The following is a 57671-nucleotide window of genomic DNA, read 5'->3' as shown; positions in this document are numbered from 1 at the left end:
GCTGCGCAGACGAATCCGGCATGGGGTCGACATGCCACCCGCCTCGCGGCAAGCGGCCGATAGGAACGATCAGCGGCGGCGCGGTTTCACAGTGACATCCAGCAGTAAAGCCGCTCACCGGTCTCGTGAGCCCGTCTGGAAAGACGGAAGAGTTCCTCAGCCAGTGCCTGCGTTTCCTCGAGGCTCGCTCCTTGGAGTTCCTCCGCCTGTACCCATCTGGTGACGGCCGCGGGAACTTCGGATTCCCGTACTCCGGCCAGTGTGTCCCTTACTAAGGGATGGAGTTCCGACACCCACGGTCCCGTCGCCCACGGGTTGTCCTCGGACTCGGGGCCGTCCGGACCCGGTTCCGGGGAGGTCGGCCACACAGTCGTCTGCTCCACCAGGTCCACCCGCCACTCCGTCCGGCGAATGGCGGCGACCAGCTGCCCCAGGACGACGATCGGATCCACGCGCTTGGCGTCGACTCCGTCGAACACCGGGGGTTCCGCGTGGAGCGGGGATCCGCCGTCCGTCTCCTCCAGCGACTGCACCACCGTCGCGGCGTTCGGTGCGCGGAAGTAGTCGGTCAGAACACCCATCGCTCTTCTCCCGGTCTCCGTGTCTCGGGAGGCAGTAGATCAGACGGAGCGGCAGTGTCAGTGGCCGGTCCTAGGATCGCGTCGCACGCAGTGATCAGGAGTGCTGCCGGCCAACCAACCGACCGAGCGGAGAGCGCCGTTGTCCTCAATACATGACTTCGCGACCTGGGAGCCGCTGCTGCGGCTGGTGCGGGATTCCCACGCGGAGCAGCTTGCCGCGCCGGGTGGTTGCTTCACGGGCCAGATCAGTCTCGGCAGTTGGACCCTGCCCGCGCCACAGCCGCGCCCAGTGCCAGGGCGATCCCTGCAAGTGGCAGACATCCAGGACCAGTTCACCGCCGTGGAACGGGTCCAGGCCGCCCTCAGGGCCGACGGCGCGAGCGGCGTTTCGTACATGGTCGAGACGGCGCCGGACGGGAAGACCGTGCTCCATGTCATCGATGCGGGGCCCGCCGTGGAGCACGGGGTCAGGAGCCCTTTCGTGGGAGCCCTGCTCCTGGTCGAGGGCGCCGTTCCCGAGCCCTGGCGGCGCCTGCCCGAGGAGTTCCCGGGGGCGGCGCCGGCGCCGTCGGCGGACCCGGCACTGCTGGAGCGGACCCTTCACGAGCGGCTCCCCGACACCATCGGTGCCACCGAGGAGGAGATAGCCGCAGCGGAGGCGCGCCTCGGTGTCACGCTGCCCGACGAGCTCAAGGCCCTCTACCGCGTCACCCGTGCGCGGTGGCAGGACTGGAGCGGCGACTACGCGGCGCAGGAACGCGTCAGCAAAGCGGTCGGCTGTGAGCTCTTCCCCCTGGACGGGCTCTACATCGCGGATGCCCGGTCCCGTCCCTGCCCTTGGCAGTTCGCCGCCAAGGACGCGGTCGTCACCGCACCGGACGCCGCCGTGCAGGGCCTCGTCGGCTCGCCCGGCTGGATCGCCTTCGGCGACAACGGCGGCGGCGACCGGCTGGCCCTCGACCTGACACCGGGCCCGGGCGGACATGCCGGGCAGGTCATCATGATCGACCACGAGCGGAGCATCGGGGCCGCACTGCGCGCCGACTCCCTTACCGACATGGTGGTCAACCACCGCGACGACTGGCGCTCGGACGATGACTGGAACCGTCCGCCGGTGGTGGCCCAGGTGAGCACCCACAGCCCGGGCGGCATGGTGGCCGCCGTCCGGCCCGAGCTGGAGGTGCTCCGGATCGGTGGTCGGAAGGGCGAGCCGGTCGGCCTCGCCCCGGTCGCCGGCCTCCCCCGCCTGCGGACGCTCACCGCCTCCCCGGGCACGCTGGCCGATCCCCTGGAGATCGCCGGGCTGACGGGTCTGGAGTACCTGAGCCTCGGCCCCGAGGAGTGGCGCGTCCTGCTCAACGCGGGCGCCGTCCCCCGGAGCCTGTCGGCCGCCGCCATCGATGTGCAGGGCGAACAGCACCCGTTGCCGGTCCTCGACCTCGCCAACGAGCTCCTCGCCCTGTTTGACCGCCCCCTGATCACCCGGACCGTCCTCGAAAGCGACCTGGACACCGACCGGACGGCCGGGGGCACCCGGTGAGCGACGGCGGAGTGGAGGAGATGTGGGCGCCGCTGCCCGCGTACAGGGTCGAGACCGGTACCGAACCGCTGGACCGGCCGGCCCGGAACTCGTTGGGCGGGTGGCCCTACTTCGACGACGACCAGGAGTGGCCGCGTTGCTTCTGCGGCGAGCGGATGGCCCTGTTCTTCCAACTGGACCTGCCGGACGACATCGAGTTCTTCGGCGGAGAACACCTGTCGGTCTTCCACTGCGCCCACCACAACGACGCGTCCGACCCGGTGACGGCCGACGGCCGCCTCGTGCCCCGGTTCTGGGAGGCTCCGCAGCCGCCGTTCCCGGGCTCGTTCTGGCGGGTGCTGCTCCAGCGTGACCCGGGGGTGCCGGAAGCGGAGCCCGAACCGGCCGTGCGCGCCCTGGCCCTGACCCTGCGGCCCTTCGTGGACGCGCACGGGCCGTTCGACGTGCATTTCAAGGTGGGTGGTACGGCGGCCTGGGCGCAGTGGCCCGAGCGGTATTGGTGCGCGTGCGGCACGGAGATGGCGTTCCTCTGCCAGGTACCCGAGTATCAGGAGTTCGGCGTCCATCCCGGGGCCCCGGTGCAGCCCTACAGCATCCGGGACGACGCCTACCTCCTGTTCCTAGGCAACGAGGTCTACCTGCTGGCCTGCCCGGCGCGTTGCGATCCGGCGGCCGTCTTTCCGGTGAACCAGCACTGACGCCGGGTCGCCGGGGCGCGTGCCGAAAGCAGATCCTGACCATGGGACGATCTTGGTTCGCGGCACATGGAGATCTGACGGACGAACCATGGGCTGTGCTGGAAGCGTCGTTGCCGAGGGGTGAGAAGTCCGGCCGGCCGCGCCCACTCAGACGGTGATGAACCGCAGCTCCGGGCGCTCCCACGCAACCTTCGGCGGCGACGCGGCGACCCTGCTCAGGACCTCAAGATCACCCCGTGGCGGGTTTCTGGCCTATCTGGGAAGCGACCGCAATTTCATCTGATGCAGCACTGCGGTCGGGCTGCACATCGGAGGATCTGTCACTCATCGACGCAGGCCAGGGACTCAGTCTATGCGGTCCCCCCAGCTGGGCAGGTCGCTTCCGGAGCCCTCAAGGCGACCACAGGCAGGCTTCCTACCTGCATGTTTGCGATCGACTTACATCTGATGAAAGATCCCTTCGTCTGATGTAAGTGACGGAGAGTGCTTTTGATGAGCAGGAACAGCCTCGCACCCGGGGCAGCGGGGCTGCATCTGGTCAGCGATCTGCCGCTGCTGCGGCCCGACGAGCAGGTCTTCACCGCGATGCTGGACGGCTGGCGCAACCAGCAGCTGGCGCGCAACTTGGCGTTCTCCACGATCGAGGGCCGGGAGAAAACGGTGCGGGCCTTCGCCCGGCACGCCGATACCTTCCCGTGGACCTGGTCGCCGCAGATGCTCGACGAGTGGATGGGCGATCTGCGAGCGGTCCGCGGGCTGAAGCGCTCCACGCTGCGCAACTATCAAGGTGCCGTGCGCTCGTTCTGCGACTTCGCTGTCGACCCCGCCTACGGCTGGGCGGCGACCTGCGAAGAACGCTTCGGCACACACCCCATACAGGTCGTGCACGAGTGGAACGCTGCGGTGCACGTGGAGGACGCCGAAGCCGACGCGGCGAAGAGGCCCTTCACCCAGGACGAGTTGCAGGCGTTCTTCGACTACGCCGACGACCAGGTCATCAAGGTTCGTGGCAGGGGCCGTAAGGGCTGGCTGCCCGCGTTCCGTGACGCGGTGCTCTTCAAGACCGCGTACGCCTTCGGCCTGCGCCGCAACGAGACCCGGATGCTGGACACGGTCGACTTCGGCCGCAACCCCGAGGGCCCGGAGTTCGGCGACTACGGCGTCTGCTACATCCGCCACGGCAAGGCGAAGAAGGGCTCGCCCCCGAAGCGCCGCAGCGTGCTGACGGTCTGGGACTGGTCGGCGGAGATCCTCCAGCAGTGGAACGAGGAGGTCCGGCCGCTGTTCGCCACGTCGGGCACCGAGGCTCTGTGGCCCTCGGAACGCTCGGCCCGCATCGGCTTCTCCCAGATGAACACCCGCTTCGCTGCCTACCGGGACGCGCTCGGCCTGGACGAGGGGCTGGACTTCCACTCGTTTCGAAGGTCGTACGTGACCCACCTGATCGAGGGCGGCTGGGACGCCCGGTTCGTCCAGGAGCAAGTCGGTCACGACTACGCGTCCACGACCGCGATCTATACCTGCGTATCGTCCGACTTCCGCACCCGCACCCTGCGCAGAGCGCTGGACGCGACGATGGAGGCCGCCCTGCGGCCGGCAAGGAGAGCCTGATGAAGCGCCAGGTCAGCTACCAGTGGCGGCTGCGCGAGGTGATGGCCACCCGCGGCATCTTCGTCGCCTCCGACCTGTCGCCGCTACTGGCCGACCGCGGCATCGAGCTGTCCTCGGTCCAGGTCTGGCGACTGGTCACCCAGACCCCCGAGCGGCTGTCCCTGCCCGTCCTCGCCGCCCTCTGCGACATCCTCGACGTCACTCCCGCCGACTTGATCGCCACCAAAGCGGAGAACGCGGCCCCGCGCCGCACCGCCGCCTCCGGCGGCGCCGACGTGGTCGACCTCGCGGCCACGGTCCGTCCCAAGCGGGCACGGGTCCGCCCGGAGAAATGAGCCGCGCCCGGGTCCGGCCCGAGGACCTGTTCTGCGCGCGCTGTCACCGGGCCGTCCGCCTCGGAGCTGCCCACTGGCCAGAGGGCTACCTCTGCGCCGCCTGCTACGACCACGCGCTGGAGACCTACGGGCAGTGCGCCGGCTGCGGCGTCGACCGGCTCACCCCGGGCATCGCGCCGGACGGCGGCCGGTGGTGCACCAACTGTGCGGGCGGCCTCGGCGAGTTCCACTGCGAACGCTGCGGCCGTGAGGCCCGCCGCTACCTGCTCGGAGTATGCGGGAACTGCGTCCTGGCCGAGCGCCTGGAAGAGCTCCTGGACGACGGCGCCGGCCGAGTCCGGCCCGAACTCGTGCCGTTCTTCGACGAGGTCAGATCCGTGCCCCGTCCCAAGGCAACACTGACCTGGGTCGGTAAACCGCACGTCCAGAAGATCCTGCGCGCCCTCGCCTGCAGCAAAGTGCCCCTCACCCACGAGGGATTGAGCACACTGTCACCCTGGCGGTCGGTCGCCCACATCCGCGACCTGCTCATGCACACCAGCGTCCTGCCGCACCGCGACCGGCACCTCTTGCTGTTCGAACGCCGCCTGCCCGAATGGCTCGACGCCATCGAGGACGTCGAACACCGTCAGCTCCTGAACCGCTTCGCTACCTGGCACCTCCTGCGCAAGCTCCGGGCCACCGCCGCCAAGCGGCCCCTCGGCCCCGGAGCCGTCAAAACCGCCCGCACCCAGCTCATCCAGGCAGCCGCCTTCCTCACCTGGCTCGCCGAACGGGACCGCACCGTCGGCAAGTGCACCCAGGCCGACCTCGACGCCTGGTTCGCCCAGGACGCCACCACCCGCCGCGTCGTCCAAGCATTCTGCGCTGGAGCATGAACCACCAGGTCATGCCCCGGTTGAAGGTCCCCATGATCCGCACGGAGAACCCGACCCCGATCAGCCAGCACCACCGCATCGCCCTGATCCGCAAGATCATGACCAGCGACGATCTCCCGCTGATGGAACGGATCGCGGCCGCCCTGATCCTCCTCTATGCCCAGCCCGTCCGTCGGCTCGTCCGGCTCACCGTCCACTACGTCCAGCACGACGGTGACCAGGTCACACTCATCCTCGGTGACCCGCCCACACCGGTTCCCGAGCCCTTCGCCGAGCTCCTACTCGGCTACATACGTGACGGACGCCCGAACCGGCCAGGCGGCACTCTTCCCGCCAGCGACTGGCTCTTTCCTGGACACCGGGCAGGACAGCCCATGGACCCCGCCACCCTCGGCAGACGACTCACCGCTGCAGGCATCCCCACTCTCCACGGCCGGACCGCCACCCTGCGGCAACTCGTCCTTCAGGCACCGCCGTCGGTCGTCGCGGGGATGCTCGGCTACCACACCGTTCACACCGAGGCAGTCGCCGCCCAAGCCGGAGGCACCTGGAAGAAGTACGCCCCCGGTGACCACACTCGGTGACCTCACAGGCCGTCAGCTACTGGAACACCGACCAATCGATCACAGACTCCTACCGATATCATGCCCTCCGTCACTGTGAACGAGGCCAAGAGCGCCGCTGGGTGCGGCTGCCAGGGCTGAAAATGCCTCCACCGGGATGGCGCTGTCGCTCGATTCAGTGAAGGCGCCACACCTGTTGTGTCCGGTAGCGTCAGTCACACCGGCGCTGAGCTGCGCATCCAGGTGAGATCAGCCTGGCGGTACTTCGACGCCTCCGCACTCGCTGACAGCCTCGCCCAGAGCGTGCGGGAGTTCGAAGACAGCAGCCCCGATGAAGGGGTCGGGCAAGCACCCCTGCCCCCGCGGGACAACCCCGAGCTGGCCCTGATCCTCGCCGACGTGCCGGACGCCCTGGCCCAAACCGGCGGAGACCTGTACGCCGTCATCCTCAACGTCGCCGTCAACGCATGGATGGCAGGCCACATCCATGGAGAAGACGGTTGCGACGGCTGCGAAAGAAGCCGCGGCCCCGCCGGCCACGACTGGGAGGCACGCATGCGTAGCATCACCGAGATGCAGCCCAGCATCACCAAATGGTTCGACCAGCACGTGTGGACCACGGCATTCAACGACGCCGGCTACACCGTCACCCGCCACTGACCGCGAACGACTGGGCAAGCGCCCCTCAGGTCCCGCGGGCAAGCCTCGGGCGGCTGACGCCGCCAATGGGTCATGAGATGAAGGCGCCGCTACAGAAAGCGCGGTCACGTGCCAAGGCCCGATAGGTCACCCCTTCCCATCCGTTGAGCTGGTGAGCGAGACGCGAATCGGCTTCGGCTGACAGATAGGCCCGGACCATGTCCTCCCCACCCGTGTCCAACATCTCGGTGAGCTGCTGGCGGATGTTGCTCACGATGCGGTTGGCCTGGACTGCGAAGAGCGGGGCCAGCCCGAAGAGTGCGAAATGGTGGCGAGCCCGGTCGACGAGGACTTGCTCCCAGGCGGGTGGAGGGCTGACGAAGAAGTCGAGCCAGATTGGGCTGCTATCCACGACCCTCGCCTCCAGCCAGGAGTCGTGGTCGACACGGTCCAGGTACGGATGCAGCGGGGTGGACTCGGCGGCCGAGGGCAGCCCTTCTCCCTTGGCATGGTTACAGTCACGGCAGGCTGGCACCAGGTTTAGCGGATCTACGCACAGCGCGGGGAACATCCTCTTGGGCAGGAAGTGGTCCAGGGTACTGACCACGCCATGGCCGCACAGGGGACATCTCTCGTCCAAGGGAGCAGCCTTGATCCGGTCATAGATGGCGCGTCCGTCCTGGTTCGTGACCATGCCGTATTCATAGACCCATCGCACGACGTTGCCTGCTGAGATGCCTGGCACGGTGAACTCCGTGCTGCTCAGTTGGTGTAGACGGCCCTGTCGCGCAGCCTGCCGGAATCGCTCGCCCGCGGCCTCCACGCTGTCACCTGCGGCTTCCAGCAGGCTGCGCCGCTGCCGATCCCTGGTACCGCGTACGCACGTGTCGTAGCTCTCCCGAGCCAAAAGGGCCGGAGGGTCGAGGGGCCACATCAGCGGCGCCTGTCCACGGCTCGGTATGCCAGAAGGATCCGGACCAGTCCCTTCGCCTCCCCGCCGAGCTGTCCCCGGAAGCGGTCCAGGACCTGATCGTAGGACCCCAGATCGTCAACAGCCTTGGCGATCTCGGCGTGGAAGCCAGACTCTCTGACCTCCAGACCGAAGATTTCGTGAGTGAGCACCCCAACGTTTTCCCCATAGGTCTCAAGAGAAGGGCGCACTGGCGGGTGGCGGTCCCAGCGGCTGACCTTCCATACACAGGAACGAGGAACTTCCTGCAGGACCACGGGGGAGTGGGTACCGATCAACGCGACGCCGTTGCGGTCAGTCAGCAGATCCGACAGGGCCCTGATGAAGGACGCGAGCAGTGGTGGATGCAGGTGGGCTTCGGGCTCGTCCAGGAGCACGAGGGACTGCTCGGCCACGGTTTCCACCAGCCGTGTGATGGTCAACAGTACGATCGCGTGCCCCGAGCTGAGGCCTGCGAAGATCGAGTGGGCATCTCGCTCGTCCTGCTTAAGGAAGTACTTGCGCCGCTGCACCGCGCGGGCGAACTCATGGATTGGGGAGTCGTAGAAGTACGGATCGCTGCTCAGCATGTCCAGGGCATCTATCCACCGACTGATCCGCCCGGCGGCCTTGACCTCCTTGACACTCTTGACGAACTCAGTGCTCAGGTCGTCGTACGACTTGCGGTCTCTGGTGGGGCGCCCAAAGACGTCGACCTTGGCCAGTCCCACATATGTGTACGACACGGCTGCCTCGACTGGATCAGCGGGCAGCTGCTCGCCAGGAACATCTTTGTCCTCATCCCACCCCTTCTTCGTCTTCGGGTGGTCCTCGTCGTCCCCTGTTTCTGTCTCGACGTCCTCATGGGCGGGGTCGAAGGCACTGAACGTGACGGATACGACGTTCGTGAACGATCCACCCCCATCACCGGCCCAGACGATCTCACCCGCGTCGCCGGACTCCGCGCCCGGGTTCACCACTGCCGCGCCGATATTGCTCAGCAGCGTTGTCTTGCCCACGCCATTGCGGCCGATCAGAACGTGGATGTTAGTTGGAGGCCGAGAGTGCGGTGTGACCGAGAAAGACAGTCGCTCCACGTGCGTCTCGATGTCCTCCGGGGTCACGTAGTCGAAGTGGTAAGCCGTCAGCCGGTGCCCACCCTGCGTGATGCGCCGGAACTGGCCCTCGGCCGTCTGCGGCTCGACGCTGCGCAGCAAGGACGTGTTCGTCACGTCCCAGAACTTGGCGTCTTCGAAAGCGGTGGAGCTGAACGCGATGTCACACAGAGCTTCAAGAATCTCCACGCGCGCAGAGGGATCGAGCCTGTTGATGTTCTCGTAGTAGGCGACGTCCTGCCCTAGCGAGAACCAATAGAGCCGATGGTCCAGCCCTGTCAGGTGATGGAATTCGCCCTTCTCGAGCGGCCTTTCACCCCGGATAAGGTCGGCGTAACCGATCTTCACGAGTCCCAATTCCTTGACAGGCCCAGTGGCGCCACTGAACGAGAGCTTGTACAGGGTCAGGTAGCCGTCGTCACCCCCGCCTTCGCCCCGCGGCTCCAAGAAGCAAGCCTGCTGCCGCTCCCGCGGCCGTTGCCTTGAATCCAGCACGATGAAGCGCACGCACCCTCCTCAGAACGGACCACTGAAGCACTCATCCGCCATCGAGAACAAGCTCGCACATCACGGGTGCTTTGAGTCAGGCAGCGGAGGGCTTGCCCACCGAGCCGGAGGGGGGCCTTCCCCCGTGATGGTGGACACGCTTCGTTGATCACGCGGCGAGCGTGAGCTTGGCCGCATGGTGCCAGCGTTCGTATTCGTTGGGGCTGAGGTGGCCGTTGGCGGAGTGCCGGCGGCGGGTGTTGTAGCGGGCCAGCCAGGCAAATACTGTCCTTCTGCAGGTGCTGGCGTCGCCGTAGTCGCGGGAGCCCTGGAGGGTCTCGCGTTTGAGGGAGGCGTGGAAACTCTCGCACGCCGCGTTGTCCGCGCTGGTGCCGACTGCACCCATCGACCGGGTCACCCCGAGCTGGTCGCAGAGGCCGGCGAAGGCGCGGGAGCCGTATTGGGCTCCGTGGTCGGAGTGGAACACGGCGCCGTCCAGGCCGCCGCGGGTCGGGACCGCCATCTGCAGTGCGTCGGCGACCAGGCCGGTGCGCATGTGGTCAGCGATGGACCAGCCGACGACCTTGCGGCTGAAGCAGTCCAGCACGGTCGCGAGATAGAGGAACTTCCCGCCTGCGAGCGGGAGATACGTGATGTCACCCATGTATTTCCGCCCCGGCTCGGTGGCGGTGAAGTCCCGCTGGAACAGGTCCGGAACCTGTGAGCCGGCCGGTTCTGGGACGGTGGTGCGCACGCGTCTGCGCAGGCGGATGCCGGTGATGGAGAACGTCCGCATGACGCGGGCGACCCGCTTTTCGTTGATCCGCAGGCCCTTCGCGCGGAGCTCGGCGGTCACCCGTGGGGAGCCGTAGGCGCCGCCGGACTCGCCGTGGACGTCGCGGATCCGCTCGGCCAGGAACCGGTCCTCGCTCTGACGGGACGCCCTCGTCTCCCTGCCGGAGAGCCACTTGTAGTAGCTGGACCGGTTCAGGCCCAAAACCTCGCACAGCCGTTTCACGCCGTAGGCGTCCCGGTGGTCGGCGATGAACTGGATACGGCTCACCAGTTGGTCTCCCCGGCGAAATACTTGGCCGCCTTGCGGAGTATGTCCCGCTCGGTCGCCAGCTTCCGCTCATTCGCCTCGAGCTCGGCCACCCGGGCCTCCAACTGTCGGATCCGCTCGTCCGGATCGGCGGGCGATGCCGTCTGCCCGGCCCGGGCCGCCGGCGTCCCGCCCGCAGACGGGGCAGCAGTGGCGACACCGCGGCGTTCGCGGTCCCGCAGCACCCACTCACGCAGGGTGGCCCGGTTGATGCCCAGGTCGGCGGCGATGCTCTTGTACGTCGCCCTGGGCGTGGACTCGTACAAGGCCACGGCATCGGCCTTGAACTCGTCCGAGTGGTCCTTCATCGCCATCGGCGGTCTTCTCGCTTCCTCCGGATCAAGCAGATCCAGTATCAGCGTGTCCACCACTCAGGGGGAGGCCCCGGGCTTGCCCAGCTCTTCACGCTGCCAAGAGGTTGGTGAGAGGGGACGGCATTGGCGCAACTCCCGGTGACGTGCATGTCCTGCTTCGCGAGCGCCGGTGCCTCGCACACTGCTGCGCTCGACGTAGATTCGGATGCGTGAACGACTCCGTCAGACGTATCGATCCCTCGGCCGACCCCGCATCGGCGGCGATCATGCTCGGCTGCAACCCGAATCAGATCGGCCCATGCGCACGCTGCCAGGGACTCACCGTTCGATACGGCAGCAACGCCCAGCGGCTTCTCTGGGTGTACAGGTGTGGCGCGAGGCGAAGTGCGTTGTCTTGATGCAGCTCAGCGCCGGTGTCGTCGACGGTAGCGGATGCGACATGTGTGGTGCCATCGCCGGTTCGGGCGAACCGGGTGCCGGTGGATGACGTCACGGAGATAGACGGGAGCGGCTCCGCGTCCGCGAGGTTTGTGGCGCAACGCGGGCGCGGAGGACGGGCGGGTGTGGCGATCCGGGGCGGACCGTAGGGGGGGGCGAGGGAGCCTGTCAGTGTGTGATCACTGGCATGTGCGTCTCGGCGTCTGCAGTCGAGTTGGTTGCCGATCGGCCCACGTTGACGAGGGTCAGGGCGAGTGCGGCGGCGGCGATCAGGATGCCGACGGCGAACCAGATGGCGTTGGCGTAGCCGTGCACCATGGCCTCCAGCTGGACGAGCTGTTGCTGGGGCTTGGTGGTGGCGGCCTGGATGTGGTCCTTGACGTAGGCGGTGGTCGCAGAGGCGGCGATGGTGTTGAGCAAGGCGGTGCCGATCGCGCCGCCGACCTGCTGGGAGGTGTTGACCATGGCGGAGGCGACGCCGGCGTCGCGGGCCTGGACGCCGTAGGTGGCCAGGGACATGGCCGGCATGAACGCCGTGCCGATGCCCAGGCCGAGGAGCAACTGCGCGGGCAGGAGCAGCGCGGTGTAGGAGGAGTCGATCTCCAGTTGGGTGAGCAGGAGCATGCCGGCCGCCGCGGTGAGGAAGCCGGGGCCCATCAGCAGGCGCGGCGCGACCCGGGTCATGAGGCGGGCGCCGATCTGAGTGGACCCCGCGATCATGCCTGCGATCAGCGGCAGGAACGCGAAGCCGGTCTTGACCGGGGTGTATCCCTTGACGACCTGCAGGTAGTAGGTCAGGAAGAGGAACATGCCGAACATGGCGATGATCGCCATGCCGAGGGAGAGGTAGACGCCACCACGGTTGCGCTCGGTGATCACGCGCAGGGGCAGCAGCGGAGCCTCGACGCGGGACTCGGTGACGACGAAGGCGAGCAGCAGGACCGCGGAGGCGATGAACAGGCCGATGGTCACGGAGTCGCTCCAGCCGTCCGATTCGGCACGGGTGAAGCCGTAGACGAGGGCGACGAGGCCGAGGGCGGACAGGAGCACGCCGGGGATGTCGAGGGGGGAGCGGTTGCGGCCGCCTTCGGGCTCGCGGATGACGAGCCAGGTGCCGACTGCGGCGATGAGGGCGAACGGGATGTTGACGAAGAACGTCCAGCGCCAGTCGAGGTATTCGGTGAGGAAGCCGCCGAGGATCAGGCCGACGGCGCCGCCGCCTCCGGAGATCGCACCGTAGATGCCGAACGCCCGGGCGCGTTCCCTCGCATCGGTGAACATCACGGCGAGCAGGGACAGCGCGGCAGGAGCGAGGACCGCACCGAACAGGCCCTGCAGCGCGCGGGCGCCGAACATCGTCGCGCCGGTGGTGGCCACGCCACCCAGTGCGGAGGCGGCGCCGAAGCCGATGAGGCCGATGAGGAAGGCGCGCCTGCGGCCCCACAGGTCGGCGATGCGGCCGCCGAACAGGAGCAGACCGCCGAAGGCCAGGGCGTAGGCGGTGACGACCCACTGCCGGTTGCCGTCGGAGATGCCCAGGTCGGCCTGGGCGGAGGGCAGGGCGATGTTCACGATGGTGGCGTCGAGCACGACCATGAGCTGGGCGAGTGCGATGAAGACGAGCGCCCTCCAGCGGTTGGCGTCACTGCTCGGGGCGGCGGAGGCTTTTCGGGCTGATTCGGACATGGGGGTACCCACTTCGGGACTTCGTGACGGAGAGAGAAGAAAGAGAGGAGGGTCCCGGGCCCGGCGGCGGACTGGGAGATCGTCCGGGCTGCCGGGCCCGGGAGGCGCGCCGATCCCGTCCCCACGGATCCGGCGCGGCGGGGCGCCCCCGCTCATGGGCGACCCCGGTCTGAGGCGGCGTGTGGAGCAGGAGGGGGCGGGCTGTCAGGAGTAGGAGGCGCCCGCGGGGCCGCGGACGGCTGCCTCGGCCAGTTCCTTCACGTGCTGCGCGGAGACGGGGACGCCGGGTGACTGGGCGGCCCAGTGCTGCAGTTCTTCGGCGTCGAGTCCGGCGGGCGGCTGGCCCAGGTAGGGGAAGCCGTACAGGGCGGTGTTGGGTCCGCTGCGCCAGCTGTCGGCGAGGGTGCCGATGTCGACGGTGTCGTAGCCGAGGACGTCGAGCAGTTCGGTGGCCTGCTGCTTGGCGGTTGCGTCGTCTCCGGCGAGGGGCAGGGCGGAGCGGTTGGGCGTGCCGGAGGGGCGGGCGAGGGTGAGCAGCTGGTGGAAGCCGAGGTTGTTGAACGCCTTGACGACGTGGGCGCCGGGCAGGTGCCGCTGGACGAGTTCGCTGGAGGTCAGCTCGTTGCTGTCGAGTGCGTCGATGTGGCCGTCGCGCTCGGGGTAGTAGTTCGTCGTGTCGATCACGGTCTTGCCGACCAGTATGTCGGCGGGCAGCCGGCCGTATGCCTTGAGCGGTATCGCGGCGACGACCAGGTCGCCGGCCTCGGCCGCTTCTGCGGGGGTGGCGGCTCGGGCATGGCCGCCGAGTTCGGTGACCAGTCCGGCGAGGGTATGCGGGGCGCGGGAGTTGGCGAGGACGACGTCAAGGCCAGCGGTGACGGCGCGGCGGGCCAGCGTGCCGCCGATCATGCCGCTGCCGATGAACCCGAGGGTTGTGGGCATGGGGGATCACTCCGTCTGGTGGGAGGGGGTATTCCGGCCCTGCGAGGGCCTGCGGGTCCGAGGAATCCGGAGTCCACGGCCGAGGGGGCGGGGGGAGCCGGGCTGCGGCGCAGAGGGGGCCGGAGGCGATGTGGCAGGAAGAGATCTGCCACCGAGGAGATGAGTGGGCTGATACGTCGGTGGGGCACGCCGGGATCTGATGGGTTTCGATGTTGTTCAGCCCTGTGCGGCGCGAGAGAGTTCCTCCCATTCGGCCCAGGTCTGCAGGCGTTGCGCGTACAGGCCCTTGACGAGGTCGACGGGCTGGCTGCCGAAGAGGACCCGCAATGGCGGGTTCTCCGCGTCGACGATCCGCAGAAGGGCGCGGCCGGCTGCGGCCGGATCGGCGGGCTGCCTGCTGTCCCGCAGTGCCTGTATGGCCTTGTGGAACTCCTCGTAGGCAGGGTGGGGCGCGGCTTGCACGGCGGAGCTGTCCGCCCAGTCCGTGTCGAAGCTGCCCGGTTCCACGAGGGTGATCTTGATGCCGGTTCCCTGTACCTCCTGGGTGAGGGCCTCGGTGAAGCCCTCCAGGGCCCACTTGGAGGCGGCGTAGCCGCCGACAAACGGGAAAGCGGTGATCCCGTTGACGCTGGAGATCTGGACGATGTGGCCCAAGCGCTGTTCGCGCAGCAGCGGCAGGGCCGCCTGCGTGACCCAGAACGCGCCGAAGAAGTTGGTCTCCATCTGGGCGCGCATCTGTTCTTCGGTCAACTCCTCGATCATGCCGAAGAGGCCGTAGCCGGCGTTGTTGACCACCACGTCCAGGCGGCCGAAGTGCTGATGTGCAGTGGTGACCGCGGTGGTGACAGCGGCCCTATCGGTCACGTCGAGGGGCAGCGGCAGTACGGCGTCGCCGTACTGTTCGACCAGATCGCCGAGGGACTTCGGGTCGCGAGCGGTGGCTGCGACCTTGTCGCCGCGGCCGAGCGCCGCCTCGACGAACGCGCGGCCGAGGCCGCGGGACGAACCGGTGACGAACCAGATCTTGGTCATGGAGTTCTCCATTTATCGGGTTTTGGGCAGGCCGGGAGACCAACGCTGCGTGCTGAGGGCCCGCTGCCGTGTGGCGTCAGCCGTGATGGGGGCTTGTAGAGGGCACTGGCGAGTCGGCTCGGGGACCCCGGCCGTCCGGGCTGCACGCGCACAGAGGCCGGGCTGCCGTCGTCTCGCGCGGGCGGCCGGCCCTCGCCCACCGCTGTGGCTGTGGGAGCCGGGCAACCCTGATCAGGCTTAGCGTGGGAGTCCCGTGGCGCGGGAGATGACGGTGTCGAAGGCGCGGTCGGACACGAGGCGCCGCAGGGCGATGAGCGGGCGGGCGCCGAAGCCGGTGGCGTAGCGGGTCTTGGGACGGCGGGCGGTGACGGCCTTGCCGATCGCGTCGGCGATCACCTGGGGCGGGGAGTTGCGCTTGGTGTTGGCCTCGGAGCGCAGCGAGGAGGCCACGGCGTCGGCCTGCTTGGCGTAGGCACCCGCAGTGGAGGACTTCTCCAGCTGGTCGGCGGCGATGCCGCCCCACTCGGTGGCGATGCCGCCGGGCTCGATGACGACGACGTCGATGCCGAAGGGCTTGGCCTCCAGGCGCAGGCAGTCGCTGAGGGCTTCGAGGGCGAACTTGGTGCCGTGGTACCAGCCGCCCAGCGGGGTGTAGATCTTGCCGCCCATGGAGGTGATGTTGACGATCGTGCCGGAGTGCTGGGCGCGCATGTGCGGCAGGGCGAGCTGGGCCAGGCGCATGGCGCCGAAGACGTTGACCTCGAACTGGCGGCGGGCCTCGTCCATCGGGACGTCCTCGATGGCGCCATAGGAGCCGTAGCCGGCGTTGTTGACCAGCACGTCGATGCGGCCGGTCTCGGCAACGATGCGGTCGATGCCGGCGCGCATGGAGTCGTCATCGGTCACGTCCATGGCCAGCGGGCGGACGCCGCGGTCGGCCAGCTGCTGCAGGCGGTCGGTGCGGCGGGCCGCCCCGTAGACGGTGTAGCCCAGGGACTGGAGCTTGAGGGCGGTGGCCTCACCGATGCCGGAGGAGGCACCGGTGACGAGAGCGGTCTTGGCGGTCATGGGGACTTCCTGTCAAGTAAGATGAACTCCGGTTCACCATCCATCATGAACCCTGGTTCACGTTAATGCAAGCCGAGACGCCCACCCGCAGGAGAGCCCATGGCCCAGACCCGAGCACCGCGCGCCGACGCGGTCCGCAACCGCAAGAAGATCCTCGACGCCGCCCGCGAACAGATCACCCTGCACGGCCCCGACGCAGGAATGGACGAGATCGCCGCCGCGGCGGGCGTGGCCGTGGGCACCCTGTACCGGCATTTCCCGACCAAGACCGACCTGGTCGCCGCCGTCATCGCCGAATACACCATGCATGTCGCCGAGGCCGCCGAGTCCGCCTGCGAACGCCTCGCCTCCGGTGCCCGCGCTGTGGACGAGATCAGCGACTTCCTTGCCCGCGTCACGGAGGCGACCGCCACCAACCACGCCGTCAAGGCCGCCGCTCGCGCCCTCGGCGCCGACCCCGTCGACCGGGACGCCGAAGCCCGCGCAGGCGCCGCGCTGGCCGCGCTGATCCAGGCAGGCCAGACCGACGGAGACATCCACCAGGACGTCACCGTCGACGACATCTACCTGCTCTTCAGCACCGCCCCCACCGACCAGCCACCCGCCGCCCGCGCCCGCTGGCTCACCCTGGTCCTCACCGGTCTGACCACCCACACACGAACCGGAGACACCGGGACTGGCTCATAACCGACTGCCTTCCAGCAGGGGCGGCCAGGCGTGTTGCACAGCGGTACGGACAGCCCAGCGCGGCGATCAGGCCCGGCAGGCCCACGTCGGCCCAGTTGCATCAGCCACGCTGGTTCAGGGCGCGGGTGAGGTCGCGGTTCGCGGCCCGGGCGGCATCGAGTTCTGCCTGCCGCTCCTCCAGAGCCTGAGCCAGTTCAATGTTGCGCTGTTCCAGCTGGATGATCGTCTGCCGGAGTTCCTCGGTGCCGGCCGGGCTGCCCAGACCGGACTCGCTCCACGCCTGGTTCCCGAGGTGCCGTGAAAGGCGGTTCTCCAGTTGCTGGACCCGTGCGGGCAGACGGGCGGCGCGGGCATTGGCGTTGGCCAGGTCCGCCTCCAGCGACGTCCTGGTGACCGTCCCAGGTTCCGGCGTCTCACCGGCCGACCGAATGCCGGCCGCGTGGAGGAGCTCCAAGAGATCGCGGTGGCGGTAGAGGAAGGTGCGGTCGACACCGGCTGCGCGGGCGATGGCTGAACACGGTTGCGGCGCCGTTCGGTGCTGGCCTCGCGGCCGTCGCCCATCGCAGAGGTCACGTCAGAGTCCTTGTCGGGTGGACGTCGGGAACGGGCTGGCGGACACGGGGCATGCCGAGCATGACGGTGCGGCTGCGACGGACGAGGGTGACGGCCTGTTCGATCTGGGCGCGGTCCTCGGGGGTGAGGTCTTCAAGGTCGCTCTGGACGCGTTCAATCAGGCGGCGCACCCGGCGGATCTCTTCCTGGGAGGGCATGGCCTGGGTCCGGGCCCAGTCGTCGGCCTCGAACGCGGACATCAGTCGTTCGCGGCTGCGGAGCAGATCGGAGAGGTGGGCCTGGAGGTCGGGGAGGTAGGAGACGTCGGTGGAGAAGTGCTCGCAGCCCAGGCAACGGAAGCGCAGCGGGCAGGCGTGGCCACCGGCCGCGACGTTGGAGGGTTCACGGCACACGCCGTAGGGGGTGGCGACCTCGCCGATCGCGCGGCGGACATGTTCGGAGTCGAGCAGGCTCTTCGCGGTGCGCCAGACACGGTTGCCGTGCCGGTCGAACTGGAGGGCGGTGACCCGGTCGACGGCTTCGCGTCGGCGTTCCTCGCCGACGCGGTAATAGCCCATGGTGGTATGGATCGCCCGGTGGTCCATCAGCTCCTTCAGCACGTCAACCGGGACGCCCGCGTCGGCGTGCCGCTGGGCATAGCAGTGACGGTAGGCGTAGGGGAAGATCCGGGTCTAGTCGAACGGCACGAGCTGCGTGACGCGCGTGTCTGGGTGGACGACGACCACCGGCACCAGGAGATCGGGGGAGGGAGTTCACCCAGGCCCGGTGCTGGGTGGAGATGTCCACGAGGGGTTTGGTGCCTTCCGGGTTGGTCTTGGGCCGGGGAAGAAGTCGCAGCCGGTTCTGGTCGGCGGTGGGGAAGCGCTCGAGGACGCGCTGCTGCTGGCGGCGGATGGTCGCGGCGGCCTCGGCTCCGATCGGCAGGCGCCGGCCGAGCCGGTACGCCTTGTGGTTGTCGTAGACCAGGACGTCCGAGCCGTCCGAGTCCTGCTCCAGGCAGTTGAGGGCCAGGGTGTTGATCTCGTCAGGGCGCCGTCCGGTGTCGATGAGCAGCTCGGTTGCGACGCGGACCTCGATGCTGCTCATGGCCTCCAGTTCGTCGAGGCGGGAGCAGAGCTCGCGCATCACCTCGTCCGGGAGGTCACGCCCGGCCTCGGTGTCCTCCGGCTCGTCGGGCATGTCTTCCGGCGAGATCGCGAAGTCGGCTGGCATCCCTTCCAGCAGTTGCCCGGGCGTGGTGAGACCGAGGGCGCGGAAGCGGAGCAGGACCCGGCGGACGAACCGGGTGAAGGCCAGACGCCGGGCCGGGCTGATCCGTCCGGTCGAGGTGAAGTAGCCCATGCGGTTGGTGAACGCGACGACGTCACTGCGTCCCCATGCCGCGGGCACCGCGCCACGGTCCGGACGCTGCTGGCCCGGCCGAGGAGTAGTCGTCGCCGTAGGCTGATGGTGCTCGGGGCTGAACCGGAGGTCGCGTCATGCCTCGGAGCATTTGGTCAGGTGCCATCAGCTTTGGCCTGGTCACGGTCCCTATCCATGTCCAGTCAGCCACCGAGGACCACTCGATCCGTTTCCACCAATACCACCTGGAGGACAAGGGCCGGGTCCGCAACCGCAAGATCTGCGAACTGGACGAGCGCGAGGTCCCGAACGCGGAGATCGGCAAGGGCTACGAGCTGTCGAAGACCCAGGTCATCCCCATCACGGATGAGGAGCTCCGCGACCTGCCGCTCCCGACGGCGAAGGCCATCGAGATCGAGGCGTTCGTGCCGCTGGAGTCCATCGACCCCATCCGGATCGGCGAGGGCTACTACCTCGCCCCAGATGGGCAGGTCGCGGCCAAGCCGTACAAGCTCCTCAGGCAGGCCTTGGAGAGGTCTTCGAAGGTGGCCGTCGCGAAGTACGCCTGGAGCGGGAGGGAAAGGCTCGGCCTCCTGCGGGTCCGAGGCGATGCGATCGTGCTGCACGCGATGCGCTGGCCGGACGAGATCCGCGACCCCTCCGAACTGCTCCCGCCGCCCGTCGACGTGTCGGACGAGGAGATCGACGGCGCGCTCACCCTCATGGAGACGATGACCCGCGAGGACCTTGAGGGCCCAGAGTTCGAAGACAGCTACACCGAGGCCATGGCGAAGATCATCGAGGCGAAGAGGGAGGAGAAGCCTCTCCCGGAGGCGCCCAAGCCGGAGACGCCGGGCCAGGTCCTCGACCTCATGGCGGCGCTGAACGAGTCCGTGGCCCAGGCGAAGGCAGCCCGCGGCGAGGACGCGGCCGTGCACGAGATGCCCGGGGCGAAGAAGAAGGCCCCCTCCAGGAAGACGGCCGCGAAGAAGCAGCCGGCTAAGAAGACCGCGGCGAAGAAGACGGCGGCCCGCAAGCCCCGCAGCGCCTGACTCACCCCTCCAGGTAGCGGGGCGCGCTGTCCGGCCGGCGGTGCGGGCAGGCCGGTACGCCGTCGGTGAGCGCGCGCAGGGCCGTCGCCCGGTCGACGTCCTTCGAACGCTTCCCCGCGTTCCAGCAGTCGCCGGTGTGCACGTACACCGGGTCCTGGCCGGACAGGCCGCGCTCGATCAGCCAGTCCGGTGCGTGAGGCCGGGCCGCGAGGCTGTGCTGCCGCCCCGCTTCCCGCCAGTCCTGCGTGGAGATGCACCGGTCGATCTGGGTGAGCTGCTGAGGGGATCGGCGCGTATAGGGGCCGTGACGGATCCCGCGTCACCCTGGACGACGACGCGGCGGGCATCGGCTGACGAGCTGGCCGGAGGGGCCGTAGCCGGACGGCGGCAGCCTCTTGGCAGGGCCGTTCGTCCTTGCTCTGGAGCCGACGATCGCGGCCGGTGGGTAGGTGAAGCCGTAGTCGCGGCGAAGCGGTTGGCTTGTGCCGCAGACCCTGTCGGATGGGAGCCAGAACCCGTTCGCGACCGACGCCATCTGCTCCTGCGACAGATGCAGCCGCCATCGCCCCTTACTGCGGTCACGCAGGGCCTTGCGGACCTGCTCGTCCAGCCCCGGGGCCGGCGGGGTCCTCAACTTCTCGGCCATGCCGACGAACACTCGCAGCGCCTCCATCTGTGGCGGCAGGAGATCCCCCACCGCTCGCCCGCCGCTTCCGTAGGGTCATGGGGGGCCACTGGCGGGGCGGATGGCCCGGAGGCTGCGGTCGGCCCCGGCGTCAACGCCACCCCGCATGGGCCAGGAAGATCGGGACGGGGTGCACGGCCGGATGATGCGCGCCATGATCGACGCGTCCGGGACCGGCGGCGTCGGCGCCACCGACGGCATCGCCGGGGCCCGCCATGTTCCTGCTCGGCCTTGGTGCCTCCTTCGTCACCGGCACCGACCTGCTCGTGGACGGCGGTGTGGTCGCGGCCGTGCGTTCCGGCTGCCTCGCCGGGGACGCCTGACGGGCGGCGGGAGATCGAAGCCCGGCCTGTGCGAGTGCGCCATCGAATCGCGCCAGGCTTCGGATCCCGTGCGTGAGTTCGTCACCGCCGTGATCGGCCGGGGACGCATCGGAGCGAGGGGGTGAACGACATCCCGCGGGGCGGGAGCGTGCGCGCCTCGGCCTTCCGGGTGGGCCTTGTGTGCCGTGAGCTGCGACACCCTCGCCGGCCGGATCTCCGCGCGGCGGCCGCGGACCCATCGGTCAGGCACCAGGATGCCTGCCCGCCCGCACCGGGTTCTGCCTTGCCCCCTCAAGCTACTACCTGTAAGTTACGAATGGTAATAACGTGGGAGTCCGGAGCGAGAGGGGCGTACATGCCAGGGGCCGGCTCGGAGAGTCCCGTGAAGCGGCAGCGGGTGTCGGCCGCGACGCGGAAGGAGTTGCTGCTTCAGACCGCGCTGCGGATGGCGCGGGGGGAGGGGGCCGGTTCCCTGACGCTGGCCCGGCTCGCGGATGCCTGCGGTGTCAGCAAGCCGATCTCCTACCAGCACTTCGGCTCCCTCGCCGGGCTGCTGCGCGCCATGCTCCAGCGTGTCGGAGCCGAGTACGAGGACAGCGTCATGGAAGTGATGGCCGCTTACCGGGAAACCGGGACCGCGGCCGACGGCGCGCTGCGGGCACTGTGCGACACCTACATCGCCTGCACGCTGGAGAACGGAGCCCTCCACGCGGACATCGGCGCCGTTCTTGTTGCTGTGGGCGAGGCGCCCGGTGCCGTGTACGCGGACGACGCCGGACGCTACTGCCCTGTCGTGGCCGAGCTGACCGGGGTCGATCAGCGCACCGCGTACGCCCTGACCGCGGCCTTCCTGGGTGCCGCGGACCGCCTGTGCGAAGCGGTCATGGCCCGTCGTCTGCGCCGGGACGAGGCCGCGGACGTCCTGATGCGGCTGTTTGCGACACCGGCCCGCTGAGACTGCCCGACCGCCGAACGGAGAACTCCGCATGGAAGCGGTGCTGATCAACCCCACCAAGCAGGGTGCCGACAAGTTCCACATCGCAACGGTGCCCACCCCTCAACCGGCCGCGGGAGAGGTGCTCGTCGAGGTCAAGGCCGTAGCGCTCAGTGCCTGGGAGAAGCACTTCGCCCAGGACGACGATCCCCGCTCCCTGGCCCGCAGAACGAGGAGGAGAAACGTCAACCTCGGCCTGCAGTTCTCCGGTGTCGTGCGCTCGGACGGCCGGCGCTTCGCACCAGGGCAGCGGGTCATGGGCGGCCCTCATCTGACGAAGGGTGAGAAGGCTCTGGCTCAGTACGTGGCCATCCGTGAGGAGTACCTCGCCGAACTCCCCGACATTCTCGGCTTTCCGGAGGCCGCGGCCCTTCCTGTCGGTGCGGAGACCGCGCTGACCGGCCTGGACAAGGCCGCACCGCAGCCCGGGGACAGTGTTCTTGTCGTCGGCGCGAGCGGCGGTGTGGGCGTGTACGCCGTGCAGATCGCCGCCGCTTGCGGCGCCGACGTCACCGCGATCGGCGGCCGGAACTCCGTTGCGCGCCTGAAGGAACTCGGCGCGACGACCGCACACTCCTACCGCGGCACAGCCTTCGGCGACCTGACCGGAACCTACGACTGCGTCTTCGACCTCTCCGGCCGGCTGCGCTTCGGCCAGGTGACGAGGAAGCTGTCCCGGACGGGGGTCTTCGTCAATGTCAATCCGCAAAAGGACCTCGTGGGCATGGCTGCGTCGCTGTTCAGCAGGAGGAAGGCGCCGTTCGTCTACGTCCCGCACTCCTCGGCCGCGGCACAGACCCGCGTCCTGGACATGGTGGTCCGTGGTGAGATCGCGCCCGTCGTGGAAGCGGTCCATGAGATCGGCCGGTTCCGCACGGCCTTCACCGACCTGATCCGCAACGAGCGGTTCGGCAAGATCGTCATCTCCTACTGAGGGCGTCCGCTCTCCCGTGAACGGTGCGAGGCGTTCCTGGCCGAGGCCTGTGCGGCCGCGCTGGCGGTGGAGGCCGGGGAGGGGAGGGCCCCGCTGCCGCTTGTCCCTGATGATCGGCCGATTGGCACGCGGCGTCCGTTACGTCTGCGCCGAGGGCCCGGTCACACAGACGGTCCCCGCGACCCTCAACCGGCTCCGCGAGGTCGCCGGCCCTTATCTGTCGGCCGAACGGGTCGACGAGTACATCCCGCATGCGTCCCGAGCGGTGGGTGGCGTCCGACCTGTGCACGATATGAGACCGCTCCACTCATGATCGAGCCCCTTCCCGGCCGCCGGCGTACTCCCGTGTTCGAGAATCGGCATCAGCTCCAGATGCTCGCCGGGCCGCCGACGGCGGTCATGTTCCCGGCCGCCGGCGTACTCCCGTGTTCGAGAATCGGCATCAGCTCCAGATGCTCGCCGGGCGGTCGACGGCGGTCATGATGTCGAACTGCTCCCTCAGTCGGCGCGCGCAATGCGCCGCAGCGGGCTCACCCTGGAAACGCTCCGCCCCCTCGCCCAGCGGGTGCTGAGCCACCGGTGCCCCTGAGCCGGTGCCACGCGTTCGGCCGACGCTGTCAGGCGGGGCCGGTGTCCCGCCCCGGGAAGCCCGCCTGCCCGAACGCGCCCTCGGATCAGTGCGGGCCCGGCTGGCAGCCGACGCCCCGGCAGCCCTGTATGCGGGGCTGCTGGAGCACGACCCGCGCCGGGTCATCGTCGCCGACGCCCGCCGTCACGGCGTGCCCGTGCTGCCCGTCGACGTCAATCACTCCCGGCCCCGGCACAGCGTGGAGGAGACGGAGCAGGGCTTCGGCGTGCGGCTGGCCCTGTTGACGGTCAAGGGCATCAGCGGGGGCGAGGTCGACCGTCTCACGGCTGGCCGGTCCTGCACCGGGCTGCAGGATTTGTGGCTGCGCGCTCGCCCCTTGCTGCCGATCGCACAGCGGCTGATCCGCGGGGAGCCCTCGGTGAGCTCGCTTGAGACCTGATCCGCCGCGACCTGCTGCTGCAGGCCACCGAGTTGCACCGGCACTCGCGCACCCGCACGGGCAGCGACGGGCAGCGACGGGCAGCGACGGGCAGCTCCCACTTGGCGGCGAGCTCGTCACCGCGACACCTGCCGGGCTGCCCGAGATGACCGGCCGCGAGAAGGTCAGTGCCGAGTTCGGGACGTTGTCCATCGACGTCGCCCATCACCTGATGGAGCACCGCTGCCGGCTGCTTGCGCGAGTTCGGCGCCACCGCATGCCGCCCGTATGCGCGGCATGATTCCCGGGCAGAAGGTATTCGTCGCCGGGGTGCGGGCCTGCACCCGGCCCCCTCCCGTCCCGTCCGGCAAACGGGTCATCTTCGTCTCCTTCGAGGACGGCTCCGGCTTGGTGGGCGGCATCGCCTTCTTCGAAGACTCCCACGAGACGTGCGCGCACACCGTCTTCCACTGCGGCCTGTTCCTGGTGCGCGGCATGGTCGATGCCCGCGGGCCGGCGCCGTACGGTCGTCGGCGAGATGGTGCGGGATCTGGATGACGTCGCCGCCGCCCGCCGCGACCACGGCCCCCGGGCCGTCCTCGGCCTGCTCGGCAGCCCCGCGCCTGCGCCCTTCCCGGTCCCAGCGGCCGTACTGCGGCGGACCCTCGCGGACGGCATTGCCGGGGCCCGCCTGCGCCTCTATGCCGACCGGATCCAACGGGTTTTGTGATTCTCGTAGGGCCCATGGCTCGAACCCGATACAGAAGGCTCGGCGGCGAACAGCTTGGAGTGGAACGCGATCGAGGCTTCGGGGTCGGCGACGTGCAGGGCGGGCTGGACACGGGACCTGGCAGGCTACTTCGACCAGGCCCACTTCGGCCGCGAGTTCCGGGCGTTTCCCGGGCTCAGGCCGGCCCGGTGCGTCGAAGTCCGGAGGCGGTTCCTGGGCGGACATCGCGGCAGCGTGCTGGACGGCCAGCTGCTGCTGGCCGGTTGTTTTCTTACAGGAGCGACGGCTTGCGGCATGCTGGTTTGGGGCATCCCGTAGCAGAGGAGGGTCGCGTGGGCAGGGTGGTCATGTACGGCTCGGTGTCGGTGGACGGCTTCGTCGCGGACGGGAATGACCGGCCCGGACCGCTGTTCGACTGGTTGTCCGGCGGTGACGTCCCGTTGGACGAGAGCGGCGAGGTGAAGGTGTCGCAGACGTCCTACGACTACATCCGGCCGTACTGGGACCAGATCGCAGTCACGATCGTCGGCCGCCGCGTTTTCGATCTGACGGACGGCTGGGACGGGAAGCCTCCGGGCGGTGTCGGCCACGTGGTCGTCGTGTCGCACCGGCCCATGCCCGGGGGCTGGGACCCCGGGGCGCCGTTTCATTTCGTCGACGGCGTCGAGGCAGCCGTGGCCGGGGCGCAGGAGCTTGCGGGTGACCGCATGGTCGAGGTCGCCGCCGGCGACGTCGGTGGCCAGGTGCTTGCCGCGGGCCTGATCGACGAGGTGCGCATGGACGTCGTACCCGTTGTGTTCGGGTCCGGCAAGCGCTACTTCGGGTCGGTCCGTGCGCAGCACCTGTTGGAGGATCCTGACGTGGTGATTCAGGGCGACCGGGTGCTTCATCTGCGTTATCGGGTGCGCCGTTGACCGGCGACGCGGGCAACCCCGCCCTGTCCGCCCGCATCGGTCGCCGCACCCTCGCCGCCGGCCTGCTGCGCGCCGGCCTGCTGCGCGCCGGCCTGCTGCGCGCCGGCCTGCTGCGCGCCGGCGCGGGCAGCGTCTTCGTCGCCGGAGTGCTCGGCCACGTCCGCCTCGACACCACCCGCGGGTACACCCTGCCCGTCCACGCCGGCCTCGAAGACGCCGTCGGACGCCTCCCCGCCGATCGATAGGGCACCGCCGGCCCGGGCGAACTCGAACGGGTGACCTGGTTGCACGAGCCTTACCGCCACCCCGACACCCCGACGCCGAGCACGGGACCCCAGCATGGCCCGGTCCGGAGAGCTGGCCGGCCCGAACGTGATGACACCGGTCCGGATCGCGCGTGCCGTGGCCGCCCACTCGCGTTCCATCCTGCCCTGCCCTGCCCTGCCCGGTGTTCTTTCATGAGACATCGCAGGTCAGCGGCCCGCACCTCGCGCACGAGCCCGAAGGCCACGGACTTGCACGGGCCCCCCGGGGGGTGAGGTTTACGGCGGGTGGCGCGGGGCTGGATGCATCGGTACGTCTGCTGTGCGAGGAGACTGGGTGGTGGGGTTTCCGTTGCGTGTTTCCCCGAGCCGGGACGGGAGCCCGCGGGCCTGCCCGGCCCGGGGCGGGAATGCCCGCGGTGCGGGGTCGGTTGCAGAGGGCGTGGAAGTGAAGGGGACAGTGTCCCCGGGCCTCACCTGTTGCCTGCGGGGACGATCGTTCGGCTGAAGCCCTGCAGAGCCCTTCGCCGCGTAGGCGACCGCTCCTTGACGACCACACTTTTCGTGTGCGGCCCCGGCCGGCGCCCTCGCCGGCCGGGGCCGCACGCGTTGTCCTGTAGTGACCTGTCGGCGGCCGCACGCGTTGTCTTGTTCATGGACGGCTATGAGCACCTGGACCCTCGATGAGATCGGCTTCGCTCCCGCGGGGCACGACACCGAGCGGCTGCGGCTGCTGACACTGGACGAGAGGTACGAACTGTTCAGGGTGCTGCGTACGGTCGCGGAGGAGGGCGGGCCGGTTGCACAGGAGGCGTCACCGGCTGGTGCGGGAGATCGGCGCGCGGGTCCCGGCGGAGAGCCGGCCCGGCGGCGGAGCCGTGGGCGTGCCCGAGCAGGTGTGGGGACGGTGGGGCGGGGGAGTCGGCGGGAAGGGCCGGGTCCGGCAGCGTTCCCCGCGGGGGCCGCTCCGGTCCAGGCTTGTCTGGTTCAGCCCACGAGCCGGGGAGGCCGCCTCGCCCCGTGGGTGTCAGAAGCTGCCTTGTCCGCAGATGCGGCGGGCGACCTGGCGGAGCTTGATGTTCTTTTCCTGGGAGGAGCGGCGTAGTACGTCGAAGGCCTGCTCCTCGGTGAGCTGGCGGGCGCCCCTCAGGATGCCCGTGGCCTCGCCGATGACGTGGCGGGTGGCTGCGGCCTGTTCCGTCGGGGCGTGGGTGCGGGCGCTGGAGAAGGCGACCGGCCACGCCCGTTCCTCCACGGGCCAGGACTGCTCCCACCAGGAGTTGGTGACAGCGCGTGCGACGTGGAAGGCCTGCGCTCCGGTGGGGGAGCGGTGCAGCAGCCGGACATGCCGCCGCTGGGCCTTGATCACCTCCGGGCACCTGCCAAGCGGCACGGGCAGGCCGCCGGCGTGGGGCAGGTACCGGAGCCAGTACTGGTGGCGTGCGCACACGCGAGCCTCTGCTGCCAGGTACCGGCGTGCGGGCACGTGGCGTCCGGTGCGGGCGGCGGCGCATGCGGGGCAGGCCGGCCCCCAGGCGGACACGGCCTCCTCACCGCGCATCAGGCGCCCGACCGGGCCGGCCCCGTACTTGCCGCACGGCTCTTCCCGTGTCCAGGCGGGCAGGGCACGCTCGAGCACCTGCGGTGGAACGCGGCAGAGCATGTGAACGCGGGCGCGGGCCTGGGCGTTGAGGTGGATTTCGCCGTCCGGGTACAGCATCCCGGTGAGGTTCTGCAGGCCGCCGAGGTCGGTGACGGCGGCGAGCAGGTCGCGGATGGTGAGCTGGTAGCGGGCGGCGAGCCTGGTCAGGAACGACAGCGTCAGTTCTCCCTGCAGCGGAGCCACCCGTCCTGCCGCGCCGCCGCCGATGGCAGGCACAACCGAGCCGGATGCCGGCTTGAGTCCGGCCCGCCCGGCCCGGCCGTTGCCGCATCCCATTCCGCCCTCCGCACACAGAACCAAACGGCTTATCGGCCCATCCGGTAATGGGCGTGCACGGCCCATCCGCGAATAGCGTCCAGCGCCCCGCTGGTGCTGTCGGCGACGCCCCGACAGCGGACGAACGTCAGCTGCGCCCGGACTGTTCTGCAGCCCAGGTGTAGCCCAGCTCGGCGAAGGCTGCTCGCTGCTCCGAGTCCAGACGGTCACGCCTGGCCTTCTGGTTACTCAGAAACACACCCAGCCTGATTGCCGAACCGTCCGGCAGCTCCTCAATGTGTGCCCTTCCCACGACGGTTCTGCCTTCCCGCTGGATGTACTGGGTGAGGGCCGCCAGACCGCGTTGGAAGGCTGATGCCTTCTCGGTGCCCTTGGCCGCCGGGGCGGGGCGTTCGGCGGGTTTCACGCCCAGCGCTGTGAGCCGCTGCTGCTGTTCTTCGGAGAGCTCCGCCCAGCTGCGGCGTTGTCGCTGGAGCCACTTACCGAGGTCGTCTCCTTCGAAGAGCACGCCGGGGGCGATGTGGGGGAGGCGGCCGTCGGGTTCGTCGGCGGCGAGGTCGGCGAGCACTTTGTAGTGACGTCGCCAGTCCAGCGGCCAGGGGCAGTTCCAGGCCGGGTCGATTTGGGCGAGCTGTGCGGCGCGGGCTGTTGCGCGCTGCGGGTTTTTGCCGAGGCCGTCCTTGCGGCGGAGGTTGGCCATGTGTTCCCCGACTGGGACCAGTTCGCTGTCGGCGTCGCCCCATACGGCGTCGCGTCTGGGGGCGAGGTGGCCGTGGGCGCGGTGGAAGGAGCGGAGCACGGCGAGTTTGTTCTCCCAGGCTTCGTCGCCGGGTTCCCACACCATCCCGGCCTCGTCGAGCAGCATCTTGCGGTGCTGGTCGAGTTCGCCCGCACGGTACACGCGCCGCTGCTGGTGGACCCACCTCCCAAGCGGAAAAGCCTTCGTCACCCCAACCTCGGTCTCAACGTCGTAGGGGACGGCGTACAGGCCGTTGATGTGGTTGTCCTTCCGCCACCGAAGCAGGGCCTGGTAGCCCTCCAGCCAGACCAGGGACTCGGGCCGGTACACCCGGGTGCGCAGGAACGCTGCGATCGTCGCCGCGTCTCTCGGAGTGGAGAAGTGCAGCAGCGCTGACTCAGCCGAGCCCTCGGTCGCGTCCTGCCCGCCCCCGCCTTCGACTGTGGTGCCGATGATGCGCCCGTCCTCGTCCCGCTTCACGTGCACGTGCCGCTGCCCGCTGGTCAGCGCCCGGCTGGCGAGCTGTTCGACGAGGCGTTCGGAGTGTGAGCGCAGGCCTTGAAGGACGGCTACGAGGGGGCGGAACGAGGCAGAGGCAACCATATCGGCGGGGTCCTCGCCGGGCTCCAGGAAGACCGGCACGATGATGCGGGCGACCTTGGTGGAGCCGTCGCGGTTCAACCTGAGCGCGCGGCCGATGTTCTGCACGATCTCCACCTGGGAGCCGCGGGTGTCGGCGAAGCACACCGCCTCAACGCCCCGCTCACCGACGATGTCGATTATCTGGAGGTGCTGGCAGTGTGAGGCACGTTTGCTTGGGGGCTGTGTGCTGGCTCACGCACTTCTATCTGGAAGCAGAACCATTGCGGCGGATGGTGTCGGCCTGCTGGTGGTGGCCGAGCAGGTCGAGGATGTCTGCCTGGAGTCCCAGTGCCATGCGGACGTGGGCACCGAGGACGGGCGACGCTTCGGCGCCCAGATCGCAGTAGATCGCAACGCCCTCTTCCACCATGGTCAGCGCTGTGGTGAGGTCGTGTTGTCCGTTGCGCCGGACCCAGGCGGCCAGGCACAGCGTGCGGGCGAGTTCCGGCGTGTTGACCGTTGGGTCGGCTTGCACGAATTGCCGTTGGATCTCCACCGCCTGAGCGGAGATCTCTGCTGCGGCCGCGTGCTGCTCATCCCCTGAGTAGGCGCTGGCCAGGCTGGCTAGCGCCTTGGCCAGATGGTGGTGATCCTTGGCTTTCTGGAAGATATCTGCTGCCTGGCGGTGGCCCTCGATGGCCTCGGAGAATTGCTCCATCTGCTGCAGGGCATCGCCGCGGTTGTGCAGGGCCAGGGCCTCGCCGTGCCGGTCGCGCATCTCGCGGAGACGGGGGATGGCTTCCCCGTACAGGGCGATGGCTTCGTCGAACTGCCCGGCTTCCCGTAGGGCGGCACCGAGGTTGACCAAGGCCATGGCCTCGCCGCGTTGGTCGCCGGTGGTCCGCATGATGCTTAGAGCCTGGCGCAGGGCGGGGATGGCTTCGCCAGGCTGGTGCATTTCCCGCCAGGTCGAGCCGAGATTGTTCAGAGCCCGAGCCTGGCCACCGAGATCCTGAAGGTCCTGGAAGATGGCCGCAGCTTCGGCGTGGGCGTCGATGCTTTCGTCGTACTGCCGCATCTCGCGCCGGGTGACCCCGAGCGCATCCAGCGCTATGGCCCCGGCGTGCCGGTCACCGGCCTCGGCGAAGGCATCAGCAGCCGTCTGTAGGAGCAGGACCGCTGCGTCGAACTGTCGCAGCTCCCGTTGGGCGATGCCGAGGTTGGTCATGGCCCGGGCTGCACTTTGCTGATCGCCGGCCTGTTGGAGGATGGCCAGCGCCGTGGCGGTGACAGCGGTCCAGTCGGCAAAGCACCGGCGCTGCTCGAGGAACGCGGCCAGGCTGAAGGCGAGGCTGGCCGCTGTGGCGGCGGCCCCGGTCTCGTGAGCGGTGGTGACAGTGCCGACCAGGTTGGCCCGTTCGTTCTCCAGCCACTCCAGCGCCGTCTCGCGGTTGGTGAAGAGCGAGGAAGGCGGACTGTCCGCATCGGGGGCGAGGTGCGAGCTGGCGGCGGATGCCATGGTTCGGTAGCGCTCAAGAAGCCGGGAGCAGGCCGCTATGGCGTAGCTGGTGGTGTGCTTATTGATCTTGATTGTGGCCTGCTGTTGTTCAGTTGTACTGGGTGGTAGTTCTGGTCAGTCGGTGAGGCTTACGCGGAACCGAGTGTCCGGCGCTGAGGGGTACGTGGGTTGAGCTGGTTGTTTGGTGTTGCTCAGTGTGCTGAGCGGGGTGGTGGTTTTTGCTCAGTGCGGTTGGCGCGTTTGTAGGTAGCGGTGCTGGTCGGCTGTGCGAGGGCTGGGGGTGTGTGGGGTGGGGTGGTTCAGCGGGTGGTGAGGCGTTGCCAGAGCAGGTCGTGGTCGGCGGGTGCGAGGCGGGTCAGGTGGAGGCGGCCGGCGAGGTCGTGGAGGGAGGCGGTCTGCTGGGTGCGTGTCAGGGGGCGCGGGGGGAGGCGGTCGAGGGCGGTGGCGAGGGTGAGGGTTTCGGGGTAGGTGATCAGGTTCCGGCAGGTCAGGGTGGGGGAGGCCGGGCTGTGGGTGAGGTGGGGGTTGGCGGCGGTGAGCTGGGTGAGGCGTGTGCGCCAGCGCTGGTGCAGGTGTTGATGGTGGTCGTACCAGCGGGTGGTGATCGTGGTGGCCCAGCTCAGGGAGGCCGCGGTGGGCGGTCGGCGGGTGGGCCTGGCGTGGGTGAGTTCGGGCAGGGCGCGGATGTCGAGGGGGGTGCGCTGTCGGGGGTCGCTGGAGGCTTGCTGGTGGCGGGTGCAGATCAGGGCCCGGGGCAGGTCGGGCGGCGGGTGGATCCACGCGGGGGCGGCGTGGTGGGGCGGGCGGCGGAGGGTGCAGGTGGTGCAGGCCGGCAGTGGTTGCACGGCGGGGGCGAGTGGCTGCCAGCGGGCGGTGGCGATGGGGGTGGTGGCGATGGATGCGGGCGGGGGCCGGCGGGTCAGCGCGCGGTCGAGGTGGGCGGGCGGGATGCGGGTGAAGGCGGCCAGGCGGCGGGCGGCTTCGCAGCTGAGGTGGAGTTCGGTGGTGGGTGGGGCGGCGGGGGTGCCGGTGGCGTTGATGTGCAGGCCGTCGAGGAGGTGGGCGGTGGAGAGGCGGTAGGCGGCGGCGAGGCGGGTGAGGTAGGAGGCTGCGCTTTCGCGGGGCAGCGGCCGCACGTGCAGCGCACCGGGCGGGCTGGGCCACATCGTGGCCGTTCGCACCGCGGGCGCGGGGCGGGCCTGGGTGGGGGTGGTCACCGGCCGGGGCGGGTGCGGCGGGCGGGGGTGCGGGGCCGGTAGTGCTCTTCGGCGAGGTGGTCCAGTGCGATGGTGTCCAGCAGCGTTCTGGTGATGCGCTCGGTGCCGTCAAGGATGGCTTCGATGGCGGCCTGGCGGATCAGGCGTGAGAGGCTGCCGATGCGTCCGGCGGTCCGTTCGTGCAGGTAAGGCGCGAGCCGGGGCAGGCTGCCGGTGCGGTGTGCGGTGAGGTCGAGGGCCGCTTCCAGGGCGGCGATCAGCTCGCGGAACGGCTCGCGGTGGCCGGTCCGGGCGGGCAGTGCGCCGCAGTCGATCAGCGAGGCGCGTCCGGCCAGCTGTGCGCCGCGCAGCCCAGTGAAAACGGCGCTGGCGGTGACGTCGATGCCCGCGTAGACGAAGGTGGCGGGCACCCGTTCGGTGAGGTCCTTGAGCCAGTCGGCGGCCTCCGCGCCGGAGGTGGTGCGGGGATTGAGCCGGTGGATCTCGTCGATCAGCACGAGCCTGACGCCAGCCGTGGTGTAGGTGTGGCAGACGGCGGTCGTGATCTGCGCGGTGGTCATGCGGCTGGCCACGGGGATGCCGAGGTAGCGGGCGAACTCGGCGGCCAGGGTCTTGGCGGTGGCGCCGGGCGGCACCAGCACGTAGGCGACGGGCACGCTGGTGTCGCCCGGGGAGGCGCGGCGGGTGTGGGCGAGGTGGCAGGTACGGCCGACCTGGAGCAGCGCGGTGGTCTTGCCGGTGGTGGCCGGACCGGTGACGATCAGCGACGGCCGTGCGGTGGCCTGCTGGTGGCGGCCCAGGATCATCAGGGTGCGGACCTGGCGGGCCAGGGATTCGATGGCCGGGGTGCGCACGGTGACGAACTGCGAGTGGTAGGCCAGGCGTTCCTCCAGCGTACGCGGTGCCTGGCCCGGCTGCGGCGGCGTCGGGGGCGCGGCGTGGGCGAAGCGGGCGAAGGCGTCGAACGTCGTCACCGTGCCCGCGGCCGCCTCCCCGTCGTCCGCGGGCGAGGGGCGGGCAGGGGTCACCACAGTTCGGCCTCCTGGTCGGCGTCGTACAGCGCCAGGGCGCCACTCTGCGGCAGCGGATGCGTGCCGGAGTCGTCGGCGCCGGCGCCGGCGCTGTCGCCGTCTCGGACTCCGGCGCGGGCCCGGGCTTGGAGTTCAGCGAGGCTGTCTTCAGCCTCAGCCTCAGCCGTGGTCGCGGCCTGGGCCGTGTTGCGGTGCGGCGCTGCCCGGACGCCCGCCGCCTGGGGTGTCGTCGTTTCGGTGGGCGTGCCCGGAGTCGCGGCAGGCCGGACCTGGCGCAGGATCTGGTCGGCTGTCTCGGCCAGGGCGGTTTCGTGTGCCTCGCGTTCGGTGCGCTTCTCAAGGGTGCTGCGCAGGTGGCGCCAGGTGGTCTCGCTCATGGGTGCGTGGACGTGGTCGCGGTGGATCCACGGGATCTCGTGCAGCTGCCCGTCGGGCAGACGGAGGTAGATCTGCCGCACGTCGTGCGGGTTGAGGTGGACCTCCCACTTGCCACCGGGTCCGGTGGGCGAGGGCCGTCCGCGGTGCTCGTTGAGCGCCGTGTGGTCGTAGGTTCGGTAGTTGATGCGGATGCCGCGGCCGGTGATCGGGTGGAAGCGCACCGGCAGCAGTTCGGTGTAGTCGGCTCCGGTCAGGGGCAGCGGCACGTAGCCGCACGCGCCCAGCAGTACGCCCCACATCTCGCCCGGGGCCAGGGCCTTCTTGGGCAGGAGGGGGTGGCGCAGTCCGTCGTGGGGGCGGTGCTGCCAGCACGCGGTGATCCACTCGTCCAGCAGTTCCTGCAACTGGGCCACGGTGAAGCGGGCTTCGCCCTGAACCGTCTCGCCGCGTTCGAGAACGTGGGAGCCGGTGTAGCCGGCGACGTGCTGCGCGAAAAGGCTGTTGATGCTGCCGAAGGTCCGTTCCACGGCGCCCTTGGCGGTGGGGGAGCGGGGCGGGGCGGGCTGCACGCTCACCCCGAGGGATTCGCAGGCGGCCAGGAACGCGGCGGAGAGGAACACCCGCCCGCGGTCGATGACGATCGTTTCGGGCACCACCACCGGCCTTGCTGCGGCCTGCTCAAGGCGCGCGTCCAGGGCGAGGAGGCGGTCGTAGGGGACGGCGGCGTGGGCCAGGCGCAGATGTTCGGGCCAGCCGGGCCGCACCGGGTGGGGCACGGCCATCTCCGCCAGCAGCAGGGCCGCGTCCACCGCCTGGGTGCTTTCCTCGCGCAGCACGGCCGCCACCACCGACTTCGTCGCCACATCCAGAGCGATCGTGAGTTCCGGGCGCACCGGCTTGCCGTCCTCGCCCACAGCCATGATGTCCAGCCGGGTGGTGTCGACCTGCACCAGCTCGCCCGGCCGCAGTGCCACCGTCGGCGTGAAGGGACGCACCGGCACGGTGGTGGCGGTGCGGGCGGGGCGCCCCGGGTGTTCCAGCGGGTCGGCCAGGACCCGTACCAGACGGTTGAACGTCGACGGCGCCGGCAGCTCCACCACGCCCGGCCCGTGGGCATCGGCCAGGATCTGCCCGGTCACCTCCCGCAGCCCCTTCAGCGTGCCCGTGGAGCGGCCGCGCTGGCGGCGCAGCGCCTCCAGGACCGCGGCCACCACCCGCTCATCCGCACGCCCGGTCGCGCTCGACGGCTTGCGCTGCCGGATCAGGCCCATGACGCCGCCCGTGTGGTAGCGGGCGCGCATGCGGCGCACGGTGGCCCGGCTGGCCCGCGGCCAGCCCAGCTGCGCGAGTTCGTCGGCCTTGGCCTGCTCCCGCTCGGCCATCGAGGTGCGCTGCGGGTCGTACTCGGGCCGGGGGACGCCGGTGCTGCCGGGCCCGTCGGGCAGCCCGGTCTCGATCTCGCGGATGTGCCGCTGCCAGGCCATCGCCCGTTCCCGCTCCCGTTCGGGCACTGCCTCCAAAAGGCCCCACGGCGCTGCGGCGGGAACGGGACAGTCCACCACCGCGAAGGTTCGGTCGGCGAACAGGAACGAGGACAAGACCGAGGCGGTCTGCCCGCGGGTGTCGACGAGGCGTACCGAGGCTCCGGCCACGGCGGCCACCTGCCAGGGTCGGCCTTCGAATGTCACATACGCCCCGAGTTTGACCTGCCAGCGCCGGGCGGCGGCCGCGGCGCGGACCGGGCGGCCGGGGGTGCTCACCACTGTCCGGCCTCCGCCTCGGCGTCATACACCTCGAACCCGCCCGGCTCCACGGCCGTGCCGCGGGCGCCGCCGGTGTCGGGCACCGCGCCGCCACCGGTCCCGCCCCGGGCAGCCGCCTCCCCGGGCTGCGCCGCGGTGAGGGCGGGGCCGGTCCGGTCGCCGCCCGGCCGCGCACCGCCGTCGGCACCCACATCCGCACCCGCGCCGGTACCGGCGGCGCGGTGTGCGAGGACGGCGCCGGTGCGGCGCCGCAGCAGTTCGTCGAAGGGCCGCCAGGCATGCTCGCCCTGCGCCCACGGCACCGCGTGGAGCTGGCCGTCGGGCAGCCGGACGAAGACCTGCCGCGGATCGTGGGGGTGATGGTGGACCTCGAACCGGTCCTTGCGGCCGCGGTGTTCGTCCAGGCACGCATCGTCGTAGCGGCGCCCGCCCAGCAGAATGCCGGATTCGGTCACCGCGCACCGGCGGGCCGGCAGCAGTTCGCCGTACGCCTGCCCGGCCAGCGGCAGCGGCATCCTCCCGGCCGCGCCCAGCAGCACCTGCCACATCTCCTGCGGGGAGAGCCCCGCCCGGGGCAGCAGCGGATGCCGCAGCTGCTCCTGGGGGCGCTGGTGCCACACGGCGAGGATCCATTCGTCCAGCAGGTCCTGCAGCTGCGGCATGCTCCAGTACGCCCCGTCCGCCCCGTCCGCCCGGTTCTCGCCCGCGGCGGCGGGCGGCCGGGCCGCCACCGCGTGCCGAGAGAACAGGCCGGCGAGCTCCTGAAGCGTGCGCAGCGCACCTCGGCGGGCGTCCGCCGTCCTCGGCGGGGCCGGCTCCAGGCTGATGCCGAGGCTCTCGCACACGGTCAGGTGCGCCGAGGTGACGCCGGCCGTTCCGTGGCCGAGGACGAGTGTCTCGGGCACGGCCGCCGGACGCGACGCGGTGGCCTCGATCCGAGCGGGCAAGGACATCAGCCGCCGCACCGGCCCGCCCGCGTGGGCCTGCTCCAGCAGGGCGGGCCAGCCCGGACGCAGCGGCCGGGGCACGGCCATCTCGGCCAGCAGCACCGACAGTTGGGCGGCCCCGTCCTGCTCCGGGTGCAGCACAGCGGCCAGCACGCAGCCGCTCGCCTCATCCAGCGCGGCCGTCACCGCCACCTTCACCCCGGTCCCGTCCTCGCCCACCACGCCGGCCGGCAGGCGGGCGGTGGCCACCTGCACCCGCTCCGCGGGCCGCAGCGCGGCCGGCGGGCCACCGGCCCGGCCCTCCGCGGTGGCGGTGCGTGCCGGGCTGCCCGGCGGCTCGGCCGGATCCGCCAACGCCTTCACCAGCCGGTACAGCGACGAGCGGGCAGGCAGCCGCACCTGATGCGGCCCGTGGGTGTCCGCCACGATCCGCTCCGTCAGCTCGATGACTTGCCGAGTGGTGGTCTTCCTCCGCCCCCGGCACCGGCGCAGCGCCTCCAGCACGGCGGCCACCACCCGCTCGTCCGTACGCCCGGTGGGCGACGGGCCGCGCAGGTGGCGCTTGTCGACCAGCCCCCACAGCCCCTGCCGGCCGTAGACCAGCCGCATCCGCTGCACCGTGGCCCGGCTGACCCTGGCCCAGCCCAGCCCCGTGAGCTCCTGGGCCTTGGCCGCTTCCCGCTCGGCCAGGGTGAAGGCCTGCGGGTCGTACTGCGGCCTCGGCGTGCCGCTTCCGGGGCCGCCAGGCAGCCCGGTCTCCACCTCGCGGATGTGCCGCAGCCAGGCCAGGGCCCGCTCCTGCGCCGCCAGCGGCACCGCCTCCCACAGCACCGGGGTGACCGGCTGCGCGGCGGGCGCGCCGATCACCGCGAAGCCGGGCGCGGCCACCAGACGGGCAGCCAGCACACAGGCGGTGGCCCCGTCCCCGGCCACCAGATACACCCGCCCGTCGGCCAGGCCGGTCACCTGCCAGGCGCGGTCCTCGAACCGGACCTGCGCGCCCACCTCAACGCACCGCCCACCAGGGACGGCCGTACGGTTCCTGCTCACGTCGCGTGCTGCTCCCGTTCCTGCTCCGCGTCGTCCTCGGTCGCATCCGGGCAGCCGGCCGAGACGAGGGTGTGCTCGCCCAGCGGCCGTGTCAGGTCCGCGGTCAGCCGCCCGCTCCACAACGCGTGGTAGGCCACCGGCAGCGTGCTCAGGACCTCGCCCGCTGCTGCGGCCCCGGCCATCAAAGACCGTGGGGCGGCGAACGCCTCCAGTACCGCCTGCTCAAGCCCGCCTGCGTCGCTGTAGCGGGGATGGCGGTAGCCGGCCAGCCACCGCACGTTCGCCGCCACCACCTTCTCCGGCGGCCGCAGGCGCCGGTAGGTGAACCCCACCGCCGCACACGCCGCGCCCAGCACCGCGGCCGCGCGCGCGGCACGATCCCCGGCGGGCCCGGTGCTCGCGGGACAGTCGGCCAGCAGAGCACGCCCGTCGGCGTAGCGGGCGAACACCTGCGGCACCCACGTCAGCACGCGCCCGCTGCCCGGATCACGCCAGATCAGCCGCACCGGCCGCGCCGACAAACCCACCACCTGCGGATCACGGTCCAAAAACATCAGCTGCATGCACATCGCCTGCGACCCGTGCGGTACGTGCCCGCTGGTGGTGGCCGACCACCACCAGCCCGGTCCCCACCTGCGCCCGGGCACCACCGGGAAGGCCGCCACCGGCTGGAGCTGCTCGAACCGAATGGCCACGGCGGCCTCGACCCAGCGGCGTTGCACGAGAGTGCCGTCCGGCCCCGTGAACTCTGCCTCCAGCGCACCCGGTTCCGGCACCCGGCAGGCCCTGCCCGCGACGGCAGGTAAGCCGTCTTGGCTGCTGTCGATGATCACGTGCTCCACACAACGTCATACCGGACACGGCGCGCAGGCGAACCGGCCAGTAACCCCAACTGCCGTGCCGCAAGAGCCGGTTGTCCTGTGCGGGGGCCAGGATGCCGCCTGGGGCGCGCTGGTGTCAGTGCGCATCTCTGCACTTTCCCGTCCGGGCCGCCAGGTGAGCAGGCGCCGGATCGGCTTCGCCGCCATCCCAGAGACGACAGCACCCATCCCGAGTCGTCTTCGCCGGAACCGAACCGGATCAGGGCGCCGGACGGCATCGCCGCACCGCGCGCGAGCGTGTCGACGAAGGCGTCTGCGAACGCGTTGACCTGCTCGCGCCCCGCACCCTGTCGTCGTCGCGGACACCGGAGTCGAGCCACAGGTGGTCGCGGTGTCCCGTGACCCTCAGCATGATCTTGAACGTCTCGTGGTGGTAGTGCGGATCGCTCACGGTGACGCCCACGACGGTGTCACCGCGCACCAGGTCGTCCCCGACGCGTACCCACACATCGCGTTTGGCCACTGCCCCCTCGTTTCCCCGCCCGGACGCGTCAGCAGTCTGAGCGTAGCCGTCCCGGTCCTTCCTCTGGCCGCGGTCAGGAGTGTCGGAAGCCGCGGTCGGGATCGCGGGCCTGACTGGGGCGGAAGGGAACGAACCAGTCCGCAGCGGCGAGGTTGGCAAGTCCGAGGGCCTGGTTGATCTCGTTGCCGCTGTCCTCGATCCCGTCCAGGGAGGCGTCGAACAGCATCAGCACATCGTGGTCCTCGAACAGGACATCCGAGCACCAGTCCCAGTCGAAGTCGCGGCGGTCTTCACCCAGACCCCCCACTGTTTCCGCGACCAGGCGCGGCCGGTTCCGCGTCAGCGACTTGGCCCGGTCGATGCCCAGGTGCAGGGCCATCTCCTCGCCGGTGCACAGCGGGCGCACGGTGTGCGTCTCGGCGAGGTCGGCGGCCAGGTCATCGAAGCATCGGGCCATCTGCCGCCGCCACTGCTGGTCCTGGTGAAAGGTGATCGGCGGCAGCGAGCCAAGGACATGGCCCTCGCCGCGCCCAACAGGTGCGTCCCCCACGTCGGCGACGTCCTGCCAGATCTGCTCGGACAGCTCCTTGAGCGCCACCCGCAGCACCGCAGCCGTCCGCGCGGTGAGCTCGTCCTCTTCGCCGTCCTCGTCCCAGCCGTCGGCCTCGTCGTCTTCGTCCCACGCCGCCGGCTGGCCGTGGCGGGCGAGGGAGCGCAGACGGCTGCGCACGCGCTGCGCGGCCTCTTCGGGAGCGGCCAGGGCGTTGTCGATGATCTGCAGTTCGTCGGAGAACTCCTGGGCGCTCAGCAGCGTGCCGGCCTCGGCGAGCAGGGCGGAACCCGCGTCCGTGCAGGCGTTCTTGGCGGGCAGGACCACGGCGAAGTAGTTGTCCGTCAGCCGGTCGATGACAGAGGCCACCACCCCCGCGACGACCACAGGGTCGGCGAAGGCTTCCTCCACGTGCAGCCGGTCGACGACGAGAACGCTGGAGGCCGACTCGATGAACTCCTCGAACTCGTAGGTGAACCGGCCGTCCTCGTCCAGGAGCTGGGCGGCCACCAGGGCGGGGAAGGACTGCTCGTCGGCCATCCGTTCGCGCAGATTGTCGGACTTCCAGTACAGGCCCCTGACGGCCGTCAGGCTTCCCACTGGTGTGCCGGCCGCGGTGATGCGCACCTGCCACTCCTGCACTCCCTGCGCGGCAGGGTCCAGCAACTGGTGGGTGTGGTGGAAGTCGAGCGCCAGCTGGGCAAGGTCCGCCCCCGCTGCCGCCGGACCCGTTTGAGTGCTCAACGTGCTCCCTCGGCGCCGGTCCCCAGGCCGCCGCCTACCCGCGGCCCCGCCTCAGCGTAGTGGCCGCACGCCTTCGCTTCTCCCGAAGCAGGCACGGCGCCCCCCAGGGGAGAACCCGGCCGGATCCGCCCTGCGACCCGGGCTGCGGCGTGCAACGGCTGAGAGACGGCACACCGGCCGCTGCGTGCGTCAGTGCTGATCCGGGCCCTCTGACACGAGCTCCGCCAGCTCATGGACGGGCAAGCGGGACCACGCCGACACCTCCTCCACCGCCACCCCCGCGGAGACGGCTGCGGCGGCGGTGTCCACCAAGGCCCGGTCGATCAAGGCGGCACTGCGGCTGAGGTGCTCCAGCAGTGTGCGGGCCACCTCGGCGGTGGTGCCGCTGTGTACGCCCCGCAGCTGCACCAGCTGCTCCTGGGCTTCGCCGATCATCTGCTCGATCTGGAAACGGTGTTCGGCGCTCACTGTGGCTCGCCACCGGGTGCGCGAGCCGCCTGCCTGCTGTTCGGCCGCCATGACGCGCAGCTGGCCGGCCATCGTGGCGGGCTGCTGTTCCCGCTTCAGCCGCCATGGATCGTCCCTCCACCCGGGCGGCCCGCCTTCACCGCGCCGCTGGCGGATGACAGCGCCCATCCAGGTGAGCAGCGGCCCGCCATAGTCCACCGCCGACAGCGGGCCCAGCCAGCCCCGTCCCACCCGCTCACCCAGCCGGCGGCAGAACGCCCCGTCGGCGGGCAGCGGCCGCGGCCGCCCGGCGCCGCTGTCCCTCCACACCAGCTCGGTCATGGCCGGGTCCAGCAGCGCGTCGGCCACGGCCACCACCTCCGGGAAGATGACCGGATCCCGGCCCACGATCCGCCACCACCCAAGTCGCGGTCCCGCGTTGCCGCCCGCCACCCGGTGCAGCCTGTGCGGCCAGATCTCTTCCTGCTCCCAGTGCAGAGCCTCATCCCACCACCGGGCCACGACCGCGTGCGCCAGGGCGAACACCTGACCGGGCTCCGCCACGGCCCGCACCGCACGGCGCGCCACCCCCGTCCACTGCCGCTGCGCGGCCACCACCTCCGGGACGCCGCGCAGGTCGAGGTGTTCCAGCGGCTGGTCGGCGTCTGCGTCCAGCAGCCACCGCCCGTGCCGGACACACACCCGCTCCCAGCGGGGCAGATACCGCACCGCCCGCACCGTCTGCCCGGTCCGCCGCGCGGTGCACGACCGGCAGGCGAACGCCGCTTCTTCCGCCACCGCGCCTGCCGCCCGCCACCGGGCCTGCGGGAGGGCGGCCTCCCGGACGGTGCTGATCTTGGGATTATCCACGGTGAAAGCGGGCAGAGCACGCGCCAGCACCGCCGGTTCGACTCTGCACAGTTCGGCGAGCACAGCCCGCCCGGCTTCGTTGAGCACGATCTCCGCATCGGCCCGCATACCGCCGCCGTCGTTGCGGGCGGGGGAGTTGCGGCACGTCCACAGCCGCAGCACACCGGCAGCCGGCAGGCCGTAGCGGTCCGCGGCCCGGCTGATCAGTGACGAGGTCAGCTCCCCGGCCAGCGGCACGGTCCGTAACGCTCCTGCTGTCACAACTCTCCCCGACGCTCTTTCCTGCTTCCTGCCCCGGCGCGCTGACCGCCTACAGCTCAAACTGCAGGTCGACGATGTCCTTGAGTTCCACTTCGAGGCCGTGGGCTCGGCGGCCGCCGTCGCGGAAGTACACCTCACCCAACGCCTGGGCAGCGAGTTCGCGGAGGTCGTCCTCGCCGACGCCTGCTTCCTGGGCTTGAAGGAGGCGGGCGGCGTGCCGGGGCGGCAGGGCGAGGGTGAGGTGACGCACGCGGGCCTGGTCGGTGCTGCCGACGGCGGCGGTGTAGCCGAACCTTGCCTGCACATCGATCATGATGCCGCTCGTGGTGGCCGCTGCCTCCTTCGCCTTCGCCCTGATCTGCGGCTGCCAGCGCACGCGGACCTCACGCTCGAGGCGGTCGGCGAGCTCCGGCCGGGGCCTTTTGATCTGGTTCTTCACATACCGTTCGACGGTGCGCTGGCTGATGCCGAGCAGCTCGGCCACCGGCATCGTCCGGCCGCCGTGCTTCTTGAGGAGGTAACGCATCTGCGCTCCGGCGGACTTGGGGATGGGCCGCGTGAACGCGCCCTGCACCGCCTTGTCGAGTTCTTCCCCGACCGTGACCATCGACCCTGTCCCCCTATTCTCCGGTGTCCTTGGCGGTGACCTCGCCGGTCTTGATGTAACGGGCGAGGTTGGCGACATGGCCGTCGGCGCCGAGCTGCTCGAGCACGTCAGCCCCCCACAGCATGCTCTGGGTGCCCTCGTGCTTGACCATCCCGGGCGAGACGCCGAGCCGGAACGAGCCCGGCACGGTCTTGCCGTCGGCGCCGTACGGCAGCACGTCCAGGGGGCTGGGCCCGTCGGCCGCGTACACGGCGCAGTCCGAGAGGACCGCGACCGGGTAACGGCCGGTGGCCGCCGCCAGGGCGAGCATCTTGCGGTGCATGTTGACCCGCGCCCGGGAGATGACGGTCGCGCGGATGTCCGGACGCCACGTCGGGCGGGCCAGGGCGGGCCAGGCCTGCCCCGGCTTCCAGCCGCCCCCGCGTGCCTTCTCCTGCAGCTTGCCGATGCCGCCCTTGACGGTCATCTTGACCGCGTCCACCACGATCCCCAGCTCCGGATCACGGCTCTTGTAACCGTCCATCGCCTGAAGGAACTGGTGCGGGGACAGCTTCTCCGCGACGCCGAGGTCCGCCATGGTGGCGACGTAGGCATCGCGCAGCCGCTTGTACCAGCCGTCCAGGAACCGGCCGCTCTCCCGGCGCAGCCAGGCCTCGACGGGGGTGACGTCATAGCCGAGCTCGACGGCGTATGCCACGGTGGGCGTGGCATACCAGGCCGGACCGGTCGGGCGCTGGCCGCTCGGCGTGAACGGGCTGGGCAGCAGGCCACCGTCAAGGTCGCGCCACTGCTTGCCGACCTTCACCCGGGACAGGTCGACGTGGGAGAGGTCGACCAGCCAGGAACCGGGCACCGCTGGGTCGAAGACCGGATCGGTGACGTGCTCGGGCGGCGATGACAGCCCGACGACCGCACCGTTGGCGGCCGCCCCGAAGGCCAGGTTCACATCCAGGCCGACCAGGTGCCCCTGCATGCACTCGGCATCGGTCAGGTCCCGCGCCCAGTCGTAGGCCTCCTCGAACAGCCGCTCGCCGGGGCCGCGCACGTGGAAGCGGGGCAGATGGGCCAGCACGGGGTGTCCGTCGATCGCCTCGCACGGCGCCGGGTCTACCGGCTCTGTGCCCAGTGACCCGGGCCGGTGCTCGCGGTGACGCCTGCCGGAGGCGTCCGGCTCGCTCGCGCGGGTCGGCGGGTTGAGCGCGGTCATCAGCTGCAGCCCCGTCACGGCCGTTGAGCCGACCGGCGTCATCACCCGGGCCGCATACACGCCCAGCACCCGGGCGAGCTCAGGCGGTGGCAACTGGGCGGCGTGGCCCCAGGAGCGGTCGTCCAGGGCGCGCCAGGAGGGGATGCACAGCTGTACGCACTGGCGGCGGCTGCCGTGGGCGGGATGGTAGATCCGCGCCCACGGCCCCAGCCCGCGCTTGGTGAGCTGCCAGTCGCCGCGCTCAAGCTGCTTGATGACCTTGTGTCCTTCCGGCAGCCGCCCGGCAAGCCGCTCGGCCTCGGACAAGGCGGCGGGCAGGCCGTAGCGCTCGCACGCCGCCTCGGTGAGCACCAGCAGCGGGTCGCCGTCCTTCCCCGAGCCGTGCAGCCTCTCCGACCCCAGCCGCGCCTCGGCGAGCGTCCACTCCACCAGCGCAGGCAGCGACTTGGCGGGCACGTCCAGGATCAGACCGCCGACGCCGTAGCCCGTCACATTCCGCTCGGAGTCGGCGTCGAGGACGAGCAGCGGACCGTGCGCGTACACCGCGCCGGGCCTGGGAGCGTTCGCCGGTGCGGCCTTCTTCGCAGCCGGGCGGCGCGAACCCGCGGCCCGCTCTGCACGCGGCAGCGACACTGCGGCCCCCCGTGAGCCGACCGCCGCCATGGCCGTGGCCGGGGACTCCTCGGCCACAGGCGCTGCAGCAGCTTCCGGCGCCCGGCCCGTGGGTTCAGGCCGTGCTGCGGGGGTGACGGTCTGCGCCGCCGCGACGTCCGTGTCCTCCTGCGGGGTGCCGGTGCTCTCGGGGGCGGGGTAGAGCGCGGCGAGCTGCTGGAGCATGCGCGCGTACGCCTCCCGCTCCGGCGGCCTCGGCTCGGTCCTGCCCGACTCCCAGCCGCCGACGGTCGCCCGCCGCACGCCCAGGGCAGCGGCCACCTCGTCCAGGGTGAGTGCGTGCGCCTGGCGCAGCCGCCGGCGCTCGGCCGGCAGCGGCAGCGGGGAGCGGGACGCGACCAGCGCGTCGACCGCGTCGAACAACTCGGACATGACACACCTCCGTCCCTTACTCTACCCTGAAACGCTCTTACCACGTACAAACAGTGTACAAACAGTGTACGAACCACGTACGAACCACGTACGAACCACGTACGAACCACGTACTTTGCGCGTACGAGTAGTGTTTCGGGGTGCTAAAGTCCGGTCAGGCGTGTGCTCGTGCCGTTGCCTTTTCCCGGGTGAGAGCGTGACGACGTAGCAGGGGGGAGCGGTGACAGCAGCAAGTGACGGCTGGGCCGGCATGGGCTGGGACTGGACCGATGCCGCCGACATCCGTCGGCGCCTGGACGATGGAGCTGATCCGGAGAGCTGGAACGGGAGTCGGCCCCTGCATCGGGCAGCGGTCTTCGGCTCTCCGGAGGCTGTTGCGGAACTGGCCCGCCGGGTTGCGGATGTGGACGCGCTGGAGAACGGGGTGACGGCACTGTGGGAGGCCGTCGTGTCCAGGAAGCCGGCCAACGCACGAGCGCTCGCCGCTGCCGGGGCCGATCCCTGGCGGCTGTCGCTCGGTGGCTGGTCACCGGGGCGGCTGAGTCTGGCCGGACCGACGCCAAAGCTGTTCCCGGTACCGGAAGGGGTATCCCTGACCGACACCGAGCGTGCCGCAGCACAGGAGGCCCATCGGCTCACCACGGCACTGAGCGACTTCTACTACGACGGCACGGGCCTGGCCTGCGTGGCCGGCATCGACGCGGCCGAGGCGGTGCGCCGTCTCCAGGCGACGCCGGTGGATGGCGAACTCATCGACGAGCTGCTGGAAGATCCCTACGCCTACGACATGGACGAGAGCCTGCAGATCATCGGCGTGACGTCCGTGCCGGGCGGCTGCGTCATCACCCAGCCCTGGGGATACGCGCCGCACATGCCGGGCGTGCTGACCCGGCTGTCCGCCGGCACCCTCTGCTACGGCCTCTACGCCAATCCCAAGAGCGGCAACCAGGGCAGCATCGCCCGCAACGGAATCATCGAGGGCTCAGACCTGCACCCCGGCGGAGACCCGGACGAGGACGACACCCCCGCACAGGTGCTGGCCGCCTACCTCTACCAGCACAACGCCGTCGCCTACGCCTGCGCCTTCGCAGGCCTGCGTCCGACCGACAGGCGCGCGGTGACCGGGCCGCCCGACGTGTGGGCTGAACTGCCCCGCCGCGACTACTGGAGTCACTGACTCGGCAAGGAGCTGTCATGACGGTGGCGGAACTACCGCGCCCCGGGCGCGCGCGGCTCTTCCCTGACCAGGCCGAGGCAGTGGAGCGGCTGGTGCGGCATCTGCGGCGCGCGGGGACGCGGGGGCTGTTCGTGTCGGCGACGGGCACCGGCAAGACGCTGGTGTCGATCCGCACAGCGGACGGACTCGGCGCGCGGCTGGTGCTGTTCGTGGTCCCCACCCTGGACCTGGCCGCGCAGACCGCGCTGGCGTGGCGGCGGGACGGCCACGGTGAGCACATGGTGATCGTCTCCTCCCTGGATACCAGCGGCCGCGACGACCTGGTCGCGGCCCGCGTCATGTCGACCACCGACCCCCACGCGCTGGGCGGGCTGATGTCGGTGGTGGGGGAGGAGGAGGACCAGATCCGTGCGTTGACGGTGATCTGCACCTACGATTCCTTGGACAAGATCGAACAGACCCAGCGCACCGGGTACGCGGTCCCGCCGTTCGACCTCGCGATCATGGACGAGGCACACCGAATCGCCGGACGGGCCGACAAGAAGTGGGCCATCGCCAACGACGCACAGCGCATCCGCGCGGACCGCCGCCTCTACATGACCGCCACCCCCCGCACCTTCCTCGCCCCGGAGCTGGCGGAGTCCGCCGACACCACCCGCCCGCGCCGCCGCCGTACCGCCGAACCGGACGGGGAGGTGGATCCGTTCGCCAACTCAATGGACAACGAGGCCGTCTACGGCAAGAAGGTCTTCGAATACCCCCTCGCCCAGGCGGTGGAGGACGGCCGGGCCGCGGACTACCGCATCGTGGTGCCCACCCTGACCGACACCGACCTGCGCCGCCGCCTGAACATGCCCGCCCCGGGCACGACCGCGAACACCGCCGCCGGTTCCGGCGAACAGGGGGACGACGGTGCGCTGCGCACCACCGCCCTGCACCTGTCGGTCCTGCGCGCCATGACCGAACACCGTCTGAGCAAGGTCCTGGTCTACTTCAACCTCGTCTCCGACGCCCGCCGCTTCGCCCGCGAACTCCCCCACACCCTGCGCCTGCTGGCCCGCACCGACCCCGACCTCGTCCCGGACATCACCCCCGAGCTGTTCTTCGCCCACGGGGAGCACACCCCAGCCCAGCGCGCCGACACCTTCACAGCCTTCGCCGCCGCCGACTGCGCGATCCTGGCCAACTCCCGCCTGATCGCCGAAGGCGTCGACATCCCCAGCGTCGACGCGATCGTCTTCGCGGACCCCACCCGCAGCGTCATCCGCTGCGTCCAGGCCCTGGGCCGCGCCCTGCGCCTGGACGTCTCCGGCAAGACTGCCAGCCTGATCGTCCCCGTCTACGTCCCGCCCGGCGCCGACAGCGAGAACATCCTCGGCACCGCGTATGAGCCGGTGTGGGCGATCGCCTGCGCACTGGCCGGCCACGACCACCGCATCCTCGAGCGACTCCCGGACAAGGCCAACCGCCTCCCACGCGAGACCAGCGACGTCATCGCCCGCCGTTGGCACTTCGACTTCACCGTCCACCCCGAACGCATCGCCCAGGCGATGGACCTGGCCTCCTTCGATCCCCGCGACGCGGCCGTCTCCCGCTCCCGCCGCCTAGGGCTCGCCGCCGCCCGCTCCTACCGCGACCAGTACGGCCACCTCGACGTCCCCGCCGACCACATCGACCCCACCGGCTACCGGCTGGGCACCTTCATCACCACCATGCGCGACGCCCGCACCGCCGGCCGCCTCGAAGCCGACTGGATCGCCGAACTCGACGCGCTCGGCATGATCTGGGACAAGCACGACGCCGCCTGGCGCTCCCGCCTGGCCGCCGCAGCCGACTACCACCACACGCACGGCCACCTCGCCGCCCCTGCCACCACCCCCGTGGGTGCCTGGCTCGCCGAACAACGCCACCTCGCCACCAAGAACACCCTCGACCAGGCCCGCGCCGACGCCCTGACCGCCCTCGCCTCCGACTGGCGCCTTCCCCACGGCGCGGACTGGCACCGCAAATACCACCTGCTGCGCGCCCACCTCGCCTCCGGTGCCGACCCGGCCGCCCTCACCCGCGAGATCATCCCGGCAGGGATGAAGATCGGCTCCTGGCTCCACCGCCAGCTCACCACCTGGCCCGCCCTCCACCCCGGCCAGCAGCACCTGATGACCGCTCTCGGCCTCACCCCCGACACCAACCCACTCGCCCCGGCCCGCCGCACCCGCCGCACCTTCGAACAGACCGTCCAGCTCCTGGAACTCTTCCTCCACCGCGAAGGCCGCGCCCCCACAGCCCGCGAGACCATCCGCGTCGACGGCGACACCGTCAACCTCGGCGCCTGGCTCGCCAAAGCCCGCACCAAGCACCGCACCGGCCAGCTCCCCGAGACCCATGTCCGCCTGGTTGCCGCCCTCTTCGACGGCGACTGGACAACCGAGGCCGCCATCCCCGCCGTCCTGGCCTGAACGCCCCGCTGCCAGCCGGGGCGTGACCCGGGCCCGTATGCTGCGCCGGTCCGGCGTACCGCCCGCTGAAGGGAAACCGCCCCACCGTGTTCCAGCAGACCCCCGTCTATGACCGCCTCGTCGCCGAACGCGGCGACGTCCCCGTTCAGGTCCGCGGGGAAGCCGACCGGATACACCGCGACCTGGCCCAGGTACTGCGCCAGGCGTCCGCCCCCCAGCCGAGCACCCCACGAAGCGTCTTCGAACCGAAGCAGCCTCCCAGCGCCCTGTAGGCATGCGGCCGTTGCCCCTCCCCCTCTGGGGGAGCAGCGGACGGGCACCCCCGCCGGCGCTACGCCACGCACCGATGCCGGGCCGAACCGCTCCGGCCAGGCGGCACCGCCGCACCTGCGGGCCGGGTGAAGCGCAGCGTCGGCTTCTGCTGCCGGGTGAGGAGTTCGGTGAAGAACCCGGCCTGTTGCCTGGATCGGCGCCCACGGGCCTCCCTGGCGGCTGAGGCGGACGGCCTTCTACTCTTCGTACGGCTCGTGGGCGGGCACCTGTCCGTCGCTGCGCCGCTGCCGGTCGCCGGTGAGCGCGACGATTCGGTGGACGGGCACGGAGATGGCCGGGTGGCCGCCCGTGGGGGAGAACTCCACTCGGCCGGTGCCAGGCTCGTAGGAGGTCACCGTGCCGTACAGCCGGTGCAGCACGGTCTCGTCACGCGTTCCGCACTCGACGTCCAGGCGCAGCATCCAGTCCTTGAGCCAGTGGACGGGCAGATGCTCCATCTCGGCGGCTGCGGGGCCGGGGTGCTCGTCGTCGGGGACCCAGCTGTACTTGCCGACGACCAGGTCGTTGTAGACCTCCATCGAGTCGGGCCCGCTGTAGGCAGCCCGCCGCCCGAGCTGGGCAGCGCGCCGCACCGCCCGGGCCGTCGTCACCATGGCCGTGGGCCTGGCGCCCGGCCCGTCGCCTTCAGCGTCCGCCGGCAGATAGGAGTAGGCGCCACGCAGCAGCGCCAGCACGTCCAGCTCATCCGGCTCGGCGGTGCCCGCGACAAGCTCCGGTCCGAGGATGACCCGCTGCCGGTCGTCGCGGGTGTGGTCGGCGGCGTGCCGGGCGGCGAAGCGGGGGACGGCAAGCACGACAGCGTGATCGGGTTCAAAGCCGTAGCCGGTACGCCGGCCACCGAACGGGACAGTGGGCCCGTGCTGCTCGTACTGGGCCAGGTAGGCCAGTTCCGCATCCCGCTTGCGGGTCAGCGGCCAGCCGCTCACCAGCACCAGCTGCCACCCGTCGCCGCCATCACCCGTGGCCGCCCCCAGCGCCTCCTCCAGCCGGTCGCAGCAGTCCAACACGTACTGCTGCCACCGGTGCTGGAACTCTGCATCCGCCCACTGCGCGGGAGAAGCAAACCCTGCACCCGCCACGAGGGCCGGATCCGGCAGCGCCATCACATTACGCACCCGCAACCCGCCCCAGGCGGCTTCCACCGCCCGCATCGCCGCCGCACGTGCCGCAGTCGCCTCGCCGCCCTGGTCCCGGACGCCGCTCCACGCCCGCCGGACGGCCGCCCACACGTCGAACGGCTCCGCCCACCGGGACTGCAGCACCGCGGCCGCCAACTCCTGGCCCCTGCGCTGCATGTTCCCGTCGGCTGCCACCGCATCGCACGCTCCGCTGACCGACGTCACCTCGCGCGCCGCGGGCGCTGCCGCCCGCCAGCCGGCCAGCACAGTCTCCGACCGCTCCAGCACTCCCGACCACGCCTTGAGCATCTGCCGCGCGCCCGCCCCGACCAAGGGATCAGCCGTCCACGGCTCGAGCCCGCGGCGAACCTCCGCATCGCGGTGCCGTGCCGCTTCCCACAGCACTCGCGCATAACCCTCCCAGGTCCGAGGGCCCGCCTCCTGCTCCTCCAGCCTGCGTACCCGCCCGTCAGCCGTCACGACCTCGGCCGCTGCCCGCCACAGCGCCTCCTCGCCAGGCTCCACCCTCACCACAGGAGCACAGTGGCGGCACACGTGCTCGCAGACGTCCAGCAGAGCGAGCGGGCTGCCCGTCAGGTGCTGCGCGTAGCGGCAATGGCTCCGCCACCCCGCCGCCTTGGCAGGAGCGTGCCACTTCCCGCCGCCCGCACGCCCCAGGACCACGGTGATCCGCCGCAGCGGCCCGACGTCTACCCCGGCCGCCAGCAGTTCCTTCTTCCGCAGCACCGGAAGCTCTCGGTCACGCCGCACGACAGCCCGCCCCCCTTTGTCGCCTATTAGCTCTCGTCGCTCAATGCGACACAGGCGCCCGACCGGCGTGCTCGGTTACCCAACGGCGTCACCCTCCCCGGCACGGAACGGCTGACGTGACGCGCGGTCTGTAACGACGCCGCTTCCATGAGTGCCCCGCGAGGCTCAGCCTGCTCGTGATGCAGTCGCGGCGGAGACGGCGGCGCGCCGACTGGCACACGAAGCCGGTCAGTTGCACCTCGTTGGGCGAGTGCGAGAGCGGGCCACAGCACCCTTCACGCGCCACCTCCTGGCTGCGCGAACCTCGTCAGCGGGGGCGCCAGTACACGTGCGTGTGACGTACGTCAGCGTCGATGACATCGCGCAGGACCTCGCGGTCGTCTGCGGGCAGGTGACCGCCGAGGAGGTTCGCGGACAGCCGGTACGCCTCGGCCAGTTGTGGGTCGGCGGCCGCGAGGACGCTGGAGAGCAGCGGTTCGTCCCGCTGTGACGCCGCGTCCACCAGGGCGATCAGGCGCTGCCGCTCCTGGTCCGTCATGTCGGGCAGGGCGGCGCCCAGTTGTCCTTTCAGGGCGGCCCAGGTGAGGGTCTGCTGGGCACGGGCCACCCGCATCAGAGCGCCGCGCACCGCTGCGGCCGCCGCGGCGAGGGTTTCGTCCGACAGGCCTGCGGCAGGGCGCGGGACGACGTGCCCTGAGGGCGCCGTCCTGTCCACGGCGTACTTCTCCCTCAGCGCCCGGATCTGCCGCAGGAGTCTGCCGGTCAGGGCACCGCCGGCCGCGGTCACGGCGTCTTGGAGTTCCCGGAGCTTTTCCTCGCGGCGTCTGGGCGACATGTGCGTCTGCTGGTGCTCGGCCACCAGACGCTGGACCCTCAGCACGGCCGCCTGCTGCTGCCGTCGCACGCGTGCGTCGTCCGTATCGGGCCGGGGCGGCAGCACGGATCCTGCGCGCGGCGGGGCCGGAGCGAGCCTGTCGAGCGCCTGGCGTCGACGAGCGGCCGTGTCCGGCGCCGGCTGGTGGTTCTTCTCCTGAAGGAAGAGGCGAGCTTTCTGCAGCACCTGCAGTTCGGCGTCGCTGGCACCGCGCCGGGTCAGGGCGGTGGCCCGGTTGTAGTGCTCGCGCACATCCCAGGCACGCTTGTCGTCCACCGCGCGCTCCAGGTCCGCGAACACGCGCTGCTGGTAGCCCATATGGCCGTCCAGCCAAGTGCGGGCTTCGGCAAGGGCCTGCTCCGCTTGCGCCCGCGCGTGCGGCTCGAGGGTCTCAAGGAAGGAGCCACTGCCCTCGCAGAGCCGGCGGACGTGCTCGACCGTGCCGGACCGCTGCGCCGATTCCAGTCCTCGGATCAGACGCGTGACCGCTTCCGGCAGCGGCTGCGTGCGCAGGGGCGGGTCCGCCCGCGAATCCTTCAGGATCCGCTGCGCGGCCTCGGTGACAAGTCCGTCCGCCGTCCACCCGCAATCCGCCAGGGGCACCCATTCCGTGGGGCGGGCGAGGCTCTCGGTGCCGATCCAGACCCGGCGGTCCGCCCCCTCACTCTGCACACGCACCCAGTACACGTACCGGCAGCGAGAAAGCGTTCCAGGTTCAAGCGGCAGACCCGCCCCGAGGATCGGCACGCCGCCCTCCCAGACCGGGCGGACCCTCCCGTCGAGGTGAACCCTGAACTGCCGTCCATCGTCCAGGTCGACGTCCAGGGCAGAGCCGATCGGGTCCGGATAGGAGAACCGGGCCGCCCGCCCGTGACCCGCCAAGGACGCCTGCAGCGCGCCTTTCACGTACAGGTGGTCGGCGCTCGACTCGCCGATACCACGGCGCCGGCACACCGCCTCGCCTCCGTGCTGCCCGGCGGGATAGTGCTGGAAGTGGCACTGCCTGTCGACGTACAGCTTGTCCGCCAGACGAGCCCCGCACCCCCCGAGCAGCAGGCCGCACCAGAAGGAGTCACCACGATGACGCCGCCGGAATGCATCCAGCTCGATGGCCGCTACGGGCAGAACCACCGGCACGTCCGAATGCTCGTTGCCGACCACCGCCGTCTGAACAAGCCGTGAGTCACGCACCAGCGCCCCCAATCCCCGCTCCACACAGTAATGGCCGGTTGGGCGGCGGCGGAGGCGAGGGCGGTGAGCAGGCACTGTCCGCTGCCGACGGCGGCGATGGTGGCCGCGCCTGCCGGAGAGGCCGCCCACCATGCCGCCCACCGTCTGCTGGCCGTTCACCAGCCTCCGGGCTGCGCGAGACGGTAAGGGTGCAGCCGCTCTACATTCCCGCCCGTCCGGAACCGGCAGACCGTCTTCATCCCGAAGGCACCAGTGCCCGGACCGAAGAGAGCAGCGCCGTGAAGAACACCGAGGACGGCCTCGACGCCCACGACGGACATGCCTACGGACCGCTCGCCGACGCCGCGCTGCGCCGTGTGACCACCGGCCGCCGACGGCTCGACCGACTTCAGCACGACGCCTTCGCCCTGAGCGATGGTCAGTTGCGCTACGAGGTCTACCGCATCATCCGGTACGTCACTCAAGGCGCACCCAGCGCCAACCAGGTCTTCAGTCTCGCCCAGGAAATCCGCCGCGGTACCCGACTTGAGCTCACCGTCCCGGACCGGCTGCCCAGTGCCTGACCTGGCCGCGCCGCCGGGTCAGTCGGCTGATCACCGAGCAGGTGCCCCGGTTGCGTCATTGGGTGCCGCCGCGGAGGACGGAGGCCTGGACTAGGGCAGGGCGTCACCGCCGGGGGACGCAGTCGCGGGGACTCCCTTGAGCTGGGCGGGCCCGGTATCGGCACCGAACAGTCGGCGGGCGGTGCGGAAGAGCTGCTGGTCAGTGATGGGAGCGACGCCGTTGCGCTGGGACTGCTCGGCATAGACGTAGGCTACGCCGACAGTCAGGGCTGTCTCGACGTCCACGGCGGACATCCTGTCCATCAGGCTTCGGTACGTCGGGCTGATCTTGTCGGTGTAGTGGGCGAGTTCGTCGGGGCGGGCGGCCCGGTGCCGCGTCCGCGGGGGCCCGGGACGCTCGCCGCGTCCGGCGACGATCCGCTGGTAGGCCCTCACGTACAGGCGCTGCTCCGCCGGACTGATCCCGCACGCCATCAGGTATGTCACCAGCTGCTCGGTGCTGGCCGGCAGGCCTTTTCGGTGCACGAACCGCCACACGCTCGTCACCGGCAGCGGAGGCCGGTGCGTCACGCGGCGGCTGAACTCGCGCAGAGCGGGCGCGCCGTCCTGCTCGTACATTGCCGCGAGCGCCAGGCCGAGGTCGTCTGCGCTGTGAATGAGCGCAGGGGAGGGCGCACGCAGGGAGCGCAGCCGGCCGCGCTGGGTGATACGGCCGTAGCGACGCAACAGCCGTGCCCGGGCCAGGTCTTCGGGGCTTGCACGGCAGCCCCGTACGTAGGCATCGAGAACGCTGGGCGATGGCGCCGCGATACCGGACTCGGCGCGCTGGACGGCCGTGCGGGAGATGGCGGCGACATCGGCGAGGGCGCGCTGGGGCAGTCGCGCGGCACGGCGCAGGCCGATGAGGTGCTTGGCGAGAGCCGCGAACGGGCGCTCCGGAGCGCAGGCAAGGGCAGAACGGGACACATCCGCCCCCTACTTGCCCGCGCCGGAGCGCACCGCGGCCTCAACCACCACTGCCGCAAGGCGGCGGCCCCCGCGCGCCAGCGTGAGGGTGCCCGCGCCGATCGCTCCCAGGCCTCCCACGAGCGCGAAGACGGTGCTGAGGGAGGTACCGGCGAGGAACAGGCCGCTGCCCAGTGCTTGGAAGGCGATCAGCAGGATCAACGCGTGCGTGGGCCCCAGACGCCCGGTGGAGTCCGCCGCGCAGGTGCAGAGCCGACTCGGGCCGCCGGAGCGGGCAAGAGGGCCGTGTTCGTTCAAGGTGGAGGGGTCCGTCCTGACAGGGCCGTCGGCGGATACGCCGGGGCCGGGAGGCTACTGGTCGCAAAAGGGGTGCAGCTACGGGCAGTTGGCCCTGCCGAGAGCGGCTGCGCGGCAGACAGTCTTCCACCCGTCAGTCCCCCTCCGCCCGCCACCGGTGGGCGGTATGTCCGCTCTGCGGCATCACGGCTTCGCTGGTGTTCCGTGCTCCGCGGGAGACCTGCCGGGCGTTGTCGGCCACAAGCGCCGCCCCTCCAGCAGCGGACAGCCGCATGCCTCCCACACCTGCCCCGGCCCGCCGTTTGTTCCAGCCGGCTTGCGGCCTGGACCCCTCAGAAGGACGGTAGCCACATCACCGCACCGACGGCCCGCCGCCGGTGCTCCTGACACGGCTACTGGTCGCACACCCGAAACCGCATCAGGACCTCGGCAAGCGCGTTGGCCCGCGCCTGCCCCTCCTCAGGCCGACACCGCCCGCGGTGCTGGCCTGAGGACCTCACCCGGCCACTGCGACGTAGATGAAGCGCCTGCGCATATCACGCACGGTAGCCAAATGCCCAACCGGGCCGAACCAGCTCCTTCGAGATCATTCAGTCGGACGACGAGGGCCATCGTCCACACAAGTGGTCCCGCTCAGCGGCGGATGAGCTTGGCCCCACGGCCCAGCCCCACAGCGAGATGACACCGATCTACGGGACCGGTTTCTGGTGCCGTGCGAGGAGCTCGGTGAAGAAGTCCGCCACGAGCTGTTCGGCGTGGGGCTGGGTGAGTTCCCAGCCGCCGAAGCGGTAGATCTCGTACCCGGCCAGCCGCAGCCGGCGGTCTTCGGCGACCATCTCCGCATACAGCCGCGGTACGGCGGTGTGCGTGATCCGCCCCTTCTCGTCGGGCGGGTTGGGGCGGCCGTAGTGCTGGACGCCGTCGACCTCGATGACGATGCGGGAGCGGTCTGGGGCCAGGAGCAGGAAATCCATCCGCTGGCGGGGCAGCGCGCCGGACTGCTTGCCGCTGCGGCGGGTGTAGGGGTCGTAGTGGAGGTAGACCTGCGGGATCAGGGCGGGCAGGTCGAAACCGCCGTCCTCGGCGTAGCGCGCGCAGTAGGTCCGCATCACCAGCTGCTCGGGCGGAGAGTCCAGCGACCGGTACAGGCGCCGGTACAGGCCGCTCGCGGCCGCCTTCTCGTCCGCGCCCGGCTGGTGGTGGCGCGTCCACCAGGCGATCATCTGCCGCCAGGTCAGCCCGTGCGGCGGGAGAGGGTCGGTGAACACCAGACAGGTGTCGGCGTGGCGGACGATCTCCACGTCGTTGTTCACCGCGTCCCGCAGCACGAGCTGCGGCTTGGCGCCGTCGGCGGCGAAGATGAGGTTCTTGAAGCTGCCCGAGGGCCCCTTGGTGAAACGGCTCTCGTACTCCAGCTCCTGCAGCTCTTCCAGCGCGTCCCTCACCGGTCCGAGGATCTGCTCGATGCAGTCCCGGCGGGCCTGCCAGCTGCCGCGCATGTCGTTGTCGCGCCAGTAGGTTCCGAAGCCGTGCGGCCCGTCGAACGTACGGAACGGCCAGTCGGGCGGCTCGAGGGCGAGGCGTTCCAGGACGGCGCGGTGCGCCTTGATGACCAGGGGCACGTTCTCGTCGTTCAGGTGCCTGCTCTTGCCGTCGGTCCCGTGGGAGACGAAGTCGTGGTGCAGCAGCCGGGTGAGCGCGATCGCCACGTCCAGGTCGGTGTGACCGGCCGGCGGACCGAACCGCAGGGACTCGATCAGGCCGACGTCGAGAACCCAGGGCTGTCCCCACCCGTCGCCGCTGCTGAAGAACGCCGTCAGCTCCACGCCCACCCCCGCCGTGATCCTTCTGGACATCGTCGGCCGTCGACGACGCAGCCACCAGAGCCCGCACGCACACGGTCCTCTCGACGCCTGCCTCGCCGCCTGTGTCGTGCGTCGTGGACGGTCTTGGTCGAAGTGGCCGCCCCGCACGACCGGCCGGGCCCCACCGCCGCCAGGTGAAGGATCACAGCCGAGGGACGCCCACACGCACACGTCGTCCTGTCCGCTCCCGCACACCCGTGCCGCCACCGGCTCGACGACACCCGTCATGCCTCGGTGCTACTGGGGCGTTCGGTCCCGAGGTAGCGCACGGGCGGGAAGCGTTCGGCGAGGTGCAGTACGACGGTGGCGTGTCCGTGTGCGGCGAGGTCGCGCCGGGCCTGCTGCATGTTCAGGACCTTGTCCATGGTGTAGATCTCGGTGGAGGGCCCGAGGTCGATCTGGTGCTCGCCGAAGGTGAAGAGTGTCGACTCGCAGCCGTTGGTGACGCGGAGCATCCCGTCGTGGAAGAGGTCGCCCAGGTTGGTGAGGGCCTCGGCGCTGGCGGCGCCCACGGACACGGTGTCGCCCTGTAGCACGACCTCCTCTCCGTCGAGCAGCGCGAGAGCATCTTTGACCTCCCGTGCTTCCCGTTTGCCGAAGTCGTCGGGGAGCGGGAAGAACTGGTGGGTGCGGGTCTGCAGTCGGGCCAGATCGTCGAAGGCGTCGGCCCACAGCTGGGCCTCACCGGGCTCCCAGCTGGCCGGCGTCATGCTCGTGGTGATCGGCGCCCGCAACCGGACGGTGCCAGCTCCGGCGAAGCCGACCTCCAGAAAGCGTCCGGGGCGGCTGAGTGCGATCAGCCGGAGTACCGGCACCAGGGCCTGCGGCAGGACCGACTCGGGCAGCTCGAAGGAGAACGTCAGCCGGGCGCAGCGGTCGCGGGGGTGGTAGCGCATCCGCACCCGAAGCAATCCGGTGCCGTCGCGGCCGTGGAGCGTTCCGCCGTCGAGGCCGCTCACCCGGTGCGTGAACGTCACGGGCAGGGAGGCGAGCGGAACACCCGAGGGCTGCTGGACGACGACCTTCCCTCGCAGAAGTGGTGTCACCTCCTGCCGGTGGGAGGTGATGCGCACGCCACCGACCGCGATCCGCTCCAGCCCCAGCCCGGCGGGGCCCGACAGAGCGGCCTCGGCGAGATTGTCCGCGGTCAGCTCTACCTCGCCGCCGAAGCGCAGGGCCTCCTCGAACCGCAGCCGCCGCCGTGTCTCCTGCTCGTCACCGCCGGCAAACCGGACCCGGGCGGTGAACCGGATGGTGTTCTGTCCGTCCGGGTCGGGCCCCCGGGGCGTCAGGTGCACGGCCGTCCGGCCGTCGCTGTTCAAGGAGGTGTGCACCGCGTGGTGCGGGGAGATCTCCTGGACCCGCGCATGCAGCGCGCGGGCCCGCTCGGCGTAGTCGCTGACCCCGCCGGCCAACGTGTCGCGCTCGGCGCGCGCCTCGGCGATGCACTCCAGAATGTAGGCCTCGGCCTCCTGCAGCGCGTAGCGCACCAGACCAGGCTCGGCCGCGAACTTCTCGTCCAGCCAGCTGCGCCCCAGCCACCGCCGCACGAAAGGGAACTCATCGCGCAGACCGTCGAACCACCGCTGCTCGGCCGGGTTCGGGTCGATCGGCACGAGGAGATCCCAGTGGTCCGGCTGGTGACGGGCCGCCGACACCAGCGACCGCTCCACCTGCCTGCGGCGTCCTGCACTCATCCGGCCGGTGAACGACTTCGCCTCGTACACGACCAGTTCGCCGTCGTCGGTGTACTCGAACAGGTCGCGGCCGCCGTCCCCGCCCGTCCCGTCGACCGCCTGCGCCCGCTCCCGCAGGCGCATCACCAGCAGCGTCACCAGGGACTCCGACAGTCTGGGGTTCTCGGCCAGCTTCTCCCACGGAACTCTCACCACACACCCACCCTACGAACTCCCCCTGACACCACGCCCCGCTCAGTTCGCCGCACTCCTTGCCCGGCCCCGGCGAAAGGCGCCGGGGCCGGGGTCCGTCGAGGACAGCAACCGTCGTCCGCGAGGCGACAGGGGTATTCAGCCGCGCCCGCGTCGCTTGGGGCGCCGAAGCCTCCGGGCCTCGGACCGGGAAGGCGGTGCGGAGTGGAACTTTGCCTGCACGAGCTGTACGGAGCCGTCACCGGATATGAAGATCCCGTCGATCTCGGTGTCGGGGACGAGACCGTTGCGCCGCGCGGAGCCGAACAACTGCTTGTGAAAGTCGGCGAGGACATCGTTGCGCTGGGAGACAGGCTTAGAGGTCCTAACAGAAGTTGTTGATCATGTGACTTTCGGCTGGGGTGGTCGTTGGTCTGGCCGTGGGGAAACGTCAGTCGCAGCCGTGGATCGTG

Annotated in this window: 52 protein-coding genes and 1 pseudogene; 20 read left to right on the top strand and 33 right to left on the bottom strand. The window is 70.6% G+C overall.

What is annotated here, in order from left to right:
* Positions 1–86: 86 nt before the first annotated feature.
* On the bottom strand, positions 87–581 hold the full coding sequence (locus tag ACIRF9_RS46140) for a hypothetical protein (RefSeq protein ID WP_403835708.1): 495 nt from the start codon (positions 579–581) through the stop codon (positions 87–89).
* Positions 582–720: 139 nt separating this feature from the next.
* Here ACIRF9_RS46140 and ACIRF9_RS46135 point away from each other — a divergent pair, with 139 nt between their 5' ends.
* From ACIRF9_RS46135 to ACIRF9_RS46105, 7 genes are all read left to right on the top strand, one after another.
* Positions 721–2121, top strand: a complete 1401-nt coding sequence (locus tag ACIRF9_RS46135; protein ID WP_403835705.1) for an SMI1/KNR4 family protein — start codon at positions 721–723, stop codon at positions 2119–2121.
* The gene (locus ACIRF9_RS46130; RefSeq protein WP_403835703.1) at positions 2118–2819 is read left to right on the top strand and encodes a hypothetical protein; all 702 of its coding nucleotides are present in this window, start codon (positions 2118–2120) and stop codon (positions 2817–2819) included. The genes ACIRF9_RS46135 and ACIRF9_RS46130 overlap by 4 nt, the downstream gene beginning before the upstream one ends.
* A 492-nt stretch (positions 2820–3311) precedes the next feature.
* Entirely contained in the window at positions 3312–4430 is a 1119-nt protein-coding gene (locus ACIRF9_RS46125; protein ID WP_403835700.1) for a tyrosine-type recombinase/integrase, read from the top strand.
* Complete coding sequence (locus tag ACIRF9_RS46120) at positions 4430–4765, top strand: helix-turn-helix domain-containing protein (protein ID WP_403835697.1); 336 nt, start codon at positions 4430–4432, stop codon at positions 4763–4765. Before ACIRF9_RS46125 ends, ACIRF9_RS46120 begins: the two co-directional genes overlap by 1 nt.
* Positions 4762–5643 (top strand): hypothetical protein, encoded by an 882-nt coding sequence (locus tag ACIRF9_RS46115; RefSeq protein ID WP_403835695.1) that lies wholly within the window; start codon positions 4762–4764, stop codon positions 5641–5643. The genes ACIRF9_RS46120 and ACIRF9_RS46115 overlap by 4 nt, the downstream gene beginning before the upstream one ends.
* Positions 5640–6227: a hypothetical protein gene (locus tag ACIRF9_RS46110; RefSeq protein ID WP_403835693.1), complete on the top strand. Its 588-nt coding sequence runs from the start codon at positions 5640–5642 to the stop codon at positions 6225–6227. Before ACIRF9_RS46115 ends, ACIRF9_RS46110 begins: the two co-directional genes overlap by 4 nt.
* A gap of 177 nt (positions 6228–6404) precedes the next feature.
* Positions 6405–6866 carry a hypothetical protein gene (locus tag ACIRF9_RS46105; RefSeq protein WP_403835691.1) on the top strand — a complete coding sequence of 154 codons (462 nt, stop codon included), beginning with the start codon at positions 6405–6407 and terminating at the stop codon, positions 6864–6866.
* Positions 6867–6936: 70 nt separating this feature from the next.
* Here ACIRF9_RS46105 and ACIRF9_RS46100 read toward each other — a convergent pair whose 3' ends face one another.
* The 7 genes from ACIRF9_RS46100 to ACIRF9_RS46070 form a co-directional block, all read right to left on the bottom strand.
* Positions 6937–7668 (bottom strand): HNH endonuclease, encoded by a 732-nt coding sequence (locus ACIRF9_RS46100; protein WP_403835689.1) that lies wholly within the window; start codon positions 7666–7668, stop codon positions 6937–6939.
* Between the two features lie 110 nt (positions 7669–7778).
* The gene (locus tag ACIRF9_RS46095; RefSeq protein WP_403835687.1) at positions 7779–9416 is read right to left on the bottom strand and encodes an AAA family ATPase; all 1638 of its coding nucleotides are present in this window, start codon (positions 9414–9416) and stop codon (positions 7779–7781) included.
* Positions 9417–9564: 148 nt separating this feature from the next.
* Positions 9565–10811, bottom strand: a protein-coding gene (locus tag ACIRF9_RS46090; protein ID WP_403835685.1) for an IS3 family transposase whose coding sequence is annotated in 2 segments (ribosomal slippage) — positions 9565–10469 and positions 10469–10811 — 1248 coding nt in all. Because the reading frame shifts where the segments join, the coding sequence is not laid out codon by codon here.
* Positions 10812–11417: 606 nt separating this feature from the next.
* Complete coding sequence (locus ACIRF9_RS46085) at positions 11418–12935, bottom strand: MFS transporter (RefSeq protein ID WP_403835683.1); 1518 nt, start codon at positions 12933–12935, stop codon at positions 11418–11420.
* 204 nt (positions 12936–13139) lie between these two features.
* Positions 13140–13877, bottom strand: coding sequence for an NADPH-dependent F420 reductase (locus ACIRF9_RS46080; RefSeq protein WP_403835680.1), 738 nt, complete (start codon positions 13875–13877; stop codon positions 13140–13142).
* Positions 13878–14093: 216 nt separating this feature from the next.
* A complete protein-coding gene (locus ACIRF9_RS46075; protein ID WP_403835678.1) occupies positions 14094–14909 on the bottom strand; it encodes an SDR family NAD(P)-dependent oxidoreductase in 816 nt (271 codons plus the stop codon).
* 237 nt (positions 14910–15146) lie between these two features.
* A complete protein-coding gene (locus ACIRF9_RS46070) occupies positions 15147–15977 on the bottom strand; it encodes an oxidoreductase (protein ID WP_403835676.1) in 831 nt (276 codons plus the stop codon).
* 99 nt (positions 15978–16076) lie between these two features.
* On the opposite strand from ACIRF9_RS46070, the gene ACIRF9_RS46065 reads away from it, so the two are divergent.
* A complete protein-coding gene (locus ACIRF9_RS46065) occupies positions 16077–16664 on the top strand; it encodes a TetR/AcrR family transcriptional regulator (protein ID WP_403835674.1) in 588 nt (195 codons plus the stop codon).
* A gap of 100 nt (positions 16665–16764) precedes the next feature.
* On the opposite strand, the gene ACIRF9_RS46060 is transcribed toward ACIRF9_RS46065, so the two are convergent.
* From ACIRF9_RS46060 to ACIRF9_RS46050, 3 genes are all read right to left on the bottom strand, one after another.
* The gene (locus ACIRF9_RS46060) at positions 16765–17118 is read right to left on the bottom strand and encodes a hypothetical protein (protein WP_403835672.1); all 354 of its coding nucleotides are present in this window, start codon (positions 17116–17118) and stop codon (positions 16765–16767) included.
* 115 nt (positions 17119–17233) lie between these two features.
* On the bottom strand, positions 17234–17821 hold the full coding sequence (locus ACIRF9_RS46055; RefSeq protein WP_403835670.1) for a hypothetical protein: 588 nt from the start codon (positions 17819–17821) through the stop codon (positions 17234–17236).
* Between the two features lie 16 nt (positions 17822–17837).
* On the bottom strand, positions 17838–18626 hold the full coding sequence (locus ACIRF9_RS46050) for a hypothetical protein (RefSeq protein ID WP_403835668.1): 789 nt from the start codon (positions 18624–18626) through the stop codon (positions 17838–17840).
* An 89-nt stretch (positions 18627–18715) separates the two neighbouring features.
* Between ACIRF9_RS46050 and ACIRF9_RS46045 the strand changes: the two genes are divergently transcribed.
* Positions 18716–19630, top strand: a complete 915-nt coding sequence (locus ACIRF9_RS46045) for a Ku protein (protein WP_403835666.1) — start codon at positions 18716–18718, stop codon at positions 19628–19630.
* Between the two features lies 1 nt (position 19631).
* On the opposite strand, the gene ACIRF9_RS46040 is transcribed toward ACIRF9_RS46045, so the two are convergent.
* Positions 19632–19808 (bottom strand): DUF6233 domain-containing protein, encoded by a 177-nt coding sequence (locus ACIRF9_RS46040; protein ID WP_403835761.1) that lies wholly within the window; start codon positions 19806–19808, stop codon positions 19632–19634.
* 141 nt (positions 19809–19949) lie between these two features.
* On the bottom strand, positions 19950–20276 hold the full coding sequence (locus tag ACIRF9_RS46035; protein ID WP_403835758.1) for a DUF6417 family protein: 327 nt from the start codon (positions 20274–20276) through the stop codon (positions 19950–19952).
* 744 nt (positions 20277–21020) lie between these two features.
* On the opposite strand from ACIRF9_RS46035, the gene ACIRF9_RS46030 reads away from it, so the two are divergent.
* Together ACIRF9_RS46030 and ACIRF9_RS46025 are read left to right on the top strand one after the other, a co-directional pair.
* The gene (locus ACIRF9_RS46030) at positions 21021–21593 is read left to right on the top strand and encodes a TetR/AcrR family transcriptional regulator (protein WP_403835664.1); all 573 of its coding nucleotides are present in this window, start codon (positions 21021–21023) and stop codon (positions 21591–21593) included.
* A gap of 31 nt (positions 21594–21624) precedes the next feature.
* Positions 21625–22566 carry a zinc-binding dehydrogenase gene (locus ACIRF9_RS46025; protein ID WP_403835662.1) on the top strand — a complete coding sequence of 314 codons (942 nt, stop codon included), beginning with the start codon at positions 21625–21627 and terminating at the stop codon, positions 22564–22566.
* 442 nt (positions 22567–23008) lie between these two features.
* On the opposite strand, the gene ACIRF9_RS46020 is transcribed toward ACIRF9_RS46025, so the two are convergent.
* The gene (locus ACIRF9_RS46020) at positions 23009–23143 is read right to left on the bottom strand and encodes a hypothetical protein (RefSeq protein WP_403835659.1); all 135 of its coding nucleotides are present in this window, start codon (positions 23141–23143) and stop codon (positions 23009–23011) included.
* A gap of 100 nt (positions 23144–23243) precedes the next feature.
* Here ACIRF9_RS46020 and ACIRF9_RS46015 point away from each other — a divergent pair, with 100 nt between their 5' ends.
* The 5 genes from ACIRF9_RS46015 to ACIRF9_RS45995 all read left to right on the top strand — a co-directional run bounded on the left by ACIRF9_RS46015 (position 23244) and on the right by ACIRF9_RS45995 (position 26585).
* Complete coding sequence (locus ACIRF9_RS46015) at positions 23244–23594, top strand: hypothetical protein (protein WP_403835657.1); 351 nt, start codon at positions 23244–23246, stop codon at positions 23592–23594.
* Positions 23595–24075: 481 nt separating this feature from the next.
* On the top strand, positions 24076–24303 hold the full coding sequence (locus ACIRF9_RS46010; RefSeq protein WP_403835654.1) for a hypothetical protein: 228 nt from the start codon (positions 24076–24078) through the stop codon (positions 24301–24303).
* A gap of 332 nt (positions 24304–24635) precedes the next feature.
* Complete coding sequence (locus ACIRF9_RS46005; protein WP_403835652.1) at positions 24636–25217, top strand: dihydrofolate reductase family protein; 582 nt, start codon at positions 24636–24638, stop codon at positions 25215–25217.
* Positions 25214–25462: a hypothetical protein gene (locus ACIRF9_RS46000; protein ID WP_403835650.1), complete on the top strand. Its 249-nt coding sequence runs from the start codon at positions 25214–25216 to the stop codon at positions 25460–25462. Before ACIRF9_RS46005 ends, ACIRF9_RS46000 begins: the two co-directional genes overlap by 4 nt.
* A gap of 682 nt (positions 25463–26144) precedes the next feature.
* On the top strand, positions 26145–26585 hold the full coding sequence (locus ACIRF9_RS45995) for a DUF6417 family protein (protein ID WP_403835647.1): 441 nt from the start codon (positions 26145–26147) through the stop codon (positions 26583–26585).
* On the opposite strand, the gene ACIRF9_RS45990 is transcribed toward ACIRF9_RS45995, so the two are convergent.
* From ACIRF9_RS45990 to tap, 13 genes and pseudogenes are all read right to left on the bottom strand, one after another.
* Positions 26508–27326: an ANTAR domain-containing protein gene (locus ACIRF9_RS45990; protein WP_403835645.1), complete on the bottom strand. Its 819-nt coding sequence runs from the start codon at positions 27324–27326 to the stop codon at positions 26508–26510. The two genes, ACIRF9_RS45995 and ACIRF9_RS45990, sit on opposite strands and share 78 nt — an antisense overlap.
* Positions 27327–27546: 220 nt before the next feature.
* Positions 27547–28938, bottom strand: a pseudogene (locus tag ACIRF9_RS45985) (Helicase associated domain protein); the annotation flags it as partial.
* A gap of 64 nt (positions 28939–29002) precedes the next feature.
* Positions 29003–30259 (bottom strand): tetratricopeptide repeat protein, encoded by a 1257-nt coding sequence (locus tag ACIRF9_RS45980; RefSeq protein WP_403835642.1) that lies wholly within the window; start codon positions 30257–30259, stop codon positions 29003–29005.
* A 299-nt stretch (positions 30260–30558) separates the two neighbouring features.
* Positions 30559–31476 (bottom strand): TniQ family protein, encoded by a 918-nt coding sequence (locus tag ACIRF9_RS45975; RefSeq protein WP_403835639.1) that lies wholly within the window; start codon positions 31474–31476, stop codon positions 30559–30561.
* Complete coding sequence (locus ACIRF9_RS45970) at positions 31473–32507, bottom strand: TniB family NTP-binding protein (protein ID WP_403835637.1); 1035 nt, start codon at positions 32505–32507, stop codon at positions 31473–31475. Before ACIRF9_RS45970 ends, ACIRF9_RS45975 begins: the two co-directional genes overlap by 4 nt.
* Positions 32501–34648 carry a transposase gene (locus ACIRF9_RS45965; RefSeq protein WP_403835634.1) on the bottom strand — a complete coding sequence of 716 codons (2148 nt, stop codon included), beginning with the start codon at positions 34646–34648 and terminating at the stop codon, positions 32501–32503. Before ACIRF9_RS45965 ends, ACIRF9_RS45970 begins: the two co-directional genes overlap by 7 nt.
* The gene (locus ACIRF9_RS45960; protein ID WP_403835632.1) at positions 34642–36600 is read right to left on the bottom strand and encodes a Mu transposase C-terminal domain-containing protein; all 1959 of its coding nucleotides are present in this window, start codon (positions 36598–36600) and stop codon (positions 34642–34644) included. The genes ACIRF9_RS45965 and ACIRF9_RS45960 overlap by 7 nt, the downstream gene beginning before the upstream one ends.
* A 41-nt stretch (positions 36601–36641) precedes the next feature.
* Positions 36642–37478, bottom strand: a complete 837-nt coding sequence (locus ACIRF9_RS45955; RefSeq protein ID WP_403835630.1) for a TnsA-like heteromeric transposase endonuclease subunit — start codon at positions 37476–37478, stop codon at positions 36642–36644.
* A 247-nt stretch (positions 37479–37725) separates the two neighbouring features.
* Positions 37726–37989, bottom strand: coding sequence for a hypothetical protein (locus ACIRF9_RS45950; protein ID WP_403835627.1), 264 nt, complete (start codon positions 37987–37989; stop codon positions 37726–37728).
* A 73-nt stretch (positions 37990–38062) separates the two neighbouring features.
* On the bottom strand, positions 38063–39283 hold the full coding sequence (locus ACIRF9_RS45945; protein WP_403835625.1) for a hypothetical protein: 1221 nt from the start codon (positions 39281–39283) through the stop codon (positions 38063–38065).
* Between the two features lie 189 nt (positions 39284–39472).
* On the bottom strand, positions 39473–40837 hold the full coding sequence (locus ACIRF9_RS45940) for a DNA-binding protein (RefSeq protein ID WP_403835622.1): 1365 nt from the start codon (positions 40835–40837) through the stop codon (positions 39473–39475).
* Between the two features lie 73 nt (positions 40838–40910).
* Complete coding sequence (gene tpg / locus ACIRF9_RS45935; RefSeq protein ID WP_403835620.1) at positions 40911–41468, bottom strand: telomere-protecting terminal protein Tpg; 558 nt, start codon at positions 41466–41468, stop codon at positions 40911–40913.
* Between the two features lie 13 nt (positions 41469–41481).
* The gene (tap, locus tag ACIRF9_RS45930) at positions 41482–43719 is read right to left on the bottom strand and encodes a telomere-associated protein Tap (RefSeq protein WP_403835618.1); all 2238 of its coding nucleotides are present in this window, start codon (positions 43717–43719) and stop codon (positions 41482–41484) included.
* A gap of 220 nt (positions 43720–43939) precedes the next feature.
* Between tap and ACIRF9_RS45925 the strand changes: the two genes are divergently transcribed.
* The 3 genes from ACIRF9_RS45925 (at position 43940) to ACIRF9_RS45915 (ending at position 47624) form a co-directional block, all read left to right on the top strand.
* A complete protein-coding gene (locus ACIRF9_RS45925; protein WP_403835615.1) occupies positions 43940–44896 on the top strand; it encodes an ankyrin repeat domain-containing protein in 957 nt (318 codons plus the stop codon).
* Positions 44897–44913: 17 nt separating this feature from the next.
* Positions 44914–47352, top strand: a complete 2439-nt coding sequence (locus ACIRF9_RS45920) for a Helicase associated domain protein (RefSeq protein WP_403835612.1) — start codon at positions 44914–44916, stop codon at positions 47350–47352.
* A gap of 86 nt (positions 47353–47438) precedes the next feature.
* On the top strand, positions 47439–47624 hold the full coding sequence (locus ACIRF9_RS45915) for a hypothetical protein (protein ID WP_403835610.1): 186 nt from the start codon (positions 47439–47441) through the stop codon (positions 47622–47624).
* Between the two features lie 237 nt (positions 47625–47861).
* Here the strand turns inward: ACIRF9_RS45915 and ACIRF9_RS45910 are convergent, their stop codons facing one another.
* On the bottom strand, positions 47862–49574 hold the full coding sequence (locus ACIRF9_RS45910; protein WP_403835608.1) for a hypothetical protein: 1713 nt from the start codon (positions 49572–49574) through the stop codon (positions 47862–47864).
* 307 nt (positions 49575–49881) lie between these two features.
* Positions 49882–51771, bottom strand: coding sequence for a hypothetical protein (locus ACIRF9_RS45905; protein WP_403835606.1), 1890 nt, complete (start codon positions 51769–51771; stop codon positions 49882–49884).
* Between the two features lie 146 nt (positions 51772–51917).
* Here ACIRF9_RS45905 and ACIRF9_RS45900 point away from each other — a divergent pair, with 146 nt between their 5' ends.
* Positions 51918–52202, top strand: coding sequence for a hypothetical protein (locus ACIRF9_RS45900; RefSeq protein WP_403835603.1), 285 nt, complete (start codon positions 51918–51920; stop codon positions 52200–52202).
* Positions 52203–52292: 90 nt separating this feature from the next.
* Here the strand turns inward: ACIRF9_RS45900 and ACIRF9_RS45895 are convergent, their stop codons facing one another.
* From ACIRF9_RS45895 to ACIRF9_RS45880, 4 genes are all read right to left on the bottom strand, one after another.
* Positions 52293–53168, bottom strand: a complete 876-nt coding sequence (locus ACIRF9_RS45895; RefSeq protein ID WP_403835601.1) for a helix-turn-helix domain-containing protein — start codon at positions 53166–53168, stop codon at positions 52293–52295.
* Between the two features lie 9 nt (positions 53169–53177).
* On the bottom strand, positions 53178–53465 hold the full coding sequence (locus ACIRF9_RS45890) for a hypothetical protein (protein WP_403835599.1): 288 nt from the start codon (positions 53463–53465) through the stop codon (positions 53178–53180).
* 689 nt (positions 53466–54154) lie between these two features.
* Positions 54155–55321 (bottom strand): hypothetical protein, encoded by a 1167-nt coding sequence (locus ACIRF9_RS45885; RefSeq protein ID WP_403835597.1) that lies wholly within the window; start codon positions 55319–55321, stop codon positions 54155–54157.
* 233 nt (positions 55322–55554) lie between these two features.
* Positions 55555–57222 (bottom strand): hypothetical protein, encoded by a 1668-nt coding sequence (locus tag ACIRF9_RS45880; protein WP_403835594.1) that lies wholly within the window; start codon positions 57220–57222, stop codon positions 55555–55557.
* Positions 57223–57671: the final 449 nt, after the last annotated feature.

Origin of the sequence: Streptomyces sp. NPDC096132, assembly GCF_044763345.1 — a bacterium.
GTDB lineage: Bacteria > Actinomycetota > Actinomycetes > Streptomycetales > Streptomycetaceae > Streptomyces.
The sequence above is the reverse complement of the archived record's forward strand: the minus strand, read 5'-3'. Positions and strand labels throughout refer to the sequence as shown.

Excerpts from the sequence above, each read along its gene's own strand:
- ACIRF9_RS45980 (WP_403835642.1), bottom strand. The coding sequence starts at position 30,259 with ATGGCATCCGCCGCCAGCTCGCACCTCGCCCCCGATGCGGACAGTCCG.
- ACIRF9_RS46120 (WP_403835697.1), top strand. The coding sequence starts at position 4,430 with ATGAAGCGCCAGGTCAGCTACCAGTGGCGGCTGCGCGAGGTGATGGCC.
- ACIRF9_RS46085 (WP_403835683.1), bottom strand. The coding sequence starts at position 12,935 with ATGTCCGAATCAGCCCGAAAAGCCTCCGCCGCCCCGAGCAGTGACGCC.
- ACIRF9_RS46080 (WP_403835680.1), bottom strand. The coding sequence starts at position 13,877 with ATGCCCACAACCCTCGGGTTCATCGGCAGCGGCATGATCGGCGGCACG.
- ACIRF9_RS45995 (WP_403835647.1), top strand. The coding sequence starts at position 26,145 with ATGAGCACCTGGACCCTCGATGAGATCGGCTTCGCTCCCGCGGGGCAC.
- ACIRF9_RS46035 (WP_403835758.1), bottom strand. The coding sequence starts at position 20,276 with ATGGCCGAGAAGTTGAGGACCCCGCCGGCCCCGGGGCTGGACGAGCAG.
- ACIRF9_RS46010 (WP_403835654.1), top strand. The coding sequence starts at position 24,076 with ATGCCCGCGGGCCGGCGCCGTACGGTCGTCGGCGAGATGGTGCGGGAT.
- tap (WP_403835618.1), bottom strand. The coding sequence starts at position 43,719 with ATGTCCGAGTTGTTCGACGCGGTCGACGCGCTGGTCGCGTCCCGCTCC.
- ACIRF9_RS46115 (WP_403835695.1), top strand. The coding sequence starts at position 4,762 with ATGAGCCGCGCCCGGGTCCGGCCCGAGGACCTGTTCTGCGCGCGCTGT.
- ACIRF9_RS46075 (WP_403835678.1), bottom strand. The coding sequence starts at position 14,909 with ATGACCAAGATCTGGTTCGTCACCGGTTCGTCCCGCGGCCTCGGCCGC.
- ACIRF9_RS45885 (WP_403835597.1), bottom strand. The coding sequence starts at position 55,321 with ATGTCCAGAAGGATCACGGCGGGGGTGGGCGTGGAGCTGACGGCGTTC.
- ACIRF9_RS46025 (WP_403835662.1), top strand. The coding sequence starts at position 21,625 with ATGGAAGCGGTGCTGATCAACCCCACCAAGCAGGGTGCCGACAAGTTC.
- ACIRF9_RS46125 (WP_403835700.1), top strand. The coding sequence starts at position 3,312 with ATGAGCAGGAACAGCCTCGCACCCGGGGCAGCGGGGCTGCATCTGGTC.
- tpg (WP_403835620.1), bottom strand. The coding sequence starts at position 41,468 with ATGGTCACGGTCGGGGAAGAACTCGACAAGGCGGTGCAGGGCGCGTTC.
- ACIRF9_RS46140 (WP_403835708.1), bottom strand. The coding sequence starts at position 581 with ATGGGTGTTCTGACCGACTACTTCCGCGCACCGAACGCCGCGACGGTG.
- ACIRF9_RS46045 (WP_403835666.1), top strand. The coding sequence starts at position 18,716 with ATGCCTCGGAGCATTTGGTCAGGTGCCATCAGCTTTGGCCTGGTCACG.
- ACIRF9_RS46055 (WP_403835670.1), bottom strand. The coding sequence starts at position 17,821 with ATGGACCACCGGGCGATCCATACCACCATGGGCTATTACCGCGTCGGC.
- ACIRF9_RS45920 (WP_403835612.1), top strand. The coding sequence starts at position 44,914 with ATGACGGTGGCGGAACTACCGCGCCCCGGGCGCGCGCGGCTCTTCCCT.
- ACIRF9_RS46070 (WP_403835676.1), bottom strand. The coding sequence starts at position 15,977 with ATGACCGCCAAGACCGCTCTCGTCACCGGTGCCTCCTCCGGCATCGGT.
- ACIRF9_RS45905 (WP_403835606.1), bottom strand. The coding sequence starts at position 51,771 with ATGGTGGGCGGCCTCTCCGGCAGGCGCGGCCACCATCGCCGCCGTCGG.
- ACIRF9_RS46110 (WP_403835693.1), top strand. The coding sequence starts at position 5,640 with ATGAACCACCAGGTCATGCCCCGGTTGAAGGTCCCCATGATCCGCACG.
- ACIRF9_RS46065 (WP_403835674.1), top strand. The coding sequence starts at position 16,077 with ATGGCCCAGACCCGAGCACCGCGCGCCGACGCGGTCCGCAACCGCAAG.